Raw genomic sequence first — 57671 nt, forward strand, 5'->3', positions numbered from 1 at the left:
CTGCCAGCACCATTCCGGCGCCACCGCCAGAAGCAATGCCAAAGGCGTTGAAACCAGCACCAACAAAGAAATTCTTCAGCTCTGGTGCTTCACCTACAATGAAGTTGCCATCCGGAGTGAAGCTTTCGGGACCATTGGTCAGGGTCTTGATCCCCGCGGTCTCCAACGCTGGCACCCGGCCCAGCGACAGCTCCATGATCTGTTCGAAATGGTCGAAGTTACTGTCGAGCAAGGTGTAGTGGAAATCTTTAGGTATGCCATTCACCGCCCACGGGATCGGGTTCGGCTCATAACCGCCCATGACGAGCCCACCAACTTCTTCCTTGTAATAGGTCAGCCGATCGGGATCCCGCAGGGTAGGCAGATCACCGGGTACACCAAATGGTTCTGTGACCATGTACTGATGTTCCATTGGCACCAGCGGCACATTCACACCGAACTTGGCGGCAAAATCGCGCGTCCACTGACCGGCACACACGATCACCTTTTCACATTCGATACGGCCATTTTCAGTGATTACGGCGCGGATCTTGCCGTTCTCGATTTCAAGATCGGTGGCCTTGGTATCCTCGAATATCTTCGCGCCTGCCATGCGCGCTCCCTTGGCCAGCGCCTGGGTAATGTCCGAGGGGTTTGCTTGCCCATCGGTGGGCAGGAACGCCGCGCCGATGACGTCACCGATATCCATCAGCGGCCAAAGATCCTGCGCTTCCTTCGGGGTTAGCAGCTGCATGTCCAGACCAAAGGAATGGGCTGTGGTGGCCTGCCGTTTGACCTCGGTCCAGCGTTCCTCGTTGCAGGCAAGGCGCAAACCACCATTCATTTTCCAACCCGTTCCCAGACCGGTTTCTTCTTCAATCTTGTTGTACAGATCGACTGAATATCCCAGCAGCTGAGTGATATTGGCGTTCGAACGCAGCTGCCCCACCAGACCCGCAGCATGGAATGTGGTGCCCGAAGTCAGCTTTTTGCGCTCCAGCAGCACCGTGTCGGTCCAACCGAGCTTGGCAAGGTGATAGGCGGTCGAGCAGCCGATGATGCCGCCGCCGATGATGACGGCTTTGGCTGTATTTGGAAGGTCGGTCATATCTGTCCTCAGGTGTTTTTGTAATCGGTCAGGGCCGTGCGAAACCGTGCGAGATTTTCGCTTGTGTAGGCTGCGTAGTCGAAGTCGATATCCGAGGTGATCTCGGACACCATGCTCCACATGGTTTCACGAAGCAGCGAGGCGCATTTCATCGCCGTATAGCGATGACGCAATTGGTTGGTGACGGGTGCCTGAAAGTAGGTTTCCAGAACCCAGTCCTCTTGTTCATTGGAAAGAGAGTTGTTCGAGGCCAGCCCACCCAAATCAAACAATGGCGAGTTGAAGCCCGCGTAGTCGAAATCGATCAGCCACAGGCGGGTGCCATCGTCCAGAAAGTTGCCGCAAAGCAGGTCGTTATGGCCAAACACGATGTCGTACGGCCCGGCCTCGGCTTCCAGATCATTTCCAATTTGCACAAGTTCAGGGATCAGGCCTTTATGCGAACTTCCACGATCGGTGAGGGTGGCGGCATAGTCGCGGATGACATGAAAGACCCAGAACACCAGCGACGGTCCGCGCAGGTGCTTGGGCACCTCAAGGTGGCAGGCTTTCACGAGCTCCAGCACTCGAGGCAGCATACTGGGGTCGCGTACGTGTTCTTCGGTCAGAGTGCGGCTTTCGACGAATTCCAGGACTGTTAATTCGTTGGACGAAAACACTACAGCGGGTGACAGACCTGCAGCATGGGCGGCCTTACTGGCAGCCAGTTCGTTGAAGCGCATCACCTGGTGCAAAGGGATGTCGTCACCGACACGCACCACATAGGATCCACTGCTGTCAGTGACCTTGTAGTTCACATTTGTAATCCCACCCGTCAACGGGGTGGCTTTGATTTCGCCCTGCCAGATCGGTAGCTTGCGAATGCGGGTCATCAGGTCGGATTGGGTCATATCAACTCTCCATTCCAAAGCGGATGCGTGCCTGACGAGCGCTTGCGTTGATCAGCCTATCAGCGATGATGGCAATGAATGCGATGGACAGCCCTGCCACCAGACCTCGACCAGTGTCAGCCTTTGTTAGGGCAATGTAGACTTCCTGCCCCAGATCGCGGGTGCCAACGAGGGCGGTGATAACCAGCATGGACAGCGCCAGCATGATGGTCTGGTTAATACCCAAAAGGATTTCGGGCAGGGCCATGGGCAAGCGAATATGGCGCAGAAGTTGCGTGCGTGTGCACCCAGAGACCAATCCGGCCTCGATCAATTCCTCACTGACCGAGCGCACGCCATGGGCCGCATAACGTACGGCCGGGGCCAGTGCGTAAAGGACTATGGCAATCAGCGCAGTGAAATCGCCGACGCGAAACAGCATCACAACCGGGATCAGATAGACAAAGCTGGGCAATGTCTGCAGTGTATCAATCAACAGGTTGATCACCGTCCCGGCGCGTTTGTTCAGTGCAGCCACAACACCCAGTGGAACACCGATCAGGGTAGCAAGAAACACAGAGGCTCCGCAGAGATAAACTGTCACCATTGCCTTGGCCCACAGTCCTGACACGAGGATCAGCGACGCCAGTCCTCCGCACAGCAGCGCCAGCCGCCAGCCCCCTGCGTGCCAACCCAGCAAGGTCAGCATGGCAATGGCCCAAGGCCATGGGATTCCCAGCAAAACCGTTTTGATCGGGATCATGAACCACGTCAGGAAGAAGATCTTGATCGCCTCGAACGTGTCAAAATAATTGATGTTCAGGTATTTGACCGTGTCATCCCAGAACCCGCCAGTGGTGATCGTCTGGCTTTCAGGATATTCCAGCAACAGGGGTGAAAACTGTCCCAGAACCCAGGTCAAAATCAGCAGGATCATTACCAGAACTGTCCGACGATGGCGGGTGATCCACGAGCCGGGGAGCTCGTGATGTACCTGCCCCATACGCTCAGCAAAAGCCTGACTTAGGCGATCGACGGCAATGGCCAGAACTACAATGGCAATACCGGCCTCGAACCCAGCGCCGATGTCCAGCCGGCGCAGCGCGGCAAGGACGTCAAACCCTAATCCTCCGGCCCCGATCATCGAGGCAATGATGACCATGTTCAGCGTCAGCATGATCACCTGATTGACGCCTACCATCAGACTGTGGCTGGCGGAAGGAACCAAAACGCGCCACATCAACTGCTTTTGCGTCGTGCCTGCCATGCGCCCGAAGTCCAAAATCTCGGGGTCGACGGCTCTCAAGGCAAGCGTGGTGATCCGCACCATGGGTGGTGTCGCATAGATGATAGTTGCAACAAGCGCCGAAATCGGTCCAAAGCCGAACATGAACAGAATTGGTACTAGATAGGCAAAGATCGGGATTGTCTGCATCAGGTCCAGAATGGGCGAGATGATGCGATCGAAAGTCAGGTGGCGATAGGCCAATATCCCCAACAACAGCCCGCCGCCCGCGCCAATCGGCACCGCAATCAGGACCGAGGCAAGCGTTACCATCGCGCTGTCCCACTGGCCAAAAACAGCCAGATAGGTAAAGCAGCCGCCGACCAACGCCGCCAACCCCCAGTCCCGGCAATACTGTCCCAAAGCTACTACGGCGGTGATAACCACAATCCAGCTGATCGCAGGTAGGATGACTTGCGCATCATTGCCTTGCCCGGTGACAAAACCTTCGGCCAGCAGGGACAAGACAAGGTCATAGGGCTGTTCTATCAACCAAGCAGCAGCGCGGGTAACGTCGGTGAACGAAACTGGGCCGATTGCAGCATCCTCGATCAGCCAGGACATTGCAGATGAGATATAAGTTTTGAACGGGACGACCCAAGCTGACGGGAATTTGGTGATCCAACGCGCATCGAGCGCTTTTCCCAGGTTGCTGCCGAAATACCCCAGCAGGATCGTGAGTCCGACAAGCAGCAGAATGATGAGCTGACTGCGGGACAGGCGGCTCATACCGCGTCCCCTTCACCGAATAGCACATGGGCCACAGCCTTGCGATCAATGGCGCCAATAACCAGACCATTGCTGTCTGTCACGGGAATTGGTGCATCTGCGGCGATGATCCGTTCCGCCACGGTCGAGACGCGGGTCGATTGCACAATGGGCTCACCTTCACCTGCAGCGCCGACGGTCATTACACCACCAACCGTCAAAACCTTGGAGCGCGGAATATGGCGCGTGAATTCAGCCACATATTCTGTCGCTGGATTCATCACCAGTTCTTCCGGGGTGGCGATCTGGATGACTTCACCATCTTTCATAATGGCGATGCGGTCGGCCAAGCGAACGGCTTCTTCAAAGTCGTGTGTGATAAAGACAATAGTCTTATGCAACCGTTCCTGTAGCCGCAGAAACTCGTCCTGCATTTCGCGACGGATCAGCGGATCGAGGGCCGAAAAAGGTTCGTCCAGAAACCACAGATCGGGCTCTGTCACCAATGATCGGGCAATGCCCACACGCTGTTGCTGACCACCTGAAAGCTCTCGTGGATAGTAGTCTTCGCGCCCCTTCAGGCCGACCAGTTCCACCACGTCTCTCGCTTTTGCTTCGGCCTCGTGTTTGGGCGTAGCCTGAATGGTCAGGGGAAACATCACATTCTGCAACACGGTCAGGTGCGGCAGTAGGGCAAAATGCTGAAACACCATGCCCATCTTGTGCCGACGGATTTCAATCATTTCTTTCTCGCTGGCGCGCAGCAGATCGGCGTCGTCGAAAAGAACCTCACCGCTTGTGGGTTCGATCAACCTGGACAGACAACGAACCAGGGTTGATTTGCCTGAACCGGACAGGCCCATGATGATGAAGATTTCTCCTTCAACGATCTCAATATTGGCGTTGCGTACCGCTCCGATCACACCCGCATTTCGAATGTCATCTGCCGATGGATTCGGGTTTTGCGCCAGAAGGGTCTCGGCGTTTGGACCGTATAGCTTCCAAACGTTTCGGCAGGACAGTTTTGTTGTGGGGGTCATCTGTAGTGTCCGGTACTAAGACGGAAAAAGACCGAAGCGGCAGAGGAGAGCGGGGTAACCGCTTCGGTCAAGCAGATTATTTAGAGATCCAACCGGACCAACGGTCTTTGTTCTTCTCCATCCAATCCGCGACAACTGCATCAATTTCAACACCGTCCAGATCGGCTTTGCCGACCATAGCGCTCATCTCGTCGTTATTGATGTTGTAGGCTTCGATGATGTCATACGCGCCCGGCCACTTCTCTTGCAGGCCAGACCAAGCAGCCTTCCAGATCGGACCGCGCGGTTTTCCGCAGTCATAGGCCAAATCCGGGTTCACACCGACTGACGGGTCGCTGTAGCATTCGGCCGAAAATGGCGGAAACTCCACGAATTCGCCGTCATATTTGGCCGGGGCCCAGTGCGGAACATAGACCCACAGCATGATTGGATCTTCGCGCTGATATGCGGATTCCAGCTCAGCAAAAAGCGCAGCATCCGTGCCTGCGTGGACAACTTCAAACTCCAATTCTAACGCTTCGACGCGTTCTTCGTCGAAACCGCCCCAGGTCACGGGTCCGCCGACATAGCGCCCATTTGGCGAGGTTTCAGCCGTGGCAAATTCCCCTGCACAGTCTTTCAGAGCTTCCCAGTTTGGCAAGCCGGGGCAGCGGTCTTTCATGTAAGCCGGGTACCACCATTCTTCGATCGCCATCAGACCGGTTTCACCAACGTTCACCACATTGCCAGAGGCGGTGGCTTCGTCCAGCGCTTCACGCCCGGTGGTTTCCCAGATTTCCATTGCCAGATGTAGATCACCTGTCTTCAGGCCCGCAAACTGAGCGATATAGTCTGCCTGTACATACTCAACGTTGTATCCGGCCTCTTGCAGGATTGATCCCATTATCTTGGTGTTGATCAGCTGCCCTGACCAATCATGCAACGTCAGTTTGATTGGGTCCGTCGATTCGGCGGCCCAAGAAGCCGAAGCAGTTACGCCAGCGACTAATGCCATTGCGTGTAGTGCATTGAATTTCCTGATCATGTTGTGCTCCCTGAATGTGGCTTTTTGAGTGTTTTTCGTTTATTACACTTCCATGCTGCGCCAATCTGACAACTACGTCAATAAAAACCACACTTCGCCACGAATATTCGTTATAATTCACACAAAAAGCCCCGAACGGCACTGTATTGGACGTAATATTGTTTTATTGGGATGACTGCCGTATCCCCCTTTCAGGAGGTCGCATGTTAAAGCCACGAAAAACCACAAATCAGCGCGAAGAAGAAATCCTTCGCGAGCTGCAACATGCGGGCGGGTCGTGCAGGGTCAGCCTCCTGGCTCAAAAACTGAATGTTTCCAATGAAACGATCCGGCGCAACGTCAAGGCGCTGGAAGAGCGCAAGATCGTGCGGAAGGTGCATGGCGGCGTACATCTTAGCGAAGACGCCATAGAGCCACCCTTTGAAAACCGTTTGGGAACGCAAGCACATGCGAAAGAAGCAATAGCCCGGGCAGTCGCAAATACAATTAGCGACGGGGATTCCCTATTTCTGGATATCGGTTCGACGACCGCCTACGTCGCGCTCGCGCTACGGAAACACAAAGACCTGTTTGTAGTTACAAATTCGGTTTTCGTCGCTTACACGTTGTCAAAGCACAACAACAACCGGGTGTTTCTGGCGGGCGGAGAACTGCGCGCCCATGATGGGGGCGCTTTCGGTGCAGAGGCATTAGATCTTGTGAAGCGTTTCAACGTACAGCTGGCAGTGTTCTCGGTTGGAGCCGTGAATGGCGATTTGGGCTTCATGCTTCATGATCTTGAAGAGGCCAATATCGCGCGTGCTGCGGCTGAAAATGCGCAGGTGCGCATCGTCGTAGCCGACAGCGGAAAATTCAACAAGCGGGCCCCGATATCTCTCCATAACATGGCCGGAATTGATGTTTTGTATACGGACCGCGTTCCTCCTGCCAACATCCTGGCCATGCTCGACAAAAATGAAATCGAAGTTGTTATCGCAGGGTCGGACTAGTGTCAGAACTGATAGATGTACCCAGCGTACAAAACTGCATCTTTGAGGAGATGGCAGCCTTTTAATGAGATCATGTTGAAATCTGTTAACGAACTATTCGACAGGAAAAACGTCAAATCGCGCATGTTCGTCAACCGGGCCTCATAGTTTGCGACACCCCCGTTCAGAATGTGCAAACAAGTTGGCAATGCCGACTATTATACTGACACTGGACCTGTTGTTCCTCTAACAACACACTCCAGCTCGCAGCAAATTTTAAAATGTTCCGACTCATCTGACGTAATGTAATCGGTGAACTTGTCACCTGCGAGTTTACCGATGGCTTCGGCGGGGATTCGAATGGTGGTGAGCCCCGGCTCAACATCAGCTGATCCCTTGAAATCTCCGATGCCCATTATTGAAAGATCGCCGGGAACGTTCAACCCCAGTTTCTGGGCCGCAAACAAAGCGCCCTGCGCTATGACGTCATTTCCACATAACAAAGCCGTAAGTCGAGATGTTTCCGCCAAAAGGTTCAGCGCAGCCTGCTTGGCCTGCGAAACGCTGTAAGGAGCTTCAGATTCGTGCTCGCCCGGAACGGAGACACCCATATTTTGTAGCGCTTCGTGCACGGCGGAAAGTCGATGTTGCGCGCGGTCATTACCACTGGTCTTTGGAAAGATCAGCCCAATGTCACGATGCCCTAGGGCCAGCAGGTGCTCTGTTGCGAGACGGCCGGCCAACTGGTTGTCGGCCCCGACACAAGGAAGTTCCGAATCCTTTGAGTAGTTCCAAATCGCAAGTGCAGGTATTTTCTGCTGCGTGATCAACCGATTGGTGGCATCGGAATGCTCCAAGCCAACCAATGCCACGCCGTCCACACGATGTTCAAGAAACTTGCGGACCATCGCGTATTCCCGATCTAGATCATACCCGTGCGACGCCAGTAGAAGGCTGAATCCTGCCTTGTCGATAGAGTCGGAAAAAGCCTGAATGACCTCGGCGAAGATGGCATGGTTGATAGTTGGTACGACCAGGCCAATCGTTCCTGACCGTTTGCCATGCATTGTTTGAGCGGCACGATTGCGGATATACCCGAGCCGCTGCACTGCCCTGTTGATCTTTTTGCGAGTCGCAGGGCTGACCAGATCAGGGTGATTGAAGGTACGAGAAACCGTAGACGGTGAAACCTTCGCGGCCTTTGCGACTGCCACGATATCGACTTTACCATGCTGAAAATTAGACATAATTTCGTCCTGTTCGGTCGATTTTATGAAAACATTTGCAATACTATTTTCATCCCCTAACCTGATTTGTCAACAAACCAAAAGTGCAGACAAACGGGTTGGGAGGCACTGGATGGAATTCATTTACTACTTCGGGGATGTGTTCACACCGATGTCCTTCTTGCTGCTTTTGGGCGGCACGATCGGAGGGCTGATCCTGGGCGCGACACCAGGCTTGTCACCAACGATGGCGGTTGCCCTTTTGATTCCGTTCACCTTCCAGCTTGAGGCCGCACAGGGGCTGATCTTGCTGGGAGCCGCCTATACCTCGACCGTTGCTGGTGGCGCGGTGAGTGCAATTCTACTGAAAATCCCAGGCGCTCCAGCCAATATTGCCACCACTCTGGACGGCCACACCATGGCCAAGCAGGGACAAGGGGCGCGGGCGCTGCAACTGTCGTTTCTGGCCTCGGCGGTTGGCGGCATCTTCGGTGTGCTCCTATTGATCTTTCTGACACCGGTTTTGGCCAAATGGGCGCTGGCGTTTGGCCCCTCACACCTGTTCTGGCTGGCCATTTTAGGGGTGACTGTGATCGGCACGCTGGATTCTGCATCCGTGGTCAAAGGTTTGCTATCGGGTTGTATCGGATTGTGGCTGGCGACAGTCGGTTTCGACGACATTATGGGCGCGCAACGCTTTATCTTTCACCCTGCACTGGGCGGCGGCATCAACATTATCGCGGCGCTGATCGGTCTGTTCGCGATCCCTCAGGTGCTGACGATGTTTGCAAAGGGACGCCACGACACGGGTGCTGAAGTCATCGAAGTACAGCGCCATTCGATCATGGCCGCATTGCGAGAACTGTTCAGCCGCACCCGAGCACTTAGCATCGGCACACTGACAGGTTCCATCATTGGCCTGATCCCAGGCGTTGGCGGGCAAATTGCCGGGCTGGTTGCCTATGATCAGAGTAAGAAGTTTTCAGCCGAGAAGGACAAGTTCGGCACGGGTCATTCCGAGGGCGTAATTGCCGCGGAGTCCGCCAACAATGCGATGGTGGGCCCATCTCTGGTACCGTTGTTGACCTTGTCGATCCCGGGTAGCCCAACCGCAGCCGTTTTGCTGGGCGGGCTGCTGATTCACGGAATTTTTCCGGGCTCGGATCTGTTCGACAACCACCCGGACGTTGCGTGGACGTTCATAAACTCCATGCTGATCGGCCAGGTCCTGATGTGCGTCTTCGGCCTATACATTGCTGGTCTGGCCGCGCGTGTCGCGCAGGTGCCGCAATCGGTCATGGCGGCCGTTGTATTGGCCCTTTCGGTCTTCGGCGCCTACTCGGTTCAGAGTTCGATGGGGGATGTCTATGTCATGGCGTGCCTTGGCATTGGGATGTTCTTTCTGGAACGATTTGGATTCTCGGCTGCTCCGTTGGTACTGGGATTGATCCTTGGTCCGATTGCCGAAGCCAACTTCATTCAGGGCGGAATGATCGCGGACGCGACCGTCGGCAAGGCCTCTTACTTCCTGACGGGCGGATTGAATCTTCTGCTGATCGCCGTTGTACTGGCTTCAATTGCCTACTCGGTTTGGATGGAACTTCGCCACCGGCGCTATACCACCAAAGAGGAGGCACAGGCATGAACCGCACACAACACATAATCGGGTCGGGTTTGGTTTTTGCCGTAGGACTTTGGGTAACCTGGGTCAGCTTTACTCAACAACCGGTCGAGGCATTTCTGTTTCCGCGTCTTATCGCTTCGGTCTTTGTGGTTTTGGCAGGGTGGACCTTCGGCAAAGCGCTGATGGGATTGTCCAAGGTAGGCAACGGCGTGACCCGCATGATGTTCATCAACATGCTGCCGGGCCTGTTCGTCACCCTTATCTATGTCTTCTGGGCGTCCAAATCGCTGGGGTTCTACACAGCAACGGCAATCGCGTTTTTCATTCTGCTGTCGATTTACGATCCAGACCCACATTCCGAAGCCAAAACCTGGGTCAAGCGCGGTGTCATCACAGCGATCTTTGTGGCGGTGATGTACGGGCTCTTTGCCATGCTTCTGCAAGTCTACACACCAAGGGAATTTCTGTTCTGACCGCAAGGGATGCGGGTGAACCAAAATAGGGAGGAAACGCAAATGAAACGGTTGATTACAGGGGCAGCACTGGCCCTCACGAGCCTGACGGGCGCGGCGGTTGCCGAGGAGTATCCCGAACGCCCAATCATGATGATGGTCAGTTACGGCGCTGGTGGCGCAACCGACTTTCAGGCGCGGATTGTCACCATGACATCCGGGAATGAAGACGCGCTGGGAATGCCAATCGCCATCATAAACAAACCCGGCGCCGGAGGGCGTGTGGGTTGGAACTGGTTCGCAACCCAGGCCGACGCCGATGGCTACACGCTTGCTGCCTACAATGTTCCACATTTCATCGCCCAATCGATCAAGGGTGGGGTCGAGTATTCGGTCGACAGCTTTGAGCCCATCGCCAACTGGGGTGCTGACCCGGCTGTCTTCGTGGTTGGTGCGGACAGCCCGTTCAACTCGATGGAAGGTGTTGTCGCATATGCCAAGGAAAACCCCGGCAAGCTTACCGTGTCCGGGGCTGGGCTTTTTGTTGGTCACCACATTGCGGCTCTTCAAATCGACAAGGCTGCAGGAACAACGATGGCCTATATCCCGACCAAAGGTGGCGGCGCAGCGGCCATGAAAGCGGTAATTGCTGGCGAAGTCATGGGTGGTATAAACAACCTGTCGGATGCGTTCCGCGCAAAAGAGGCGGGCAACGTCAAAATCCTGGGTGTCGCAGATCTTGAGCGAAACGCGTTCCTGCCCGACGTGCCGACTATGATGGAACAGGGGCTTGATGTCGACAACTCGTCGGTCAATTTCCGGGGCGTGATGGTGCCCAAGGGAACGCCGCCCGAGGTGATCGAGAAACTTGCGGAAACGGTTCCCGAGATGTTCGCCAACGATCGTGTGGTGAAAAAGATGGAAGCTGGCGGATCGCCCATGCACATCATGACACGCGATGAAGTGATCAAGATGTGGGAGAAACGTCAGCAAACACTGAACGAATTGTTGGCTGGGCTCTGAACCAGTCAACTCCCTACGGGGCGGAGTGGGTCCGCCCCGATCAAACAATCGAGGACCGAGATGAACGCTCAGGAAGGGGTTTCCCCCCAGATCGACGAAGTTGATCGCATAGTAGCGCATGCGCGCAAGGCCCAAGCGACCTTTGAAGAAAGCGGCAGTCAGGCGCTGTACGACAAGGCGGCGCTGGCGGCGGGATGGGCAATCATGGAGCCAACACGCAATCGGGCACTGGCCGAAATCGCTGTTGCGACCACCGGTCTGGGTAATGTTCCGGACAAGATTACAAAGAACCACCGCAAGACTCTGGGCTTGTTGCGCGATATCGCTGACGTGAAAACCCACGGCATCATTAGCGACAATCCAGCAACCGGCATGACCGAGATTGCACGCCCAATCGGTGTAATCGGTGCTGTGGTTCCATCGACCAACCCCGCTGCGACGCCGGCGAACAATATCATCAATGCGCTCAAAGGAGGCAACTCCATCGTGGTGGCACCATCCCCCAAAGGAGTCGCTTCCTGCGAGATGCTGATCGCTTTTATCCATTCAGAGTTTGACAAGCTCGGCCTCGATTGCGATCTGGTCCAGATGATCCCTGCGCCCGGATCCAAGGCCAAGACACAAAGGTTGATGGAAGCCGTAGATCGCGTGATCTGTACCGGCAGCCAGAACAACGTCCAACGCGCGCAATCCTGTGGAACGCCAGCAGTGGCGGTTGGTGCGGGCAATGTGACGGTGATTGTGGACGAAACCGCAGATTTGGCCGCAGCTGCTTCCAAGATCACGGCATCGAAATGCTTCGACAACGCGACGTCCTGCTCGTCTGAAAATGCGCTGGTTGTTGTAGATGCGGTCTATGACGCCTTTGTCGCCGCGATCGCCGTTGAAGGCGGTGCCTTGGTGCCATCTTCCGAGGCTGGAAACATCATCGCACGGCTGTGGCCCGATGGGCATCTCAACCGATCTGTAATCGCGCAGGACGCTGGCAAGATGCTTGAAGCACTGGATATGGCGGATAAGGTCCCCGAGGGGACCAAGTTCCTAGCCGTGGAAACTGACGGAATTGGCCCGGATCACCCTTTGTCGGGGGAAAAGCTCAGCCGGGTTCTGGCGCTTTATCGAGCGGCAAATTTTGAAGAAGCCAAGGTAATCGCGGCTCGTATTCTGGAACACCAGGGCGCGGGGCATTCTGTCGGAATCCATACCAGCGACGACGCGCGCGCGGTTGGGTTGGGTCGTGACCTGCCCACCTGCCGGGTCATTGTAAACCAGGCGCATACCTTTGCCACTGGTGGCAGCTTCACCAACTGCATGCCCTTTTCGCTGTCAATGGGCTGCGGCAGTTGGGGAGGCAATTCCATCGACACCAATCTGCATTGGCGGCATTTCGTTCAAACGACAAAGATCATCCGTGAAACGCCGCCGCGCGAGCCCGAATTGGAAGCGATATTTGGCGGCTATTGGTCGGAGGCGGGGCAATGATCGAACCACCCAAGGGAACCGTCCGGGACTGGCTTGACCGTCGGGCAAGCCGCGGGGGAACCGGGTTCGTTTTCCCGGACGGGGCGCGGGACCTGAATTGGGGTGAATTGCGTGACTCAGCTCGCCGCATCGCAAGCATGTTGACCGAACGGGGTGTGGCGAAGGGAGAAAGCGTCGCCATCCTCTACCCCAATTGCCGGGAAGCGCTTGAGGTCCTTTTTGGCGTTCTCTATGGCGGGTTTCGGGCCACGATGATCAATCTTGTCGCGGGTGACAGCGCCGTTGCCTATGCGCTGGAACACAGCGGCGCATGCTATGGATTTGTACATTCCGATCAAACGGACCTGTTCAGGCGAACGGCCAATCCTGCGAAAATCAAACAGTTGAAGGTGGCAGATGCCGTTGAGTCCGGCAGCAACCTGCATAGCCTCTCGCCTCATAGCCACGCGTTGTTGATGTATACATCCGGAACAACCGGTCGCCCCAAGGGGGTGGTCCACACACATTCCAGCCTGTTGGCAGGGGGTTGGACGACCAAAATTGCCCATGAATTGTCCGAGGCTGATCGCGGGTTTTGCGTCTTGCCGATCTATCATATTAACGGGCTCTGCGTGACGGTGATGGGAACACTGGTCTCAGGCGGATCGTTGGCCGTGTGCGAACGATTTTCTTCCAGCAAGTTCTGGGACAATCTTGGAAAGGCCGAGGCAACGTGGTTCTCGGTCGTTCCGACCATTATCTCGCACCTGCTGCACTCTGAGACTAGTCCGGATGCGCAAACCCGGCAACGCGTGCGTTTCGGGCGCTCTGCGTCGTCAGCCTTGGCGCCGGACGTGCAGCGTGGCTTTGAGGATCGTTTCGAAATCCCAATCGTGGAAACCATGGGCTTGACGGAAACTGCCGCTCAGATTCTGTCAAACCCGCTGCCCCCCGGCGTTCGGAAGATTGGTTCACCCGGCATTGCATATGGAAATGAGGTTGCAATTCTGGACGCGGAACTTCGGCCTGTACCTACCGGAACAGAAGGTGAGTTGGTCATACGCGGTCCGAATGTGATGCTGGAGTACCTCAATGACCCGGATGCTACTGCGGGCACATTTACTTCGGATGGCTGGTTGCTGACCGGAGATCTCGCCCGCATGGATCAGGACGGGTATGTTTATGTGACCGGTCGATTGAAAGAACTGATCATTAAGGGAGGGGAGAATATAGCCCCTCGTGAGATTGACGAGGCGCTTTATTCACACCCCGACGTTGTTGAAGCTGCGGCCTTTGCCCGCCCTTGCAAAAGCTACGGTGAAACCGTCGAGGCAGCGGTCAAAATTCGAGAAGGTTCTGAATTGACGCCGCAAGCTTTGTCAAAGATCTGTGAGTCCCAGCTAGGCCGTTTCAAGTCTCCTGACAAAGTTCATATTCTGATTGATCTTCCAAAGGGCCCTTCGGGAAAGATCCAGAGAAACAGGATCCTACAAATCGTTAGCGAGGAGGCGAGCGACTTGAAAATGTAGATGGCAATGCCGGTCCGACTCTACCTGAAAAATAAATGCCAAAACAACAGCGGGAATAGCCACAAAAGCAATTCACGTCGCCAGCTTCAGCAGTGCCGAAAGCCTTTCAATCGTCATGATAAGCGTGTTTACATCAACGGTTCCAGGCACCCGTTGTGGCAGATGCCTGAACGCCTCTCCTCTTTCGGAGCGATCTTACTCAACCGCCACCGTCACCGAGATTACCTTGCAGGTAAAACGCAAAGCTGCTTCGGTGCCGTTCGCTTTGGCCATCGGTGTGGAAAGGTCGAAGCCAACGTCTGCTGTATCGTCCGCCGAAAAGATGATGGCCTGCGTCTGGTCGGTCCTGCCCTGTGCCACCTGCATCTCGTCAACAAAGAGGGTGCCGTCCCACCTTTGCCAGGGCTTCCACCGTCATAATCGAAATCGAGGACGATTTCATGAGTACCTTCGGTCACAGGTTCGGACGCCGAAACGGTAAGTATCTCGATCCCCAACCAGTTGTAGGCATAGGCTGGAACGCCATTTTCAACATAAAACGACCAGCCGCCAAAGCGGCCCGCTTGTGCGATAATAGCCGGGTGGTCTCCGTTAGAAGGTTCTTCGATATGTTCTGCAATGCGTTAGGAGAGGTTCTGGATATTCGGGGTCATGCCGGTCATGCCACTGCAATCGCCGAAGCTGCGTGTCGACGGAAAGGCCCATGCGATCACCCGAACTACTCGGCGCGCTCGACTCTGTGCAACAGAGCCTGACAAAGCTCAGTGATCTGACCCGTGGTATTCTGAACCGTGTGATACATGTAATGGACCACAGGCTTGCTGAAATGACGTCACTGATTCGCGTATTTTTTGGTTTGTCCGAGGCCAGAATGCTGTCGCCATTCGGGCACGAAGGATTGTTCGGATTTCGCGTGGCTTCACGAAAATGTCACGAAGACCGAGCTGATCCTCAGAAAATTGCCAGCGATAGGTCGTCGGAGATATTTCTGCTTGTGGTTGCCTAAAATTTCATCAAGGCTTTATCCCAGAGCCAAAAGATGTCACGGTTCAACGCAGTGAAAGACAACTTTCGCAACTTCTTTACCGACAGAAACCAAGAAAGCTGCGACGCAGTGTTCCTTGCGAATTGGCAAAACCAAAATCGAAATGGACGAAGTCCCAGCGGGCGTCGGTCTAATCCGGCTGCTGCGTGCGACCCCGATCAAGTGGGGCCGCGCGGCGACGAACATATGGGAGAGAAATCATGAACAGATACATTCGGAACTCAGTGGCGGGGCTTTTGTCGTCGACCATGATCACAGGTGCCGCGTTTGCCGCTGGCACGCATCCTGAAACCGGCGAAGCGCTGGCGGACGATCAAACCTTTACCTACCGCATTCTGGACGAGCACAGCTCGGTCGATCCGCAGGTTGTCGAAGACGTTTCCGGTGCTGAAATTGTACGCGACCTGTTTGAAGGGCTGATGAACCAGGATGAGGATGGCAATCTGGTTCCGGGCGTTGCCACAGGTTACACCGTCGATGACAGCAAGAAAGTCTATACCTTCACACTGCGCGGCGATGCTAAATGGTCGAATGGCGACCCGGTAACCGCCGGAGATTTCGTTTTCGCATGGAAACGCGCGGTTGATCCGGCGCTGTCCTCTCCTTACGCGTGGTTCATGGAGCTGATGTCGATCGAAAACGCATCAGCGATCATCGCAGGCGAAAAGCCGGTTGATGATCTGGGTGTCAAAGCCATCGATGACACGACCCTGGAAGTCACGCTGAGCGCGCCGCTGCCGTATTTCCCGCAGATGACAACGCATTCGACGACCTTCCCGGCACCTCAGAAGGTGATCGCGGAATTTGGCGATGAATGGACCAAGCCCGGAAACATCGTGTCGAATGGCGCGTATGTTTTGACCGAGCACCTGCCGCAGGAACGTTCGGTACGTGAGCGCAACGAGATGTACTGGGACAATGACAACACCATCATCGACAAGGTTGTGGCACTGGTCATCAATGACGAAAACGTAGCCCTGACCCGCTATCTGGCCGGTGAACTGGACCGGACCGAAGTTCCCGCCGGTCAATTCCCGCGTCTGCAGGAAGAGCATCCGGGCGAGGCTATCAGCTTCCCGCGCCTGTGCAACTACTACTACACGTTTAACGTGTCGGACAGCGGCCCTGAAGAATTCAAGGATCCCAAAGTTCGTCAGGCCCTGTCGCTAGCCGTTGACCGGGACATCATTACCAAGAATATCAAGGCCGGTGGCGAGCCGCCCGCGTATACATTCGTGCCAGAAGCAACCGCAGGTTTTACTGTCCCGGTCGTTGAAATGGCATCGATGAGCCAGGCTGAGCGCGATGAACTGGCCAAGGAACTGCTGGCCGAGGCCGGCTTCGGCGCGGATAACCCTCTGACCTTCTCGATGGTCTACAACACTTCGGAAGCCCACAAGAAAGTTGCCGTCGCGCTGAGCCAGATGTGGAAGCAAAAACTGGGCGCCAATGTTGAACTGGCCAACATGGAATGGAAAGTCTTCCTGGAAGAGCGGGGCAACCAGAACTTTGATCTGGCCCGCGGCGCGTGGTGTGGTGACTATAACGAAGCCTCGACCTTCCTTGACCTGTTGCAGTCGGATTCGGGCTACAACGACGGCAAGTATAACAATGCCCGTGTGGACGAGTTGCTGGCCGAAGCCAAAACTTCGGACGATCCGGCTCCGCTGTACACCGAGGTCGAGCGTATTATCGCTCAGGAAACCCCCGTTATCCCGATCTATCACTATGCTGGTGTCTACATGATGGATAGCGATGTCGGAAACTGGCCAGTCAAAAACGTAGAGCAAAACTGGTACTCCAAGAACCTCTACAAAATCGCCGAGTAATCATCTTCTGACCATGACCTGCCCCGAAGTTTTCTTCGGGGCAGCGCCATCTATTGGGGGCATTGAATGCTTGCCTATGTCATTCGGCGGGTCCTGACCGCCATACCGACGATCCTGCTGCTGATCGTCGCCTGTTTCTTCTTGATGCACTATGCGCCCGGTGGGCCCTTTACCTCGGAACGGACGTTGCCGCCGCAGGTTTTGGCCAATATCGAGGCGCGGTATGGTCTGGACCAGCCGTTGTGGAAGCAACTCTGGGACTATCTGTACAATATCGTTGTGCATTTCGATTTTGGACCGTCCTTCAAGTTCAAGGACCGCGATGTGAACGACATCATCGCGCAGGGCTTTCCGATCTCGCTGACCTATGGGTCGCTGTCCTTTCTGGTCGCTACGGTGGTGGGCATCGGACTGGGGATTGCCGCCGCAATCCGGCACAACAGCTGGATCGACTACTTTGCGGTTGGGCTGGGGATTGCAGCGCAGGCGCTGCCCAACTTCATCATGGGTCCGATCCTGATCCTGACCTTCACCCTGTGGCTGGGATGGTTGCCCGGCGGTGGGTGGAATGGTGGTCAATGGCCCTATCTGATCATGCCGGTTATCGCCCTTGCGACATCTTACATGGGATCGATTGCACGGATCACCCGGTCTTCAATGCTGGAGGTTCTGAATTCGAACTTCATCAGAACCGCCCGTGCCAAGGGCCTGCCGACAAGAACCGTGATCTGGCGCCATGCGATGAAGCCGACCTTGCTGCCGGTCGTATCTTATCTGGGGCCGGTGTTTGTGTATGTGCTGACCGGATCCGTCTTTGTTGACATCTACTTCTCGACCGGTGGTCTGGGGCAGGCTTATGTCGGCTCGGCCTTGTCACGCGACTATGCTGTGCTGCTTGGGGTTACGATCCTCTATGGCGTTCTGACCGTTCTGGTAAACCTGCTGACCGATCTGGCCTATGCCTGGTTCGATCCGAAGATCCGCTACTGAGGGGCTGGATATGCTAGGAAAATCACAAAAAGCTGCGCATCTGGCCGAAGAAATCACCGATTATACAGCCGTTCAGGGGCGTTCGCTCTGGCAGGACGCGCGCATGCGCTTTGTACGAAACAAAGCAGCAATGGCCAGTGTGTTCATTTTGCTGCTTATCGTGTTGTTCACAATCCTTGGCCCGTATTTTGCGGTCTGGAGCAATGAAGAGATCGACTGGAATGTCATGGGCGATGTCCGGGGCATGGGAATGCCGTCGATGGAAACGGGTCACTATTTCGGTGTCGATGATCTGGGGCGCGATCTGTACAGCCGCGTCATTCAGGCTACCACGACGTCCCTGCTTGTGGGGTTGATCGGGGCGGCGACCGCTCTGATCGTTGGTACGTGTTATGGCATTACTGCCGGTTACTTTGGGGGTCGGACGGATGGCGCCATGATGCGTTTTGTCGACATCCTTCTGGCTATCCCGACAACTCTGATCATCATTCTTCTGCTGGTTGTTGCCGGGCGGTCCTTCTTCACGCTTTTCATCGCATTGGGTGCGGTTGGTTGGCTGACCATGTCACGTATCGTGCGCGGGCAGACGCTTGCCCTGAAGAACCGTGAATTCATCGAGGCCGCCCGAGCGGCGGGCGTCAGTGAATTTACGATCATGTATCGCCATATCCTGCCCAATCTGTTGGGTGTCGTGATCGTCTATGCCTCGCTTCTGGTGCCCGAGATGATCCTGACCGAAAGCTTCATCTCATTCCTGGGTCTGGGGATTTCCGAACCCTACACGTCACTGGGAAGACTGATAGCAGAAGGGGCGGGAACCATGGGCTATGGAACGCTGTGGCAATTGATGTTCCCGCTGACATTCTATGTCGCCATCATCATCACGATGTTCTTCATCGGCGATGGTCTGCGTGACGCTTTGGACCCGAAGGACCGCTGATATGAGTCTGTTTTCCGTAAAGAACCTGAGCGTCCGGTTTGACACCCCCGATGGTGTCGTTGAGGCGGTCAAGGATATCAGTTTTGATATTAATCCGGGCGAATGCCTTGGTATCGTCGGTGAAAGTGGATCTGGCAAAAGCCAGACCTTCATGGCGGCAATGGGTTTGCTGCCCCCTGCCGGACATGCCAGCGGGTCAGCCAAGCTGAACGGTCAGGAGATTTTGAACCTGCCGGTGAACAAGCTGAACCAGATCCGCGGCGACGATGTGGGCATGATCTTTCAGGATCCTCTGACTGCATTAACGCCACATCTGAAGATTGGGCAACAGATGCGTGAAGTGCTGCAGGTCCACGAGGGCCTGAAGGGGTCAGCCGCGCGCGCGCGCTGTCTGGAGTGGTTGGACAGGGTGCGAATTCCCGAAGCGGGCCGCCGTCTGGACCAGTTCCCGCACGAATTATCCGGTGGAATGCGACAGCGTGTGATGATTGCGATGTCGATGCTGTGCAGTCCCAAACTGCTTATTGCGGACGAGCCGACGACGGCGCTGGATGTTACTGTTCAGGCAGACATCCTTGATCTGATGGTTCATCTGCAAAAGGATGAAGGCACCGCAATTGCACTGATCACGCATGACATGGGCGTCGTTGCGCGCATGTGCGACCGGGTTCAGGTCATGCGGATGGGCGAATTCGTCGAAGACGGTGAAACGCGCGGGCTGTTCCGAAATCCGCAACATGAATACACGCGGGCCCTGCTGGAGGCGATGCCCCGGATTGATGCCGGCGACGCGCCGCGCGCTTTGGAAAAGGCCGAAGAACCCCTTCTCAAGGTCGATGACGTCAAGGTTCATTTCCCCATTCATGTCTCTGGCGGGTTGTTCGGGCGCAAGGTTCCGCTGAAAGCTGTCGACGGTGTCAGTTTTGATATTCGCAAGGGCGAAACTCTGGGTGTCGTGGGCGAATCCGGTTGCGGAAAATCGACACTGGCGCGCGCGGTCTTGCAACTGATCGAACCCAGCGCGGGGGGCGTCAGCTGGTTGGGCCATCCGATCGTCGGATTGAAGCGGTCCGAGCTGAACAAATACCGCAAGGACCTGCAGATCGTGTTCCAAGACCCTTTGGCCAGTCTTGATCCGCGCATGACCATTTCAGCGTCGATTGCTGAACCGCTGAAAACCTACCGCCCCGATCTGACGGACCGGGAACGCAAACAGATGGTCGCTGCGATGATGGAGCGGGTCGGGCTGCAGGCCAACATGATCAACCGTTACCCGCACGAGCTGTCCGGAGGTCAGAACCAGCGCGTCGGCATTGCGCGGGCGATGATCAACAAGCCCAGGCTGATTATCTGCGACGAGGCGGTTTCAGCGCTGGACGTTTCCATTCAGTCGCAGATTGTCGCGCTGCTAAAGGAACTTCAGCAGGAATTTGGCCTGTCGATGATTTTCATCAGCCATGACTTGTCGGTTGTGCGTGCGGTATCGAACCGGATCATGGTTCTGTATCTCGGGCGAATTGTGGAAATGGGTGACGGTGAGGTGATCTGCTCGGAACCGATCCACCCTTATACTCAATCGCTGATTTCGGCCGTGCCGATACCGGACCCGGATGTGGAGCGGACGCGGCAGCGCCTCAAACTGCCGGGTGAGCTGCCATCGCCGCTGGATCCCAAAGCCGCGTTGCGTTTCTTGCCCAGTCGGCTGGTCAACGGTCACAGTGATTATGTTCCAAAGCTGCAGGAGGTCGCACCAGACCATTTTGTAGCGGAACATGACACACTGGATTCCATCATGGCCAATGGCTGATCGAAAGGTCTGTTGCAGGTTTTCGGGGCTTGATGAATGCCCCGAAAACCTGCGCAGGGTCTGTTCGAAGAAACCGCAGCCTATGGCGGGGCTTAACGTTCTGGAATGAAAGACAATCCTGATACAAGCTGTCGCAGGCCAAGGGCCGCTCCGGCAAAGATCGCCGCAAAGGTTATGGGCGCACTATAGGCCAGCAGAGAAAAAGCGGAGATGCCTTGTCCGACACTGCATCCAACCGCAATTATTGCTCCGGGCCCCATTATCGCCGCCCCCAGCATCTGCCGCTTAAGCTCACGTGGATCTTCGCAGGCTTCCCAGCGGAAATGACCTTTTGACCATGACCCGAGGAAAGCACCAATCAGAACCCCTGAAACCGAACCGACCGCAAACGAGAGCGTGTTGCCTGAGGCGGTCATGAGATAGAACACGGTATCACCCAAAGGCGCGGCAAACGTGTGTGTTTGCAAGGTCTCACCTTCAAACCCGTGTGTGGCCACCCAATTGGTGCCAAGCCAGCCTGAAACGACTGCCAATCCGACCGCCGCACCCCATAAAACCTGCGCAGGTGATTTGCGAAACCGATCATTTGTCAGGGCAAATACTACTATGGCAGAGCCGACAAGCGTTCCTGTAACCCATGCCGGTGTCGACGTCAGCCGTTCGGCAAGGAAGCTGACGCTTTGAGGATTACCGAGATCCATGGCTTCGGGGAAAAGCCAGATCCTGACGTAGGCCAGAGGGCCGGACATGACCACATATGCGGAAAGGCCCACGATCAGGACAATGACGAATGACCGAAGGTCGCCGCCGCCAAGGCGTGCAAGCGCGCCATAGCCGCAGTTTCCGCTGATGGCCATGCCATATCCGAACATCAATCCGCCAATGACCGATCCGATCGGATTCCATGTCTGCGCAATATAGGTCGTGCTGAGCGGATCAATCCACCCTAACGCCATGCCCAAATGGCTGCCGACAATCGCAACACCTATCGCAACGGCCCACATACGCAGGCGCCGGTCGTCATTTGCATAAAGATAATCTTCAATCGCACCCAAGGTGCAGAACCGCCCAATGCGCGCGGCAAGACCAAGTACAATGCCGCCAACCAGACCGATCAGCGCAACTGTATTGGCGTCTCCCAGAAGTTCGAACATGGCCAGTCTCCTCCCAAAGCTGGCGGTGTTTCTCGCGGGCTTCTATTTGTCCCGACAGAAAAGATTGTAGACGACTTCCAGAATCTGAGTCGACCGGTCGTCCGCCAATCTGTAGTAGATCGTTTTGCCTTCGCGTCGTGTCTTGACCAGCCCTTCAAAGCGCAAGCGGGACAATTGCTGGGAAACGGCAGCCTGTCTGGCCGACAACATTTCCTCCATCTGCGTGACGGATTTTTCCCCTGATGACAAATAGCACAGAATCATCAGCCGCCCCTCATGGCTGATCGCCTTGAGGAAATTGGACGCCGTCTGGGCGTTATCCATCATCCTATCCAAGTCCTCGTTGCACATGTCCTTGGTGAACACGGGCAGTTTCGACGGTTTGTCCAACACGATCATCTCGCTTTCGTGGCTTCACGTATTCAAAACAGTATATGTAAATCCCGAGGATTTAACCAGAGCTCTCGATCTTAACTCCGGCGTCACGTAGTAAAACACCCAATAGCCCCCAGAAAAAGTCTTCGCCAGGATAACCCTCGATCCGGCCGATTTCGTGACCGTCCTCCAGCAATACAAAGGTCGGCGTATAAAAAAGCGGCCGGTCCAGAGTAATCCCTTCGGGCGTGGTTGCGTGGATGTCCGTTCGTTGCAGTGGGGCAGCTTTTCCTTCCGTTGTCAGCGGGTAGATCTCGGAAATTTCGGCGTCCCAGCGGGCGCACCACATACACCCGTCTTCTTCGGCCATCAGCAACACCATTTCGGCCCGCAACGTAGCAGGCCAGATCAGCAATGTGATGACGAGCAATGTATGTATTACGTGACGCATCAAAAGCTCCGATTGACCTGGGTGGTACACCTTTATTATTTTGAATGTGTGAATAGTAACCTGTCTGGACGGATTTGACCATGCTCGACATCACGTTTGCAGGGGCTCTGATCGCGGGGCTTTTGTCGTTCCTGTCCCCCTGCATTCTGCCCATTGTCCCGTTCTACCTCAGCTATCTTGCAGGCGTCGGGATGGAGCAGATTTCGGCCGGTTCGACGATCACCCCGGATGTTCGCCGTCGGGCGACCCTGTCAGCGATTGCTTTTGCTGCAGGGATCATCACGGTCTTCATGGCGCTTGGGGCCACGGCGTCGATCTTTGGTCAGCTGGTTCGCGCGTATTTCGACATTCTGCGATGGATCGCTGCGCTCATCATCATCGCGATGGGCCTGCATTTTCTGGGTCTTTTCCGCATCGGGTTCCTGTATCGACAGTTTCGTGCAGATATCGGCGAGACGACAAATGTAAGCGTGATCGGGGCATATGTTCTGGGGCTGGCTTTTGCCTTTGGCTGGACGCCTTGCGTCGGGCCGGTTCTGGCGGCGATCCTGTTCACGGCGGCCGGAACCGAGACCGCCTGGCGTGGCGCCGTGCTTTTGTTCGTCTATGGGGTTGGCATGACAGCGCCGTTTGTTCTGGCAGCCTTTCTGGTTCGGCCCTTCATGCAATGGATGGCACGTTTCCGGAAACATCTGGGAATGATTGAAAAGGCGATGGGTGTCTTACTGATTCTTTTTGGCATCCTGATCGCGACCAATTCCATAAATCTAATCGCACAATGGATGCTGGATCACATGCCTTGGCTGGCGGCCATTGGCTAATTCGGGAGAACACCATGAAACGGATAGTATTGTTCTTGATTGCAGGGCTGTTTGCTGGGGCGGTTTCCGCGGCTGAACTGGGGGATGACGGTCTGCATAAAACGCCGTGGATGCGGGACACGTTCAAAGACCTTCGTGAAGACCTTGAAGAGGCGACGGGGGAAGGCAAGCGGCTGGTTCTGTTCATTGAACAACAGGGCTGCATCTACTGCAAAAAGATGCATGAAGAGGTTTTCCCCCAACCCGACCTGTCTGCGTATATCGAGGAAAACTTCTTTGTCGTTCAGCTGGACTTACACGGAAGTACGATGGCCATCGATTTTGACGGAGAAGAAGCCGAGCAAAGATCACTGATGCGCAAATGGGGGATTCTGTTCACCCCTACTTTGGTTTTCCTGCCGGAGGACGTATCAGAGGATGCCACAGCAATCGAGGCGGCCGTTGCGGTCATGCCCGGGGCGTTCTCCAAGGGAACGACCCTCGATCTTTTTACCTGGGTCAATGAAGAACGGTACGAGCTTGATAATGGGGAAGATTTTCAACGGTATCATGCGCGCCGCATTCAAGAACGAAACAATGTTTCGCAAGATTGACGCGGTGCAGTATAAATAAAAAAATTCATTAAGATGAATTTAATGTTGCGATGAACCCTGCCCGTCGACTACGGTACACAGAGGCTTTGGGTCGCAAAGCGCCATCGGCGCGGTAGCAAATGGGAGGGATCATGAAGCTGAGACACTTGACTTTGGCTTGTATCATAACAGGCAGTGCCGCCATCGCGGCAGAAACAGGACCAAAAGAGGTACAGTTCGACGATTATGGCGCGGTGGAGGCTTCATTGACCGGCGTCGCTGGCGATGCGGCAAACGGTGCGGTCATCGTGGGCGAGAAATCCAAGGGCAATTGTGTGGCCTGTCATCAGGTCACGGCTTTGGCGGATATTCCGTTCCATGGCGAAGTCGGTCCGCTGCTGGATGGGGCCGGGGACCGGTGGTCCGAGGCGGAGCTTCGAGGACTGGTCGCAAATGCCAAGATGACGTTTGACGGAACGGTCATGCCGGCTTTCTACAAGGATGACGGCTATATCCGCCCGGGCGACGCCTATACGGGCAAAGCCCCGTCAGGGCCTTTGACGTCAATCCTGACTGCACAGGAAATCGAGGACGTCGTCGCGTTCCTCGCAACCCTAAAAGAACAATAATCACGCTTTCAGGCGTGAATTCGTGAGGATCCAAAGGAGATTGAAAATGGAATTTTCTCGTCGCGAGACTCTGGCTCTTGGTCTGGGCGCTGCGGTCCTGACCCTGATGCCGTTCCGCGCAAATGCGGCTGCAGAAGACGCGATAGCCGCGTTTACGGGCGGTGCAGACATGGCTGACGGCGGTGTGACACTGACGGCGCCGGAAATTGCCGAGAACGGAAATACCGTTCCGATCGAAGTCAGCGCGCCGGGTGCGGCTGCAATCCTGATCGTAGCGGCCGGAAACCCCGAGCCCGGCGTTGCCACGTTCAACTTTGGCCCGCTGGCTGCTGCACAGGCGGCTTCGACCCGCATTCGTCTTGCAGGAACGCAAGATGTCATTGCTGTGGCCAAAATGGCTGATGGTAGCTTTGCCAAGGCTTCGGCAACCGTAAAAGTGACAATTGGCGGCTGCGGCGGCTGATCGCCACGCGCCCTGAAGAACAGGAGAACAACCAATGGCATCCGGTGTAAAACCCCGCGTCAAGGTTCCAAAAACAGCCGCTGCTGGCGAAGCAATCACGATCAAAACACTGATCAGCCACAATATGGAAAGTGGCCAGCGTAAGGATAAGGAAGGCAACGTCATTCCGCGCTCGATCATCAATCGGTTCACCTGCGAGTTTAACGGAGAGCTGGTGATAGACGTGACGATGGAGCCGGCGATTTCGACAAACCCGTACTTTCAGTTCGATGCAACCGTGCCTGAAGCCGGGGAATTCGTTTTCACGTGGTATGACGATGACGGGTCCGTTTACGACACAAAAAAACCGATCGAGATCGCCTGACGGCTCGACCGTAACGGCAGATCAGCGCCGGTGCTTAAAACCTGCGCTGATCACCCAAGGGAGGAACGCAATGAATAAAAAAGCACTCACGGCGATCGCGGCAGTTCTGGCTTTCCCGATTTCAGTGGCAGCTGGACCTGACGAAGACAAGCTGGTGATCAACGAAGAGCTGGAAATGGTTTCGGTGACCGAGGCCCCGGCCCATGTCGAGAACTTCGATACGATCTACTCGGGGTGGCATTTCAGAACCGATGAAACGCAGGCGTTGCAGATCGACGATTTCGACAACCCGGCTATGATTTTTGTCGACCAGGCGGCTGATCTTTATGAGGCTGTCGATGGCGCGGCTGGCAAAAGTTGCTCTTCGTGCCACGATGATGTGGAAAGCTTCAAAGGGCTGCAGGCGTCCATGCCGAAGGTCGATGCGGATACCGGCAAGCTGGTTGTGATGGAAGATCTGATCAACAAGTGCCGTACGGAACGCATGGAAGCAGATGCGTGGAAATGGTCTGGTGCCGATATGCAGGGCATGGTCGCGCTGATTGCCTTTCAGTCACGAGGGCTGCCCATGAATGTCGCCATTGATGGCGATGCTGCCCCATATTGGGAGCAGGGCAAGGAAATGTACTACACCCGATATGGTCAGCTGGAGCTGAGCTGCGCCAACTGTCACGAAGACAACTGGGGCAACATGATCCGGGCCGACCATCTGAGCCAAGGGATGGTCAACGGTTTCCCGACTTATCGTCTGAAACAGGCCAAGCTGATCTCGCGCCACAACCGTTTCCGCGGCTGTATTCGTGATACACGCGCTGAAACCTTTGCTGAAGGTTCGGACGAATTCCGGGCATTGGAGCTTTATGTGGCATCGCGCGGCAACGGGCTTTCGGTCGAAACGCCGGCCGTGCGTCAGTAACAAAGAACCCGCGCCGGGATTCCCGGGCGCGGGTTTTTCATTTCTACTACATTCACACATTTATATGTGAAACAGGAAAGCCGACAAATGATATCGCGACGTGATTTTCTACAGGTCTCCATGGCGGCCTCAGCGCTGTACGGGGCATCCGGTTTCGGGAACTGGGCAAGGCTGGCGGCCCAGCAAAGCCTGACCCAGGACCAGTTGCTGGAATTTGAGACCTTTGGAAATATCAGCCTGATTCATATCACGGATATCCACGCGCAGCTCAAACCGATCTACTTCCGCGAGCCCGAGGTCAACCTGGGCATCGGAGACGCGCGCGGGCAAATGCCGCATGTGACGGGGGCCGCGTTTCGCAAGGCTTACGGGATCGACGATGGCAGCCCGTCCGCCTATGCGCTGACCTACAATGACTTTGCTTCATTGGCGAAGACCTATGGCCGCGTCGGAGGACTTGACCGGGTTTCGACCGTTATCAACGCCATCCGTGCCGACCGGCCAGATGCGCTGTTGCTGGATGGGGGCGATACCTGGCATGGCTCGTATACCTGCTATCAGACGGCGGGTCAGGACATGGTCAACGTGATGAATGCACTCAAGCCCGATGCGATGACATTCCATTGGGAGTTCACGTTGGGCAGCGAGCGGGTCAACGAGATCGTTGAAGGTTTGCCTTTTGCGGCGCTGGGTCAGAATATTTTTGACGCGGAATGGGATGAACCTGCGGAGCTTTTCAAGCCCTACAAGTTCTTCGAACGCGGCGGGGCCAAGGTTGCCGTTATCGGGCAGGCTTTCCCGTATATGCCAATTGCCAACCCCAGTTGGATGTTCCCGGAATACTCGTTCGGGATCCGGGATGAGAACATGCAGGCCATGGTGGACGAGGTGCGCAACGCAGGTGCCGATGTAGTCGTCGTCCTCAGCCATAACGGCTTTGACGTGGACAAAAAGATGGCGAGCCGCGTTCAGGGGATTGATGTAATCCTGAGCGGTCACACCCATGACGCTTTGCCTGAACCGGTTCTAGTCGAAAAGACGCATATCATCGCGTCCGGCTCGAACGGCAAATTCGTCAGCCGCGTTGATCTGGACGTGCGGGATGGCCAGATGATGGGGCTGAAGCACAAGCTGATCCCGATCTTTTCAGACGTCATCGCGCCTGATCCGGCAATCACGGCCCTGATCAACGAACAGCGCGCACCATATGATGCGGCACTAGGCGAAGTGATCGGCAAGACGGACTCGCTGCTGTATCGGCGCGGAAACTTCAATGGCACGTGGGACGATCTGATCTGCGATGCACTGATCAGCGAGCGCGAGGCAGACATTGCCATGTCGCCGGGTGTGCGCTGGGGTCCGTCGATCCTGCCCGGTCAGGAGATCACGCGTGAGGATATCTGGAATGTCACTTCGATGTCCTATCCGAATGCGTATCGTACGGAAATGACGGGTGAATTCATTCACGTGATCCTCGAGGATGTTGGCGACAACCTGTTCAACCCCGATCCCTATTACCAGCAGGGTGGCGACATGGTGCGTGTCGGCGGCCTTGGATACCGTATCGATGTCACCAAACCGCAAGGGCAGCGGATCAGCGACATGACCCTGCTCAAGACGGGTGAGGCGATTGATCCGGCGAAATCCTATGTTGTGGCCGGTTGGGCCAGCGTCAACGAGGGCACCGAAGGCCCGCCCATCTGGGATGTCGTCGAAAACCACATTCGTAATCAGGGCACCGTCACCGTCGAGCCGAATACATCGGTCGAGGTGATCGGAGCCTGACAGCGCGAACCGAATGTCAAACATTGAATACAAGATTTGCTGATCGAATGACGGAGGCAAACAAAATGAGCGAGAATCCAAGGGCAAAAGCCCCATCGCGTCGCCAGTTTCTAAGCGGTGCTGCCGCGGTTGGCGTAGGTGCGGTCGGTGCCTCAGCGGCGCGCGCCGCAGGCCCTGACCCGCTGATCACTCAGGTTCAGGAATGGGCACAGGCAACGGGCGAAGGTGTAGATGCAACCCCCTACGGCCTGCCAATCCAATTCGAGAGTGATGTCGTACGGCGCAACGTCGAGTGGTTGACCGCAGACACAATCAGTTCGATCAATTTCACGCCGATCCACGCGCTGGACGGCACGATCACCCCGCAGGGATGCGCATTCGAGCGGCACCATTCGGGTGCGATCGAACTGAGCAAGGCGGACTACCGTCTGATGATCAACGGTCTGGTCGAAACTCCGCTGATTTTCACATATGAAGATCTGGAACGTTTCCCGCGCGAGAACCGTATCTATTTCTGCGAATGCGCTGCCAATACGGGTATGGAATGGGCCGGTGCGCAGCTCAACGGCGCGCAGTTCACGCACGGAATGATCCACAACATGGAATATTCCGGTGTTCCGCTGCGCACTCTGCTGGAAGAGGCCGGGGTAAAGCCCGAAGGCAAATGGGTTTACGTAGAAGGCGCCGATGCTTCCTCGAATGGTCGCTCGATCCCACTGGAAAAGGCAATGGATGACGTACTTGTTGCGTTCAAGGCCAATGGTGAGGCTTTGCGCAAGGAGCACGGATATCCCGTTCGTCTTGTCGTTCCCGGCTGGGAAGGCAACATGTGGGTCAAGTGGTTGCGCCGGGTCGAGGTCACCGAGATGGCTATCGAAAGCCGCGAAGAGACATCCAAGTATACGGATACTCTCGAAGACGGAACATCACGCAAGTGGACATGGGTCATGGACGCCAAATCGGTCGTCACATCGCCCAGCCCGCAAGCGCCGATCACGCATGGGCCGGGGCCGTTGGTGATCACCGGGTTGGCCTGGTCCGGGCGGGGCTCGATTACCGGCGTCGACGTGTCGGTGGATGGTGGCAAGAACTGGGTTCCGGCACGTCTGGCGGCCCCCGGGACAGACAAGGCGCTGACCCGGTTTTATCTGGACTATAACTGGGACGGTTCAGAGATGCTGTTACAGGCCCGCGCGAAGGATTCGACCGGTTACGTCCAACCCAGCAAAGCTCAACTGCGGGACGTGCGGGGCGAGAACTCGATCTACCACAACAATTGTATCCAGACCTGGTGGATCAAGGAAAACGGAGAGGCGGAAAATGTCGAAGTATCGTAAGCTATTGGCCGCCTCGGCCCTTGGGTTGAGCGTGGCGGTTCCAGCCCATGCAGACAAGCTAGGACTTGGGCGCCCTGCGTTGCCCGAAGAAATCGCGGCGTGGGACCACGACATTGCACCTGACGGAACCGGATTGCCCGAAGGTTCTGGCGACGTGTTCACCGGCGAAGAGGTCTTTGCCGAACGGTGCGCGATCTGTCATGGCGATTTTGCTGAAGGTGTGGACAACTGGCCGAAACTGGCGGGCGGCGAGGGCACGCTTGCAGATAAAGACCCGCTGAAAACAGTGGGCTCTTACTGGCCGCACCTTTCGACGGTATGGGATTATGTGAACCGTTCGATGCCGTTTGGAGACGCACAAACGCTGGAGCCTGACGAAGTTTACGCGATTGTCGCTTATATACTGTATTCCAACGACATCGTTGATGATGAGTTCACGCTGTCGCACGAAAATTTCCTTGAAGTGGAAATGCCGAATGCCGGGGGTTTCATCGTGGATGACCGCGAAGCGGCCGAGGCGCATTTCTGGACGGATGAGCCATGCATGACGGATTGCAAAGAAGGCGTGGAAATCACCAAGCGCGCCGCCGTTCTGGATGTAACGCCTGACGAAGCCGGGGCTGACAGTCCGGACCAGGCGGCTGTTTCCGAAGAAGCATCCGTCGAAGTCGATGAACCTGCTGAGGACATAGCGGCACTTGATCCTGAGATGATCGAAAATGGCGAAAAAGTTTTCAAGAAGTGCAAGTCCTGCCATCAGGTCGGGGACGGGGCCAAGCATCGCACCGGTCCGGCACTGAACGGTGTCGCCGGTGCCAATGCGGCTGGTGCCGAAGGCTTTAAGTACTCTCAGGCGATGAAAGCTGCTGCCGAGGATGGGTTGGTTTGGACAGATGAAGAAATGGCTGCATTTCTGGCCAAACCCAAAGCCTATATGAAGGGGACACGTATGTCCTTTGCCGGCCTCAAGAAACAGGATGATATCGACGCTGTCATTGTTTACCTTAAGTCGTTCGGAAGCTGATCATGTGGCGGCGGTGGGCAACAGGTGTCATGTTTGCTGCGAGTATCCTGGCAACCGCTGCCGCCGCGACTGAGGACCTTGGCGATGCAGCAGCTGGCAAACTTGTGTTTGCCCAATGCGAAGGATGTCATCAGGTCGGCGCGGGCGCTGAAAACAGGATCGGTCCGCACCTGAATGGTATTTTTGGCCGCCGGGCTGCCGGGCTTGAGGAGTTCACCTATTCCAAAAGCCTGATCCGTGCGGGTACCTCGGGTCTGGAATGGCATGCCGACACATTGTCGGCTTACATTGAAAACCCCCGCGCATTCGCATCCGGCACCAGAATGAGCTTTCGCGGGCTCGAGAACCCGGAAGACCGGGCCAATGTAATTGCCTATTTGCGTGTGTTTTCCGACAACCCGCAAGACATCCCCGAAGCCGACCCAACGGCAAAGGGAACGGACCATTCCGTCAACCCCGAAATCCTCGCGATTCAGGGCGATCCCGAATATGGCGAATACCTGAGCAGCGAATGCACGACGTGCCACCAGATAGAGGGTGGCGATGATGGGATTCCTTCGATCGTTTACTGGCCCGACCAGGATTTTGTTGTCGCCATGCACGCCTACAAGGACAAGCAGCGGCCCCATCCCGTCATGCAGATGATCGCGGGCCGCCTGAGCAGTGATGAGATCGCGGCATTGGCCGCTTACTTCAACAACCCACAGTGACAATGCCTAAGGGGAGGAAACGCGATGACACTCGACAGACGGACATTTCTGGGAACCGCAGGGGTACTTGCTGCCGGGCTGTCGGCCCCGATGGTGCTGGCGCAGGGCAAGCCCCGTGTCGTGGTGATCGGGGGCGGGGCAGGCGGCGCAACCGCGGCGCGCTATATCGCCAAAGACAGCAAGGGTGAGATTGATGTCATTCTGATCGAGCCGTCCAAAACATATTACACCTGTTTTTTCTCGAACCTGTATCTGGGCGGGTTTCAAGAGCTTTCGGACATTGCGCACAGCTATGGCACGCTTGCCGCAAAATACGGTATCAACGTGGTTCACGATTGGGCCGTGGGTGTCGACCGCGACGCCAAAACTGTCTCATTGGCGGGTGGCGGATCTATTCCTTATGACAAATTGATCCTGAGCCCGGGTATCGACTTTGTCGACGGCGCGGTCGAGGGGTGGGATGTAACTGCACAGAACAAGATGCCGCATGCGTATAAGGCGGGCTCTCAAACCGAGCTGTTGAAGGCGCAGGTTCTGGCGATGCCCGAAGGCGGAACCTTTGCGATGGTCGCACCACCGAACCCGTTCCGTTGCCCGCCCGGACCTTATGAGCGGGTTTCGATGGTTGCGCATGTTCTGAAGGCGAACAATCCGACAGCGAAAATCATCATTGCTGATCCGAAAGCCAAATTCTCCAAGATGTCTTTGTTCCAGGAGGGGTGGGCCGACCACTACGAAGGCATGATCGACTGGATCGGAGAGGATTTTGGCGGCGGCAATGTCTCGGTCAATCCGGATGCCATGACGGTGACCATCGACGGTGAAGAAACCAAGGTCGACGTCTGCAACGTGATCCCGGCCATGAAAGCCGGGCGTATTGCGGAAATGGCCGGTGTAACCGATGGCAACTGGGCACCGGTGAACGCGGCGGACATGTCATCGAAAGCTGATCCTGACATCTATGTTCTTGGTGATGCCAGCCAGCAAGGTGACATGCCGAAATCCGGTTTTTCGGCCAACAGCCAGGCGAAAGTCTGTGCCAATGCGGTTCGTGGCGCATTGACCGGATCAAAGATCTTCCCGGCCAAGTTCTCGAACACGTGCTGGTCGCTCATTGATACGGATGACGGGGTCAAGGTCGGTGCGACTTATGAGGCGACGCCTGAAAAGATTGCCAAGGTGGATGGCTTTATCAGCCAAACCGGCGAAGATTCCGACCTGAGAAAAGCAACCTACCAAGAGTCGCTGGGTTGGTATGCTGGTATCACATCGGACATGTTCGGCTAAGAAACGCCAAGGCTTTGACCGGTGTCAAAGTCTTGGCGGTGAAATCTGAAGAAATGTGGTTCAGGAGGAGGAACATCATCATGAAACACTTTATCGCATCAGCCGCACTTTCAGTTGTATTGGCAAACCCGGTTATTGCTGAGGAGGTCATTGCCGTTCCCTTTGACGGGAGCTTTGATGATGCAACCTTTGCCGTTGAATCAGCAATTGTTGGGCAGGGGCTGGTTATCGATTATGTGAGCCATGTTGGTGACATGCTGAATCGGACGGGGGCGGATGTCGGCAGCGACAAGCAGATTTTCACAGCCGCTGAAATATTTATCTTCTGTTCCGCAAAGCTCTCGCGCGAGATGATGGAGGCCGACCCGATGAATATCGGCTATTGCCCCTACGGGATCTTTGTGGCCGAGGACGAAGGCGGTGTCAAAGTGGGCTACCGAAGCTATCCTGACGGACCGATGGAGAAAGTCGAAGCCCTGTTGGCCGGTATTGTAGAAGAAGCCGTTGGAAACTGACATGGACTACCAACAGTATTTTCGTGACCAGCTGAGGCAATTGCAGGACGAAGGAAATTACCGGGTCTTCGCCGAGCTTGAGCGTCATTGCGGAGCATTTCCAACTGCACACAACCACGCAGAAAACGGACCTGAGAAAGTTACGGTCTGGTGCTCGAACGATTATCTGGGAATGGGTCAGCATCCAAAGGTCCTGGCGGCCATGCACCGGGCGATTGATGGCTGTGGCGCAGGGGCTGGCGGGACCCGGAATATTTCGGGGACCACCCATGAACATGTTCTGCTTGAGCAGGAGCTTGCAGATCTGCATGGCAAGGAAGCAGCACTGCTTTTTACGTCCGGGTATGTTTCAAATTGGGCTGCATTGGGAACTCTGGCCTTCGCGAATTCCCGGTATCACGGTTCTGTCCGACGAATTGAACCACGCATCGATGATCGAGGGTATCCGCCACAGTCGTTGCGCAAAGCGGGTCTGGAAGCATAACGATTTGAAGGACCTTGAGCGACATCTCATGGAACTGCCGTTCAACGCGCCAAAACTGATCGCGTTTGAAAGTGTGTATTCGATGGATGGCGATATCGCACCGATTGCCGAAATCTGCGATCTGGCGGATCGGTACGGCGCGATGACCTATCTGGACGAGGTTCATGCAGTAGGGCTTTACGGCCCGCGCGGTGGCGGCATTGCCGAACGCGAAGGGTTGATGGATCGCCTGACAGTCATCGAAGGCACGTTGGGCAAAGCGTTCGGCGTGGTTGGTGGGTATATCGCGGCGTCAAAGGAACTTGTCGACTTTGTCCGTTCCTTTGCCAGCGGGTTTATCTTTACTACCGCGTTGCCACCGGCCGTCGCCGCCGGCGCAGCAGCATCCGTTCGGCACCTAAAGCAAAGCAATGCGGAACGGTGTTTGCATCAGCAACGCGTAAGCGAGGTTCGAGGCAGGCTGGACGCTTTGGGCATTCCGCACACGCCCAACCCAAGCCATATTATCCCGGTCGTGGTCGGTGACCCGGTCAAGTGCCGCTTCATCTCGGATGTTCTGATGCGCGACTATGGGATTTATATCCAGCCGATAAACTATCCCACTGTCCCGAAAGGCACCGAACGTCTTCGGATCACACCGTCGCCTGTACATTCGTCAGAAGATGTGACCCGGTTGGTCGAGGCATTGGGTGCGTTGTGGACACAGTGTCAGCTTGCGCGCAAGCCAATGGCTGCACAGTGAGAACTTGACGAAAGGCAAAGACGGGCACGTAAAAAGGTGAGAGTTTTTGTCTATGGAACGCCTCATCGAACTGCTGGGAGATTCGGGCACATTGGCTGTCGCCGGTTTGCTTGTTGGCATCCTGTTCGGAGTTACCGCTCAGAAATCTCATTTCTGTTTGCGGGCATCCACTGTTGAAGTCGCCGAGGGCGAACTTGGGCCCCGTCTGGCCGTCTGGCTGATCGCATTCACGTCGGCGTTGATGCTGGTACAGGGGTTCGTCTCGATTGAATGGCTGGATTTGTCCGGAGCGCGTTCAATTGCGTCAACAGGCAGCCTGAGTGGGGCGGTGATCGGCGGTCTGATGTTTGGCGCCGGAATGATTTTGGCGCGCGGATGCGCGTCGCGCCTGTTGGTGTTGGCCTCATGCGGCAATCTGCGGGCAATGGTGACGGGGCTGGTTCTGACATTGGTCGCGCAAGCGGCTTACACGGGTGTGCTCAGCCCCGCGCGCGAGGCGCTGTCCGGTATTTGGACGATCGCAGGTGGCAATGCGCGCGACCTTTCGGCACTACTTGGGTTTTCGCCCATCGCGTACACAGTCTTTGCCGCAGGGACCTTTGTTCTGGCCGTCGTGTTTGCAGTGCGCCAGCAGGTGACAGTGACAAAGATTGTCACGGCCGCCGGAGTTGGTGTCGCCGTGGCGCTTGGCTGGTTGATGACATTTGCGATTGCACAAGCCTCCTTCGAAGTCGTGCCGGTGTCTTCGGTCACGTTCACCGGCCCGGCAACGGATACATTGATGGCGCTGGTGGCCGAGCGGAACATTGCGCTGTCCTTTGGCATTGGTCTGGTTCCGGGCGTTGCAATTGGCGCCGTTGTTTCTGCCGTTCTTTCCGGCGAGTGGAAGATCGAACAGTTCGGCCCGGATACTCCGATGGAGCGTTACCTTGTCGGGGCCGTCTTGATGGGATTTGGTGCGATGTTGGCAGGTGGCTGCGCCGTTGGTGCCGGATTGTCCGGGGGGTCGGCCTTGTCGCTGACTGCGTGGCTTGCAGTCTTCTCGATGTGGGTCGGGGCCGTTGCCACCCATCGGATGATGATGCGAATGCCCGTTCTTCGGCGGTCCTGACTTATTCGAATTCCATCTGTTCGTAGACACGACCGGCGTTTTTTGTGGCCAGTTCTTCGAACGTGTCCAAATGGGCATAAGGGCTTTGGTCGACGTAATAGGCCTCGGCCAGATCCCCGCCTGCATCCATATGTTCCTGGATCATTGCGCGCAGGTAGACAAGATAGTCGCGTGTATACCGGCGCACCTGATCCATGTTCGTAGGATGACCGTGCCCGGGGATCACATATGTGGCTTCCAGTGCCTCGAACTCATTGTCCCAGGTCTCAAGCCAATCTGCGGTGTAGGTGTCCTGAAAGATCGGCAGCATACGTTCGTGAAATGCCATGTCACCGGCGATGACAAGGCTTTGATTGGGCAACCAGATCGAAATGTCGCCGGGGCTGTGCGCAGGTCCAAGATGTTTGGCCTCCATGCGAAAATCGCCGAGTTCGACAACGTATTCATCGTCAAACGTTTCTGTCGGACCGGCCAAAAACGTTCCTTTTGCCTTGTCCTTGTTATATGCCTGCATCCCTTCAAGGATTTGTGGCCCATATTCTTCGAATTCAGCCGCAGCATCTGAATGAGCGACGATGGGCACCCCAAGTTCCGACCAGTAGGCATTCCCCAGCATAGCGTGCCCCTGACCGTTTTCGTTGAAGACAAGCTTCACGGGCTGATCCGTGAGCGCTTGAATCTCCTTATGAAGCGCTTCGGCAAGCACATAGGCCGCGCCACCGTTGATGACGACAACACCCTCTCCGGTCACGATGAAGCTGAGGTTATTGTTGTGGCCCGAATTCTCATAAGTCGGGGGTGCGGTTGCACCGATGGCGGAAAAGACGCCGGGAATAAATTCGACAGGTTTCGAGTAAAGAACGCTCTGCGGGTACTGGTCTGCAATATCCTCACTGGCCCAGGTTTGCGTGGCCAGGGTACAGGCAATCAACAAAGCGCGCATCATGCAGGCTCTCCAATAAATCGATAGGTCGAACCGGCCTTTTCGACACGGCCAAATCCGCCATTTGGCAGATGGAATCCAATAATATTCATTTGGGCATGAGAAATCTGATCCAGCAGCGATTTCCGTGCACTTGCCGCGGCGTCGGGGTCCTGATCCGTACCGCTGCGCCAATCCGGACGCTCGAACGCGACGTGCGGATTGCCGAGCGCATCGCCCACGACCATCACCGCGTCACTGCCTTTGCGAATCTCGAAGGCCATATGTCCGGGCGTGTGCCCGAAACTAGCGCGTGCTGCGATACCGGGAAGGATTTCCTGCCCATCATCAAAAAACGCAACCATGCCTTCGATGGCTTCCATGCGCCGCTTTGCGCCCACCGCGAAGGCCGTGCGGTCGGCCCCTATCTTTTCCACGGTTGCGGGGTTCCACCAATAGTCCCATTCCGTGCGGCCAAGATGAAATCTGGCATTGGGAAAGAGGGGATCTCCGAAGTCGTCCAGCACACCCCAGATGTGATCTGGATGTGCATGGGTGAAGATCACCTGCGTGACCTCATCCGGAGACAACCCGACGGCGTCCAAAGTTTCCGGAAGTTTGCCAGCGGTTTGCATGAAGTCGGGCCCGGCTCCAACATCGAACAGTATGGTATTCTGGTCATCGCGGTAGAGCACAATGTTGCACTCGGGCTCGTATCTGGTCAGATCTACCTGATAGCGGTTCAGAAGTTCTGTCAGCTCTGCCTCGGGCATTGCGCCAAAGACCATTTCGGGCGGCAACGACAGATACCCATCTGTCAAAGTCGAAATCCTTGCCGATTGGCCAAGTGTCATTTCCGCAATCGCAAAGCTGGGTCGCAGGCAGAGCGCCAGACATGCGCCCTGAGACAGGAAGGTGCGCCGGGAGAAATGTGGGTCTCTGCTCATACATAATCATTAAGATGAATGTTTTTATTTGTAAATGATGAATGGCCCGGACGGTACATTATCTCTGGGCTTTCCACCACTATAATTGTGACGTCACCCAGCCAGTGCATGCGGCAGGTGTTCAACCAGAGCCCGTTGCACGACCGCAAATCTTGGCGTGTGTGCGATTTCCTCTAGCGTCGCGACCCAAAGTGGAACCTCGATTCCGGGATCAATGTCGTTCAACCTGTGAAGCCGGGGATCAGCGTCGCCAATAAAAGCAGGTAAGAAAGCTCGCCCCACACCGGATGCAACCATCTGCTGAAGCACCAGAAAACTGTCTGCTCCGTTTGTCATGTCATCGGCGCGAACATGTTCAGCCAACCATTTGGCCGGAAGTGAACGGCTGAGAGCCCCATCAAGCCGCATCCATTTTTGGTCACGGGTACCGTCACTGTAAACCCCAAAGAACAACGTTCCTGCGCGCTCTCCGGTCAACCCTTCACCAAGTTGAACTGAAGGGCGGACAACTATATCCGCAGTTAACCTGGTCAGATCATGGTGACTGTTACCGCTGAGGATCGTCAGTTCGAGGCTCGGATAGAGGGCGGAAATTGAGTTTAGTATCTGTGGCAGGACAAACTGGCAAAGGCTGTCCGTGGACGCGATACGCACAAGACCCGCAGGCGAACGATTTGCGCCCACAACGGCGCGTTCTACCGAAAGCACGGCGTCTTCAACGCTTTCCATGGCGGACAGAATTGTTCTGGCTTCGGGAAGTACTGAATACCCTGACGGGTCTTTCCGAAAAACAACACAGCCATATCGGTGTTCGAAGGCGGCAACTCTGCGCAGGACGGTTGCATGTGCAACGCCCAGGGCTGTCGCCGCCGCATTCAACGAGCCGTGTTTGCTGACGGCGAGGGCATACCGAATATCGTCCCAATTGTCGTTGTTCATAAATGAACAGGAGAGGCCGAATAACAAACAATTACAAGAAAAATCGTTCAAGCTATCATATGGCACATTAAACAGGGAGCCACACCATGATTAAGAAGTCTTCGATCTTTGCGGCAGGTCTTTTGTCCTTGGCCGTAGTTGGAACTGCAATTGCTCAGGATAGCGAAAACCCGGCTGTAAAAGCGCGGACTTCGATTATGCAGCTTTACGCTTTCAACCTTGGAACGCTGGGCGCCATGGCCAAGGGAGAGGCAGAATATGATGCCGAAGCGGCTACACGGGCCGCAAATAATATTGTTGTCGTGTCGCAGATCGACCAGTCTGCGATGTGGCCAGCCGGATCGGATAATGTGTCAGACCCGTCTACCCGTGCCTTGCCTGCAATTTGGGAAAACTTCGCAGATGTTGGGGCCAAAGGGCAGGCACTGGCCGACGCCGCTGTTGCGATGCAGGCTGCGGCAGGTCAGGACGTTGAAGCCCTGAAAGGGGCGATGGGTCAGCTTGGCGGAACCTGCTCTGCCTGTCACAAAGCTTACAGAGCACCGGAAAATTAAAGGAGAATTGATCAGTGCGGCGCATTCTACTTTTCGCCGTTCTGGTCATGCTTATGGTCGGGTTGGCCGGTTTGCTGTTGACCCGACCGCAAAGGGTTGATCCAGCCCGGTTGGCGGGTCTGACCCCCGACGTGACCAGAGGGGCGTCTGTCTTCTATTCAGCAGGATGCGCCTCATGCCACTCGGCCCCGGATGCCAGCGAGGAAGGAAAGCTTATTCTTTCCGGCGGGCGGCGGTTCGAAACGGATTTTGGTACGTTTGTAGCTCCAAACATCTCCAGTGATCCAGACGCCGGAATTGGATCATGGTCCGCGCTGGATCTGGCCAATGCCCTGAAACACGGAACAGGCCCCAAGGGACAGCATTATTACCCGGCCTTCCCCTATACGTCTTATGCCAAGATGACGGTCGAGGATGTTGCGGCGCTTCATGCGTTTTTGAACACCCTGCCTGCGTCTGACGCGGCAAATATCCCGCATGACATTGGGTTCCCTTTCAATATCCGGCGCGGGCTGGGGTTGTGGAAACTTCTGTTTTCAGACTCGGGCTGGGTGGTTGAAGGTGATCTGACCGACCAGCAAATCCGAGGCCGGTATTTGGTGGAAGCTTTGGGGCACTGCGCAGAATGCCATACACCACGAAACGGACTGGGAGGGTTGAAGCGGGGTCTATGGCTGACCGGAGCGCCAAATCCGAATGGAAAGGGGCGCATCCCCGGTTTGACCACCGCCCAGCTTGACTGGTCCGAGGCTGACATCGCTGAATATCTGAAATCCGGTTTCACACCGGATTATGACAGCGCTGGTGGCGAAATGGTCGAAGTCATCGAGAACACCTCGAAACTAAGCGATGAAGACCGATTGGCCATTGCTGCTTACCTGAAATCCGTTCCCGTTCAGTGAATTGACTAATGGTTGCAGAAACTCAGGATTTTGTCAGCGCAGGTCTTATGACGCTGGTTCAAACCAGCACGTCTACGTTGCTCAGATCTCTGGCAATGCGGATCAGCGGGCATTGTTTTCCTATGGTTAAGCGCCCCGCGTCGGATAATCCCATTACTTCGGCGGGTATACGCGTCGCGGATGCCAATGCGACTTCCAGCGGCACTTCGGCTTGCGTGGTCAGAACACGCAGCGCTGTGGTCAAATCTAGATCAGCCCCTGCCAAAGTACCATCGGCCAGTGTCAAACGCCCGTCTTTGCGGGAAATGCGGCGGCCTTCCAGTTCGAACATGCGCTGGTCCGTGCCAGCCGGCGCCATCGCATCGCTGACCAGAAATATCCGGCCTGGGCCCCGCTTGGCGGCCCAGGCTGTGCGCATGGCTTCAGGGTGAACGTGAATACCGTCGGCGATTAGCCCGGCGTTTAATCGACCCGCGGCCAGAACCGCCCCGACAAGCCCGGGAGATCGATTGCCCAGTTGACTCATGGCGTTGAACAGATGCGTGACGCAGGACGCACCGGCCTCGGCATAAGACAGGCAGGTATCATAATCCGCATCACTGTGGCCCAGCGAAACAACGGCACCTGCTGAGACCAGCGCTTTCACCTGCGCAATTGACACGTTTTCTGGCGCAACCGTCAGCATCAATGCGGGTAGCGCTTGTGCTGCCGCGACAAGCGTTGTCAGGTCCTCGTCATCCATGGGGCGGATCAGGGCTGCATCATGGGCACCTTTCCGAGCCACCGAAAGATGTGGTCCCTCAAGATGCAGGCCAGCGATCCCCGCAATACCCGCAGCTACCGCCGCCTTGGCCGCTTCGATGGCGGCGCGGGTCTTGGCTGCGGTATCCGTGATCAGGGTGGGAAGGATCGAGGTTGCCCCAAGCGTCCGGTGCGCCTTGGCGATGCGTGCCAGTGTATCGACAGACGGGGCGGCGTTGAACATCACTCCGCCACCGCCATTCACTTGCAGGTCAACATAGCCGGGGGCCAGAATATCGCCTTGCAGATCGACAAGCTTGCCAGCGCTTGTCTTCACGTCAACGCCAATATCGGTGATGCGGCCAGCCTCCAGCCGCAGCGCGGCACCGTCATGCAAACTGGTGCCGTCATAAACAAGCCCGCCGTGGTAGATGGTCGCCTGGCCGCTCATACCGTTTCCGTCACTTTCCGCAGGTGACGTGGCGCATCCGGGTTGATCCCGCGCTGTACTGCGACCTGCTCGACCATTGAATAAAAGGACACGATAGCTGCCACCGGGTCCGTCAGCCAATGATCCGTGCGGACATGAGGCAGCACCTCGGCCTTTGTGACCATTGGGCTGGTGGCAAATACCTGTGCCCCTTTGGCCGCGAGCGTGTCGGCAACCTCGGCCAACAGCGGCTCTGCGGGATCATTGGCGGCAAAGGCAATAACCGGAAATCCGCCTTCCACGATCGAGACAGGGCCATGCAGCACCTCGGCCGAGGAATAACTTTCGGCATGGATCTGGCAGGTTTCCTTGAATTTCAGCGCGGCCTCGTTCGAGATCGCTACGCTTGGTCCGCGACCAAGCGTATAAAGCGAGCTTTGGGTGACGGCAGCCGCCGCTTTGCCCCAGTCACACCGTGTGGCGGCATCAAGGTGCTTTGGCAGGCCACGCAGCGCAGCCAGAAGATCTTTGTCGCCTTTCAGTTCCGCCAGTAGCCAAAGCCCGGCAACCAGCGAGGTCACGAATGTCTTTGTCGCCGCTACACTAAGCTCGGGGCCTGCGTGCAGCGGCAAAGCCGCCTCAGCCGCCAGTGCAAGGGGGGAAGATGGGTCATTTGTGATTGCTACGGTGCTGGCCCCGGCCTTTCGGGCATTTTTCGTAAGCTGCACGATATCCGGGCTTTTTCCTGATTGTGAAACAGAAAGGCAAAGCGCCCCGGCCACATGCAGGTCAGCGCCATACACTGACGCGACCGATGGGCCGACGGATGCCATAGGCAAGCCAAGAAGCAATTCGCTTGCGTATTTCAGAAAAGTACAGGCGTGGTCGGAAGAGCCGCGCGCCGCCGAAATCATGAACTTCAGCCCGCCGTTCCGGGCGACGTCCGCGGCTGTGCTCAGGGCATCTCCGCCATTGCTGAGCAATCGCTCGACGGCAACAGGGATCTCTTCGATTTCCTGACGCATCAGGGTCGTTTTCGGGGTCATCGGGGCAGCCTTTCCATCAGAATCGCAGATCATGGAGTAAGTCGCAGCTCAGCCACAAAGTCATAGGCATCGCCGCGATAGTTGGATTTTGTGAACTCGGCGACGCGCCCGCCTTCCAGATGGGAAATCCGCTGGATGCTTAACCCCGCCGCGCCTTCGGCGACACCAAGCAGAGCTGCATCTTCAGCCTCAAGATTAACGGCGGAAATCTTCTGGATGGCGCGAACAGGTCGGCAGCCGTTTTCTTCCAGAAGATCATAGAGTGAGTCGCGCACGGCAAGCGGGTTTGGCAGAATGTCCAATGGCAACGAGGCACGTTCGACTGCCATGGGGCGCCCGCCAGCCTCTCGCAGGCGGCAAATGCGGGCCACCTGTCCGTCAGCGGGCAGCCCGAGCACCGCCGTTTCCTCGGGTGATGGTAGAAAAACGCCCCGTTCCAACCACTTGGAGGTTGATTCCATACCGCGCAGGCGCATGTCCTCACTGAAAGACGTCAGATGCGAAAGCGATTGTTCCAATTTCGGCGCGGCGTTCCGTACGAAAGACCCGGAACCCTGCCGCTGTACGATTGCGCCCTGTTTCACCAGTTCCTGAATGGCCTTGCGCACGGTGACCCTGGACAGGCCGGTGATCTCGGCGATCTCGCGCTCGGGCGGTAATGAGGAATTCGGGGGAAGGACTCCAGCGTCGATGCCTTCTTCCAGCCGCTGGCGCAGCCGGACATAGCGCGGCCCGCCGCCGTTCTCGAGCCAGTCGTCAGAAGCCAGAAAAGATGCCGCGTTCATGCCGAATGCTCCACTTGGAAAGCCCGGGCCAACGCGATGGCCCCGTCGATAGGCGCACCATTGGGCTCTGTTACTGCGCCACGCGCACGATCCGGCAGATACGCCTCATAGTGAGGGCCAATACCCCCGGTCAGGCATAATGGCATGGCCGGGGTCCAGCCCATTGCTTCCAGTGCTTGCAAAAGATGCGCAGCACCTTCGTGCATAAGCGAAACCGCCCGTTCGTCCCCTGACCTCGCTGCCGCTGTCACCTGTCGCGCGATCTGGCCGAATTCATGTGGTCGTGCCGCGGCCGCGAAAGCGACAATACCGCTTGTACTGCCAAATGCGTTCAGCAAGCCCTCAGTCAGGTTGGATTTTGGCACCAGCCCGTCCCATGCATCCAGCGTAACGGAAAGCGCTCTGCGCCCAATCCACTGAGCAGAGGCCTCATCCCCCAGAACAGAGCCCCAGCCACCGGCAAAGCGTCGGCCGGCTTGCGATTGCAGGGCCAGAAACGAACCCGTTCCGCAATGGGCGATTGCACCGTCGGTTGCTTGATGCGCACCCGCCAGCGCAGGGTGGCGATCATCCTCGACCAGTATACTGTCCAACGGCAAATCCGCCGCCACCCGCTGGGCGATCTGATCACCTGTAACTCCCGCAAGTCCAAAATACGCCGGTATCGGCTTCAGGGTCTCGGGCTGAACACTGAGCTTGGTCGCAAGCATCTTCAGGCCGTCTTTCAGCCGTACAATCGCGCCGTCATAATCGCTGGCGACGTTGGCGGGGCCAACCTCGACCACCAGTCGCTGCTGGCCATCGTCATAGGCGATCCGACAGTTCGTTCCGCCGCCGTCTGCTGCGATGATAGGGTTGTTTTTCGACCTAAGCATGATGATACCTATATAATGCCTATGTTGAACTGTAAATGCCAAAATAAATCCAATAAGGGCGGAAAGATCGAAAATACGTTGAATTATAAGGCCAATAGCGGCTGAAAAAAAATTAGTGGACAAATGGTATTGTATAGGTATGCTTTCTGGCAACGAGGAGAAACACGTGCTGCCACACATCACCGAACAACTCCACCCGGACGCATACGATTTGGGTAACCGACCGCTGGAAGAGGCGGCGCTGGCCCTGTCCAGGGGTCAGCAGGAAGCGGCCGGTGCCCCGCAGGGTGCCCTGCGTGCGATTTGCGACGGTGCCGACGCCATGGCCCGCAGTCTGGCATCAGGTGGTTCATTGTATTACGCGGCGGCGGGGTCTTCGGGGCTGATGGCTGCGGCTGATGCAATGGAACTGGGCGGTACTTTCGGCATCGACGAAAACCAAGTCCATATCCTGATGGCCGGAGGGTTGCCGCAATCCGCGCATATGCCCGGTGGAACCGAGGATGACACCGACGGGCTGGTCGAAGGGCTGGCCGGGCTTATGCGCAGCGACACGGTCATTGCTGTCTCTGCCAGTGGCACCACCCCCTATACACTTGAGGCCGCGCGACTTGCGCGTGCTGCGGGTGCCAGCACGATCGGGATAGCCAACAACCCGGGCAGCCCGCTGTTGGCGCAATGCGATCACGCGATTCTGCTTGCCACCCCGCCTGAACTGATTTCAGGCTCAACCCGAATGGGCGCCGGTACAGCCCAGAAAATCGCGCTGAACATGCTGTCCAGCCTTATGGCAATCAAGTTGGGTCATGTTCACGAGGGCATGATGGTCAACCTGCGAGCAGACAACGCAAAGCTGCGGGCGCGTGCGACCGGCATCGTCGCCCGGATCGCCGGAGTTGATGCAGGCACCGCCCAAAACGCCTTGGCTGAAGCGCAAGGAGACACCAAATCCGCCATTCTCATCGCCGCTCGCGGCGTTTCACTGGCGGCAGCCAATGTGCGCCTGAAAGAAACGGGCGGAGTTCTGAGCGCGGCACTGACACCTGATAAATAACTGCAAACCAAATGGGAGAGTACAATGAAACGTAATAGCCTGAAACTGGCCTTGCTTGGTGGGACGCTGTTAGCCTCTGCCGCCTATGCCGAGGACGTCACGCTGACTATCGAAAGCTGGCGTAACGATGACCTGACACTGTGGCAGGACCAGATCATCCCGGCCTTTGAAGCAAAGCATCCTGGCATCAAAGTCCAGTTCACGCCGTCTGCCCCGGCAGAATACAACGCGGTTTTGAACTCGAAACTTGATGCGGGGTCTGCCGGTGACCTGATTACCTGCCGCCCCTTCGATGCTTCGCTGGCGCTTTATGAGGCCGGTCACCTGACCGATCTGTCCTCGGTCGAGGCGATGAACAACTTCTCGGACGTTGCAAAGTCTGCCTGGCAGACGGATGACGGTTCGGCCAGCTTCTGCGTGCCGATGGCATCGGTTATTCACGGCTTCATCTACAACAAGGACGCTTTTGCCGAGTTGGGCCTCGAAGTGCCGACCACAGAAGACGAGTTCTTTGCCGCTTTGGACAAGATCAAGGAAGACGGCACTTACATCCCAATGGCGATGGGTACCAACGACCAATGGGAAGCTGCCACGATGGGTTACAATAACATCGGGCCGAACTACTGGAAGGGTGAAGAAGGTCGTCAGGCGTTGATCGCAGGTGAACAGAAGCTGACCGATGAAGCCTGGACAGCCCCTTATGCAACGCTGGCCCGCTGGGGTGCGTATCTGGGTGACGGGTACGAAGCACAGACCTATCCCGACAGCCAGAACATCTTCACTTTGGGCCGCGCAGCCATCTATCCTGCGGGATCATGGGAGATTTCCGGCTTCAACGCACAAGCCGATTTCGAAATGGGCGCTTTCAAGCCGCCGGTTCAGAACGCAGGTGACACCTGCTATATCTCGGACCACACGGATATTGGCATCGGCATGAACGCGGCCACAAAGAATCCTGAGGCCGCTGAAACATTCCTGACCTGGGTCGCAAGCCCCGAGTTTGCTGAAATCTTCGGCAACGCTCTTCCCGGCTTCTTCCCGCTGTCGAGCACTCCGGTCGAGTTGCAGGACCCGCTGGCCAAGGAAATTGTCGGCTGGCGTGAAGAATGTGAATCGACCATCCGCTCGACTTATCAAATTCTGTCGCGCGGCACACCAAACCTCGAGAACGAGACCTGGGGCGCATCCGTTGCCGCGATCAAAGGTGCCAAGTCGCCTGAAGAGCTGGGTGCAGAACTACAGGCGGGCCTCGCCTCGTGGTACGCACCACATCAGTAAGCTGAACCATACCCGGGCAGCATGAGTTGCCCGGGTACGCCAAGCATTCCATCGAAAGCGCTCCCCATGACCCGCCCCCGCATCCGCTGGCATATTGTCGTGTTTCTGGCACCAGCCGTACTTGTCTACACAGCGGTGATGATCTTTCCCCTGTTCAATACGCTCCGTCTGGCCCTTTACTCTGAGGTCGACCAGAGCCGCGTTTTTGTTGGACTGCAGAACTTTCAAACGCTGTTTTTCGATCCGATCTGGTCGGAACAGTTCTGGAATGCGCTGGGCAACAATTTCTGGTTCTTTCTGATTCACATGCTGGTGCAGAACCCCATCGGCATCGCGCTGGCAGCGCTGCTCAGCCATCCGCGCCTGCGATTTGCGGTGCTCTATCGGTCGGCGATCTTCATTCCGACAATCCTGAGCTTTGTGATCGTCGGATTTGCATGGAAACTGATCCTGTCGCCCATCTGGGGCATCGCTCCTTCGATGCTGGATGCGGTTGGGTTGAAATCCCTCTTTGCCCCGTGGTTGGGAAAGGAGGAATACGCTTTGACCACTCTGGCGCTGATTTCGGTCTGGCAGTTTGTCGGTATCCCAATGATGCTGATTTACGCGGCCTTGCTATCGATCCCTGAGGAAATCCTGGAAGCCGGGGAAGTGGATGGCATCACCGGTACAAGTGCCTTTTGGAAAATCAAGCTGCCGCTGATCCTGCCCTCGATCGGGATCATCTCAATTCTGACATTTGTCGGCAATTTCAACGCCTTCGATCTGATCTATGCTGCACAGGGCGCTCTGGCGGGGCCTGACTTCTCGACCGATATTCTTGGCACCTTCATGTATCGCACATTCTTTGGCTTCCAGCTGCAATTGGGTGATCCGCATATGGGTTCGGCCATCGCTGGTGCGATGTTTGCAATCATCCTGCTGGGTGTCTGTGTCTACCTTTTCGGCATCCAGACCCGGATGCGCCGGTACCAGCTGTAAGGAGCAGATGACATGAACAAGGCCCGCTCCAACCCGCTAAACACCTTCGCGATGCATGGTGCACTGATCTTCTATACGCTGATCGCACTGTTTCCGGTTTTCGTGATCCTGATCAACAGCTTCAAGACCCGCAAGGCGATCTTTCGCGAACCGCTGGCGCTGCCCGATGCCGACAGTTTTTCGATGATCGGGTATCAGACAGTGATGAAACAGGGGGATTTCTTCCTTTATTTCCAAAACTCTCTGATTGTGACCGTTGCATCCCTGACTTTGGTCCTGCTGTTTGGCGCAATGGCGGCTTATGCGCTGAGTGAGTACCGGTTCAAGGGCAACATGCTTATGGGTCTGTACCTGGCGCTTGGAATCATGATCCCGATCCGCATCGGCACTGTGGCCATCCTGGAAATGATGGTGGCGACCGGGCTGGTGAACACCCTGTGGGCGCTGATCCTTGTCTATACGGCGCAGGGCCTGCCCTTGGCGGTGTTCATCCTCAGTGAGTTCATGAAACAGGTGAGTGACGACCTCAAGAATGCGGGCCGCATTGACGGCCTTAGTGAATACACAATCTTCTTTCGGCTTGTGTTGCCGCTGGTGCGTCCGGCAATGGCAACGGTTGCCGTATTCAACATGATCCCGATCTGGAACGATCTGTGGTTTCCGCTGATCTTGGCCCCCGCGGAAGAGACCAAGACACTGACGCTGGGAAGCCAGGTCTTCATCGGTCAGTTTGTGACAGACTGGAACGCGGTCCTGTCAGCCCTTTCAATGGCGATCCTGCCGGTGCTGATCCTCTATGTGATCTTCTCGCGACAGCTCATTCGCGGCATCACGTCAGGAGCGGTGAAATGACCCGCGTCCTGATCGCAGGCCTTGGGAACATGGGGCTGAGCCATGCGTTGGCACATCTCCATCACCCGGACGCGCAGATTGTCGGGTTGGTGAACCGATCCGGCCGCGTAGATCACCCTGATCTGACGCGCTATCCGGTGTATTCAAGTTTTGAGGCCGCTCTGACCGAAACCAAACCCGATCTGGTTGTGATTGCGACCTACTCGGACAGTCACGCGGATTACGCCTGCGCCGCGATGGAGGCGGGTGCGCATGTGTTTGTCGAAAAACCGCTCGCCACCAACGTTGCCGATGCGCAGCGTGTGGTCGAAACAGCAACGCGGCTAAACCGTAAGCTGGTGGTGGGCTATATCCTGCGCCACCACCCATCCTGGATGCGTCTGATCGCCGAGGCTCGCACTCTGGGTGGCCCCTATGTGTTCCGTCTGAACCTGAATCAACAATCCTCGGGCTCTGAGTGGGAGACGCACAAGGCCCTGATGCAGACCACATCGCCCATCGTGGATTGCGGTGTGCACTATGTCGATGTGATGTGCCAGATCACCGACGCAAACCCCCTTCGCGTTCATGGCATGGGTCTGCGCCTGTCGGATGAAATCGCGCCTGACATGTACAATTACGGCCAGTTTCAGGTCGTGTTCGACGACGGATCGGTCGGGTGGTACGAGGCTGGCTGGGGTCCGATGATGTCCGAAACCGCGTTTTTTGTGAAGGACATTGTCTCGCCCAACGGGTCTGTTTCGATCACCGACGGAAACAAGGGCGCGTCCGCAGACATCGATGGTCACACCAAGGTTGGTGGTCTTCTGGTTCACACGCCGCAGGGCGACAGGATTATCGACATGCCTGATGAACCCGGCCATCAGGAACTGTGCGATGCTGAACAAGCCTATATGCTGCACGCCATCGCCGAGGATATCGACCTGACCCGCCATATGTCCGACGCCGTACAATCCCTTTCCATCTGCCTGGCCGCTGATCAAAGCATCCGCACTGGCCAACCCGTTTCTCTTGAGGAGACCCGCCAATGACCGCCCTTTCACTGAAAAACATTCACAAATCCTTTGGCAATGTAGAGGTCCTGAAGGACATCAATCTTGAGGTTGAGGACGGCGAGTTTGTGGTTTTTGTCGGCCCCTCCGGATGCGGCAAGTCCACTCTTCTGCGCGTTATTGCAGGGCTTGAAGATGCCACATCGGGTGAGATCAGAATTGCTGGCGAGCAGGTCAATCTGACCCCGCCCTCGAAACGTGGCATCGCCATGGTGTTCCAGAGCTACGCGCTTTATCCGCACCTGAATGTACGCGGCAACCTGACCCTTGCCCTGAAACAGGAACGCCAGCCGAAAGCCGTGATCGACGAGCGCGTCGCCGAGGCGAGCCGGATGCTGGGGTTGGAGCCCTACCTTGACCGCTACCCATCCGAACTGTCGGGGGGGCAGCGCCAGCGTGTTGCCATCGGTCGCGCCATCGTGCGCCAACCCAAGCTGTTCCTGTTCGACGAACCGCTCTCCAATCTTGATGCTGCTTTGCGCATGAACACCCGGATCGAGATCGCAAATCTGCACAGGCAACTCTCGGCCTCGATGATTTATGTCACGCACGATCAGACAGAAGCGATGACACTGGCCGACAAGATTGTGGTGCTGCGCGACGGACGGGTGGAACAGGTCGGCAGCCCGATGGAGCTGTACAACAACCCGGCAAACCGCTTTGTCGCGGGCTTTCTTGGTTCACCGTCCATGAATTTTCTGCCTGCGGACAACCTGACCCCGGGCGATGCGCGCGAACTGGGGCTGCGCCCGGAGGACATCCGCCTGGAAAGCGGCGGACCGATCGCCGGCACCGTTTCGCATGTTGAGCAGTTGGGCGGTGATACCAATGTCATTCTGCAAACCAGCAATGTGCCAATCACGGTCCGATTGTTTGGCCAGCACGCAATTGCCCCAGGTGACGATGTACAATTCGGATTTGATCCCAACCGTGCATATTACTTCGGGAATGACGGGCAGAGATTACAGTAACGATAATTTTCAGCCCGTCTTGCATCAGTTTGTTCCGGTGTGAGCGTGACCCAAAGAGGGCAAGCGCCGGAAAACGTGACTGGTTAACCAAGATTGTGGCGTGTGAACATAAATTGCCCGGACGGTAGGTTCGACCGGAAGTCAGCGGCACGACCGGGCAGCGCCCTGTAGAACTGACGCAAGCCGGGCTCGATGTCTTCAGCCAGATTTTCGCACTGTAGGCACAAGGTCTTGACCAAGCTGTTTGGATGTCGATTTGTGATCGCCAAAATCAGCTCCGCATGTGCAGCCCTGAGATCCTGGAATGCCGCTGTTTGCAACAGGGCCTGATCGCCCACCAAAACAAAGACGGGTTCCGGGTTGGCTTTGCCTTTCAGATCAACATGCCCGGCCTCTAACATGGCCAGCTCCCCATTCGTGATTTCATGGACACCGTTGGAAACGACGATGTCATAGTCGACTGTTCGACAGCATTGTTCGATCCGTGCTGAGACATTCACGACGTCACCGATAACCGTGTAGTTGAACCGTTTCTGCGAGCCGATATTGCCGACGCAGGCCTGCCCGGTGGCAAGCCCCGTTGCCAGCGCGATAGGGGGGCGGTTTCGCATGATGTCGGATTCATTGAACTCTGCCAAAGCTCGCCGCATTTTCAGCGCGGCTAATGAAGCCCGGCACGGGTGGTCAGCGACAGGCAGAGGCGCATTCCAGAACGCCATAACGGCGTCGCCGATAAACTTGTCGATGGTTCCCCGTTCAGCCAGTATCTGATCGCCGATACTGGAAAAAAGCGCATTCAGCAGTGAGACCAGCTCGGTGGCAGATGCGGATTCAGACAGAGGTGTGAAACCCCGGATGTCGGAAAACATCACCGTGATATCCTGCGTCTCTCCTCCCAAATGCAGCTGATGCCCGGTGGCTTCCATCTCATCAAGGATTTCCGGGGCGACGTAATGAGAGAAGACTTTCCGGATTTTGCGCTTTTCCCGTTCGGTAGACAGGAAAAGATATCCTGCCAGCAGCCCGAAATTTGCTATGCCACCGACAAGCGGAAATGTGGCGTCGAACAGTACCGACTGGTTTTGAAAAACCAGCCAACTGATTGTCAGAACGGCAGCGGCGGCGACACCGCCTGCAATGAAAGATGCAACCGCACCGAAACTGGACATGACGGCAATCACGACAAGCCCGAGAAAGGCGAAGGCAAGCATTTCCTGCGCTGCGGTCACGTCCGAGCGACTTAGCATTTCGTTGGTCAACACCTGTTCCAGAACCTGGGCATGAATCGAAACACCGGGAACGCTTTCCCCAAGCGCCGTCTGGTGCATATCGAATAAACCGGCAGCCGACGTTCCGATCAGGATGATCCGCCCCTCAACTTCCGCCCGAACGTCCGCATCATCCGAACCTTTGAGGATATCGTTGGCCGAGATATACAGCTCGGGCGCATCGCGCCGGTATCTCAGCCAAATCTCGCCGTTTTCTGTCGTTGGTATCCGGTATCCCCCGACCTCAACCGCCAACATGATGCCTGTTTCGTCCTGCGCACCTTCGGCCATGATATTGGTCTCGCCCAAGGCAACTCTCAGGGCTTCAATCGACAGACCCGGTAACAGCCCATCTGGCCCGCGCCAAAGAACCGGCACGCGGCGCATGATACCGGTTCCGCCGATGGGCGAGACGTTGACCCCACCAATACCTGCCGCAGTCCGGTCCAACGGAGGCGCAATTGGCGTCCAATGAGGAACTGAAATTAGACCCGCGGCGGGATTTTCCCCGAACTCAATGATACCTGCTTTTGCAGAGATAGGATTTCCTTCAGCAGACAAACGTGCGGCAGTCCCAAGAACGACCGGCCAATAAGCGATTTCCATCCCAAGCAAGACATCATTGTCGAGCTTCCGAGCGTGCCGTTCCACTGTGAGAACCCCTGCCAAAGACGGATCGTTCAAAAGCCGTGAGGGGGAAAACCGGTCAGGCTCAGCGAACAACATATCAAATGCGATGGCCGCAGCGCCATATTCACCCAGATTTTGAACGATCTGCGCCACCAGTGTTCGAGGCCAGGGCCATTGCCCCCAATTGGCCAGAGAGGCCTCGTCAATATCTACAACCCGTATGGGGAGGTCAGGATTGAACTCACGCGGGGATGACCTTTGCAGAACGTCGAAATAGATCAGACGGGTCATTCGCACCGGATAGGGATCCATGACCCGGATGAAACAACCCACAAGGATCAGACACAATCCGACAAGGCGGAACGCCCATTTCCCCGTCCTGGTTTTGCGCTTTTCGTCGCTCACGTCGTTCTCCGGACAAGTGAGTCCATTTCCGCTTTTTCGACAACGCTACCGGAACAGCTCACTATTTGATTCTTGCTGCTCAGGACCTTCCTGACCTGGTTCCTCTCGATCAGGTTCTTCGGGTTCCGGATCAGGCTCTTCCGGTTCTGGTTCTGGTTCTGGTTCTTCCGGCTCCGGTTCTGGTTCTACTTCTGGCTCTGGGTTTGACGGGGGGGTTGGCGGCGCTGCGACGCTGACTGGGCGCGGCTGGGGCGCAGTTCTGCGAATGTCGGCCCTGTCGATTTTGGCCTGTTGCACGGGCGCACCTTCGCCAGAACACCCCTCAACACGTACCTGCAAAGGAGGCAGCAGGCCTTCCTGCGACTGAACAAAAGGGAAACCAGATTTCAGCGCCTGGTCATACTGCGCCTGATCAGCAGGTCGCCCGACTGCTCCGCCTCCACTGGTGGCATACATGCTGCATACGCGGCCTGTGGACCTGCAAGACCCCTGTGCACTGCACATTTGAACCGTCCCGTGCAGGACAAGCATTGCGCTTTGGGTTTGTGATACGACCCACATGTCGAAGGTTGTGCCACGAACTGCCATTGTCGCAGTCGGGGTCTTGATCGAATAGGCTCTTTTTCTGCTCTTGCCGGAAATGAATCGAAAGCTGCCACCAAGTGCTTGCACGGCAAAGCTTTTGGCTTTTCGATTGCTCTGAAGCATGGTCACGTCCAACACCATATGCGCATTGGGGCCAACGGCAATTTTGGTTTCATCCACAAAAACGATCTGAACCAAACCGCTGTGATCTGTAGAAATCGTATCGCCCGACACCACATCCATTCCTGATATGACAGGCTGAGTGTTTCCGGCGCGAATGATCTGAGCGCCTTGTTTGGCGCTGATGACAGTTCCGATGTTGGCAAGGGCCTGCACCGGCATGAGCGCGACAACAAATACAACCAACACAATCTTTAACCAAGCCAAACCATAGCCCCTTCCCCCAACGGGTCTAAGTAAGCGCGAAGCGCGCCAAGCTCGATTTTTGCCCCCAGAAATGTGTTATTCTTATTCAATTACTCTAAAATGCTAGCAATATTTATGCATTATGGTGTGTATTTGTAGCAAGAGATTTTTTGATCGTGAATTTCTGCGTTAAGTCCGACGTGAGCCTCCCCACTTAACAGGCCGAAGTGTAGCCTCCATCAAATGAGAGCAATGGGCACCCGGCTCATCGCTTGCCCCGCGATGAGCCATGACGTTATGGATGTGTTTATCCTAAAACTCAGAGGAATTGTTCGGGCAACAATGCGTCCGGCATGTTCTGGTAACACACGGGTCTCAGGAACCGCCGGATTGACAATGTGCCAACCGAGGTAGCACCGAAATTGGTCGAAGCGGGGTAGGGGCCGCCATGCACCATGCTGTCGCAGACCTCGACGCCCGTGGGAAAGCCATTGGCCAGCACACGCCCGGCCTTGCGCTCGAGGATCGGCATCAGGGAACGCGCGGTGTCCATGTCCGCATCATCCATATGCAGGGTACAGGTCAGCTGACCTTGCAGACTGTGTGCGACGGCCCGCATTTCGTCAGGCGTTTCGGCGGTCACTATTACGCCCAGCGGGCCAAAAACCTCTTCACCAAGGGTTTGGTTTTCCAGCCAGTTCGCAGCATTGGTACGATACAGGTACGGGGACGCGGTGCGTTGGTCACACATCGAGGTCAGAACCTCCTGCACACCTGTTGTATTGGCGATCCTTGCCTGACCAGTTCGGTAAGCGTCGGCGATGCCGTCGGTCAGCATGGTCTGCGCGGGTGTTTCTGACAAGGCGGTTCGCGTGGTTTCGGCGAAGCGGTCCGCTGCTGCACCCGCCAGCAAAACGGCGACCCCGGGGTTGGTACAGAACTGACCTGCGCCCATGGTCAGCGACCCTGCCCAGTTCTGAGCAATGTTGTCGCCCCGGTTCGTCAGAGCAGCATCGAGAATGAACATCGGGTTGACCGAGCCAAGTTCACCGAAAAACGGGATTGGTTCAGGACGTGCGGCACATAGATCGAACAGTGCCCGACCACCAGCCAATGAGCCAGTGAACCCGACAGCCCTGATCAGCGGGTGCTGTACCAAAGCGGAACCCACGGTCCGGTCACCCCCCTGAATAAGACTGAAGACACCGGGATTAATTTTGCAGCGTTCGATGGCAGCATGTATAGCCTCGGCTATGATCTCACCGGTACCCGGGTGGGCGCTGTGCCCTTTTACGACAACGGGACACCCAGCAGCCAAGGCGGCCGCGGTGTCGCCGCCTGCGGTTGAAAAGGCCAAAGGGAAATTCGAAGCACCGAATACGGCGACAGGGCCAATTGGGCGCTGGATCATTTTCAGATCCGGGCGCGGCAGCGGCGAGCGGTCTGGCAACGGGCCGTCGTGACGCCGATCCAGATACTCACCACTCAGAATATGTGTGGCAAACAAGCGAAGTTGGCCCGATGTGCGACCCCGCTCTCCTTGCAGACGGGCCTCGGGCAGGCCGGTTTCCTGCGAACCGATTTCAGTAATCGCCTCGGCGCGGGCTTCGATCTCATCTGCGATGGCATTCAGAAATGCCGCGCGGTCTTCCCGGGTCGAAAAACCATAGCTCCAGAACGCTTCTTCGGCAGCTTCCGCAGCCGCGTCAACATCCTGAAGGCGCCCCACCGAAAAACTGTGTGACGGTCCAAAAGCGGGCTGTGACTGAAAAAACGTGTCACCTGAAAGCCAGTTTCCAGCGATGAGGTGCTTACCATGGGGGGAGCAGGTCATTAAGGTTCCATATTTACGATTCTGAATCTATGGATAATGTATCCAATTAAGAGAGACAATCAAGCACCCTGTTAGGTCTCCTCCATGGCGCGTTTTGCTACGATCATCTCCAGCAGCTGTTCCTTTGTTCGCCGGATGTGCCGCATCAGCATGTTACAGGCTTCGTCAACGTTCCCTGCTTGCGCCAGTTTCAACAGCTCTCGATGCTCTTTTTTCGCGGGTTCCCGCTGCTTCATCACGCTCAAATGCATTCGGACATAGCGGTCTGATTGCAGATTGACGCGGTCCAGCAATTCATTCGTCAGTTTCCTCTGCGACGCCGCGTAAAGGGCGGAGTGGTATTGGTAGTTCAGGATCCCCCACTTGCTGACGTCATTCTCGTCATAAGACGCTTCCATCTGCGTCAATATCTCGTTGCATCGTGCAAAGTCGGCAGATGTCATCTGCGGAATGGCTCTGCGGAAAAGATCGACTTCAATAAGCATTCGAAGGTCGAATATTTCTCCAATCTCGTTCAATGAGTGTTTGGTAACTGATCCGCCCCGATTATTGGCCCATTGAATCAGGCCTTCAGCGTTCAGACGCTTTAGGGCTTCGCGGATGGGCATCCGAGATACGTCGTATTCTTCGGCCAGAGCTTCCTGACGAATAGCTTCACCTTCGGCAAGTTCACCGTTCAGAATACGTTCACGAAGATCGTTCGCGATGACATCTGGTAGGCTTTGCTTGGTTATCGCGCGCTTTCCTGCCATATCTTTCCTGCCACTTGTTTGGGTACAGCTACCGGTTACCGGCGTTATTCCAAGCTGAGCCGCGACTCGGCCACCCAGAAAGCTGATTAAGGACACTCCGCTTGATAATGCATCCAATATCCATGGTGATTCAACCCTGCTGAGACAGCGAGGTAAGACCAAGAGCGAATGGAACCTTCTGTAACTGCCTTTCCCTGAGAGCGGGCGCGGCCAATGCACTGTTTAGTCAGACACCCCAGGTGTCCGACAAGCGATACCCGCCAGGCCAGGGGTCATCCGGGTCAAGCATGTGTTGGTGAATGCCGGTGATCCAGCCGCGCCCACTGATTTCGGGGACAATCGCGGCACGGCCCGCCACTTCGGTGGTATCGACAATCCGACCGGTGAACCGTGATCCGATGATCGAGACTGCCTCGAATGTCTGACCCGGCGACATCAACCCTTTTGCAGCCATCAGCGCCATGCGTGCGGAAACCGCTGTACCCGTAGGCGACCGATCAACCTTGCCGGGCTGGATCGCCACGGCAGATTTTCCGGTCAATCCGGTTTCGGTCTGGCTCAGCGGGCCGCAGAAAGCACAGAATGAGATATGGTCCCAATCCGGGTTTTCAGGATGCGAAAACCCAAGCTGTTCATTGGCTGCATTGGTAATCTTCACCCCCAATCGGGCAATGTCACGGGCCTCATGTTCGACAATTTCTAATCCCAATGCCTTTGCATCGACCACGACAAAACTGTCACCCCCATAAGCAGTATCAACCATGATCGTATCCAATCCGGGCATCTCAAGCGGGACGGACAGTTTGTCGGCAAAGCTGGGCAGGTTCTGCACGAAAATGCGTTGCGCTTTGCCACCGCTGCATTCTGCGCGGACATGAACCAGCCCGCCTGGGGTCTCAAGCACCATATGAGTTTCGGGTTCCTGCATCGGAATGATCCCGCCATCCAGCAATACGGTTGAAACACATATCGAGTTCGAGCCGGACATGGGCGGTGTGTCTTCGGGTTCCATAATGATGAAAGCCGCGTCCGCCTTGGGGTGTTTCGGGGGCACCAGAAGATTGACATGACGGAAAACACCGCCCCGAGGTTCGTTCAGAACGAAGTTGCGCAGCGTCCGGTCGCCGGCGACAAAGCTGCGCTGTTCCCACAAGGTGTCGCCCGGTGGCGGGGCGACGCCCCCAACGATAACATCCCCTACTTCGCCTTCTGCATGGGCTGAAATGACATGAACGGTTTTGCTGCTCCGCATCGGATCTCTCAATATTGTGCGACAGGCTCGCCCAGAGCGTCGAAAATCGGTGTAACACCCAGACCCGGACGGGCGGGTGCGGTCATCCGGCCGTTGACACGCTTTGGCGCACCCTCGGCAATGTCCACGGTGCCGTAAGAGTTGAAATCCGTGGCAGAGAATGTGAATTCGGACGGCGTTGAACGGGCCAGATGTGCAATGGCTGCGGTGGTGATGTCACCACCCCAGGTGTCTTCGATCGTCATGGGGATGCCGTGCGCCACGCAGAGGTCACGCATAAGGCGGGCTTTGGTCAACCCTCCGACTTTCGAGATCTTCAGGTTGATCACATCCATTGCGTCTTCGGCAATGCCGCGGACCAGCGTGTTGGGGGTGTCGATCACCTCGTCCATCACAAAAGGCAACGCGGTGCGGCGGCGGATCGACACGCATTCCTCATAGGTCAGGCAAGGCTGTTCCACATAGACATCCAGACCCGAAATCGCGCCCACCACGCGTGCGGCCTCGTGCCGGGTCCAGCCGGTATTGGCGTCCGCAACCAGCAGGTCCGACTTTTTCAGAACGGCGCGGGTGGCGTGGATACGGTCAATGTCGTCATTGGCC

At 56.2% G+C, this 57671-nt stretch carries 55 protein-coding genes and 1 pseudogene (2 of these 56 only partly in view); 33 read left to right on the forward strand and 23 right to left on the reverse strand.

Going from position 1 to position 57671, the window contains the following annotated elements; all coding sequences use genetic code 11:
• The 5 genes from ACR0D9_RS14560 to ACR0D9_RS14580 all read right to left on the reverse strand — a co-directional run.
• Positions 1-1087: the beginning of a GcvT family protein gene (locus tag ACR0D9_RS14560; protein ID WP_480539203.1), read on the reverse strand. 1358 nt of this gene lie to the left of the window's left edge; only the first 1087 of its 2445 coding nucleotides appear in the window; the start codon lies at positions 1085-1087; its stop codon lies beyond the left edge, outside the window.
• 8 nt (positions 1088-1095) lie between these two features.
• A complete protein-coding gene (locus ACR0D9_RS14565; protein WP_480477735.1) occupies positions 1096-1977 on the reverse strand; it encodes a phosphotransferase in 882 nt (293 codons plus the stop codon).
• A 1-nt stretch (position 1978) separates the two neighbouring features.
• Positions 1979-3970, reverse strand: coding sequence for an ABC transporter permease (locus ACR0D9_RS14570; RefSeq protein WP_480539205.1), 1992 nt, complete (start codon positions 3968-3970; stop codon positions 1979-1981).
• A complete protein-coding gene (locus ACR0D9_RS14575) occupies positions 3967-4989 on the reverse strand; it encodes a quaternary amine ABC transporter ATP-binding protein (protein ID WP_480539207.1) in 1023 nt (340 codons plus the stop codon). Before ACR0D9_RS14575 ends, ACR0D9_RS14570 begins: the two co-directional genes overlap by 4 nt.
• A gap of 76 nt (positions 4990-5065) precedes the next feature.
• Positions 5066-6013: an ABC transporter substrate-binding protein gene (locus ACR0D9_RS14580; RefSeq protein ID WP_480539209.1), complete on the reverse strand. Its 948-nt coding sequence runs from the start codon at positions 6011-6013 to the stop codon at positions 5066-5068.
• Between the two features lie 203 nt (positions 6014-6216).
• Here ACR0D9_RS14580 and ACR0D9_RS14585 point away from each other — a divergent pair, with 203 nt between their 5' ends.
• The gene (locus tag ACR0D9_RS14585; RefSeq protein ID WP_480483469.1) at positions 6217-7002 is read left to right on the forward strand and encodes a DeoR/GlpR family DNA-binding transcription regulator; all 786 of its coding nucleotides are present in this window, start codon (positions 6217-6219) and stop codon (positions 7000-7002) included.
• 197 nt (positions 7003-7199) lie between these two features.
• On the opposite strand, the gene ACR0D9_RS14590 is transcribed toward ACR0D9_RS14585, so the two are convergent.
• Positions 7200-8228: a LacI family DNA-binding transcriptional regulator gene (locus tag ACR0D9_RS14590; protein ID WP_480488012.1), complete on the reverse strand. Its 1029-nt coding sequence runs from the start codon at positions 8226-8228 to the stop codon at positions 7200-7202.
• Positions 8229-8340: 112 nt separating this feature from the next.
• On the opposite strand from ACR0D9_RS14590, the gene ACR0D9_RS14595 reads away from it, so the two are divergent.
• From ACR0D9_RS14595 to ACR0D9_RS14615, 5 genes are read left to right on the forward strand one after another with little or no spacing between them, the layout of a single operon-like run.
• Positions 8341-9852: a tripartite tricarboxylate transporter permease gene (locus tag ACR0D9_RS14595; protein ID WP_480488014.1), complete on the forward strand. Its 1512-nt coding sequence runs from the start codon at positions 8341-8343 to the stop codon at positions 9850-9852.
• Positions 9849-10304, forward strand: a complete 456-nt coding sequence (locus ACR0D9_RS14600) for a tripartite tricarboxylate transporter TctB family protein (protein ID WP_480483463.1) — start codon at positions 9849-9851, stop codon at positions 10302-10304. The genes ACR0D9_RS14595 and ACR0D9_RS14600 overlap by 4 nt, the downstream gene beginning before the upstream one ends.
• Positions 10305-10346: 42 nt before the next feature.
• Entirely contained in the window at positions 10347-11306 is a 960-nt protein-coding gene (locus ACR0D9_RS14605) for a Bug family tripartite tricarboxylate transporter substrate binding protein (protein WP_480488016.1), read from the forward strand.
• A gap of 60 nt (positions 11307-11366) precedes the next feature.
• Positions 11367-12788, forward strand: a complete 1422-nt coding sequence (sauS, locus tag ACR0D9_RS14610) for an acylating sulfoacetaldehyde dehydrogenase (protein ID WP_480488017.1) — start codon at positions 11367-11369, stop codon at positions 12786-12788.
• Entirely contained in the window at positions 12785-14296 is a 1512-nt protein-coding gene (locus tag ACR0D9_RS14615; protein ID WP_480483457.1) for a class I adenylate-forming enzyme family protein, read from the forward strand. Before sauS ends, ACR0D9_RS14615 begins: the two co-directional genes overlap by 4 nt.
• Before the next feature lie 195 nt (positions 14297-14491).
• Here ACR0D9_RS14615 and ACR0D9_RS14620 read toward each other — a convergent pair whose 3' ends face one another.
• Complete coding sequence (locus ACR0D9_RS14620) at positions 14492-14656, reverse strand: hypothetical protein (RefSeq protein WP_480539211.1); 165 nt, start codon at positions 14654-14656, stop codon at positions 14492-14494.
• 343 nt (positions 14657-14999) lie between these two features.
• Here ACR0D9_RS14620 and ACR0D9_RS14625 point away from each other — a divergent pair, with 343 nt between their 5' ends.
• The 5 genes from ACR0D9_RS14625 to ACR0D9_RS14645 all read left to right on the forward strand — a co-directional run bounded on the left by ACR0D9_RS14625 (position 15000) and on the right by ACR0D9_RS14645 (position 20907).
• Positions 15000-15302 carry a hypothetical protein gene (locus ACR0D9_RS14625; RefSeq protein WP_480483453.1) on the forward strand — a complete coding sequence of 101 codons (303 nt, stop codon included), beginning with the start codon at positions 15000-15002 and terminating at the stop codon, positions 15300-15302.
• Between the two features lie 239 nt (positions 15303-15541).
• The gene (locus ACR0D9_RS14630; protein WP_480483451.1) at positions 15542-17170 is read left to right on the forward strand and encodes a peptide ABC transporter substrate-binding protein; all 1629 of its coding nucleotides are present in this window, start codon (positions 15542-15544) and stop codon (positions 17168-17170) included.
• 66 nt (positions 17171-17236) lie between these two features.
• Positions 17237-18160: an oligopeptide ABC transporter permease OppB gene (oppB, locus tag ACR0D9_RS14635; RefSeq protein ID WP_209507493.1), complete on the forward strand. Its 924-nt coding sequence runs from the start codon at positions 17237-17239 to the stop codon at positions 18158-18160.
• 10 nt (positions 18161-18170) lie between these two features.
• Positions 18171-19100, forward strand: a complete 930-nt coding sequence (locus ACR0D9_RS14640; RefSeq protein ID WP_480478073.1) for an ABC transporter permease subunit — start codon at positions 18171-18173, stop codon at positions 19098-19100.
• Position 19101: 1 nt separating this feature from the next.
• Complete coding sequence (locus ACR0D9_RS14645; RefSeq protein WP_480483449.1) at positions 19102-20907, forward strand: ABC transporter ATP-binding protein; 1806 nt, start codon at positions 19102-19104, stop codon at positions 20905-20907.
• A 92-nt stretch (positions 20908-20999) separates the two neighbouring features.
• On the opposite strand, the gene ACR0D9_RS14650 is transcribed toward ACR0D9_RS14645, so the two are convergent.
• From ACR0D9_RS14650 to ACR0D9_RS14660, 3 genes are read right to left on the reverse strand one after another with little or no spacing between them, the layout of a single operon-like run.
• Positions 21000-22061, reverse strand: coding sequence for a YeeE/YedE family protein (locus ACR0D9_RS14650; RefSeq protein ID WP_480488020.1), 1062 nt, complete (start codon positions 22059-22061; stop codon positions 21000-21002).
• A gap of 42 nt (positions 22062-22103) precedes the next feature.
• Positions 22104-22460, reverse strand: coding sequence for a metalloregulator ArsR/SmtB family transcription factor (locus ACR0D9_RS14655; RefSeq protein WP_480483447.1), 357 nt, complete (start codon positions 22458-22460; stop codon positions 22104-22106).
• A 52-nt stretch (positions 22461-22512) separates the two neighbouring features.
• A complete protein-coding gene (locus ACR0D9_RS14660) occupies positions 22513-22887 on the reverse strand; it encodes a hypothetical protein (protein WP_480488022.1) in 375 nt (124 codons plus the stop codon).
• A gap of 80 nt (positions 22888-22967) precedes the next feature.
• Here ACR0D9_RS14660 and ACR0D9_RS14665 point away from each other — a divergent pair, with 80 nt between their 5' ends.
• From ACR0D9_RS14665 to ACR0D9_RS14730, 14 genes and pseudogenes are all read left to right on the forward strand, one after another.
• The gene (locus ACR0D9_RS14665) at positions 22968-23708 is read left to right on the forward strand and encodes a cytochrome c biogenesis CcdA family protein (protein ID WP_267366182.1); all 741 of its coding nucleotides are present in this window, start codon (positions 22968-22970) and stop codon (positions 23706-23708) included.
• Between the two features lie 14 nt (positions 23709-23722).
• Positions 23723-24301: a thioredoxin family protein gene (locus tag ACR0D9_RS14670; RefSeq protein ID WP_480488024.1), complete on the forward strand. Its 579-nt coding sequence runs from the start codon at positions 23723-23725 to the stop codon at positions 24299-24301.
• Positions 24302-24432: 131 nt separating this feature from the next.
• A complete protein-coding gene (soxX, locus tag ACR0D9_RS14675) occupies positions 24433-24909 on the forward strand; it encodes a sulfur oxidation c-type cytochrome SoxX (RefSeq protein ID WP_267366181.1) in 477 nt (158 codons plus the stop codon).
• Between the two features lie 46 nt (positions 24910-24955).
• A complete protein-coding gene (gene soxY, locus ACR0D9_RS14680) occupies positions 24956-25372 on the forward strand; it encodes a thiosulfate oxidation carrier protein SoxY (RefSeq protein WP_209507502.1) in 417 nt (138 codons plus the stop codon).
• Between the two features lie 34 nt (positions 25373-25406).
• The gene (gene soxZ / locus ACR0D9_RS14685; protein ID WP_209507503.1) at positions 25407-25736 is read left to right on the forward strand and encodes a thiosulfate oxidation carrier complex protein SoxZ; all 330 of its coding nucleotides are present in this window, start codon (positions 25407-25409) and stop codon (positions 25734-25736) included.
• Between the two features lie 70 nt (positions 25737-25806).
• Positions 25807-26652, forward strand: coding sequence for a sulfur oxidation c-type cytochrome SoxA (gene soxA, locus ACR0D9_RS14690; RefSeq protein ID WP_480539213.1), 846 nt, complete (start codon positions 25807-25809; stop codon positions 26650-26652).
• An 87-nt stretch (positions 26653-26739) separates the two neighbouring features.
• A complete protein-coding gene (gene soxB, locus ACR0D9_RS14695) occupies positions 26740-28437 on the forward strand; it encodes a thiosulfohydrolase SoxB (RefSeq protein ID WP_480539215.1) in 1698 nt (565 codons plus the stop codon).
• Positions 28438-28502: 65 nt separating this feature from the next.
• The gene (soxC, locus tag ACR0D9_RS14700) at positions 28503-29774 is read left to right on the forward strand and encodes a sulfite dehydrogenase (RefSeq protein WP_480539217.1); all 1272 of its coding nucleotides are present in this window, start codon (positions 28503-28505) and stop codon (positions 29772-29774) included.
• The gene (locus ACR0D9_RS14705; RefSeq protein WP_480483435.1) at positions 29758-30798 is read left to right on the forward strand and encodes a c-type cytochrome; all 1041 of its coding nucleotides are present in this window, start codon (positions 29758-29760) and stop codon (positions 30796-30798) included. Before soxC ends, ACR0D9_RS14705 begins: the two co-directional genes overlap by 17 nt.
• A gap of 29 nt (positions 30799-30827) precedes the next feature.
• Positions 30828-31508 carry a c-type cytochrome gene (locus ACR0D9_RS14710; RefSeq protein ID WP_480483433.1) on the forward strand — a complete coding sequence of 227 codons (681 nt, stop codon included), beginning with the start codon at positions 30828-30830 and terminating at the stop codon, positions 31506-31508.
• A gap of 24 nt (positions 31509-31532) precedes the next feature.
• Positions 31533-32795, forward strand: a complete 1263-nt coding sequence (locus tag ACR0D9_RS14715; RefSeq protein WP_480488031.1) for an FCSD flavin-binding domain-containing protein — start codon at positions 31533-31535, stop codon at positions 32793-32795.
• A gap of 80 nt (positions 32796-32875) precedes the next feature.
• A complete protein-coding gene (locus ACR0D9_RS14720) occupies positions 32876-33310 on the forward strand; it encodes a DUF302 domain-containing protein (RefSeq protein ID WP_480488033.1) in 435 nt (144 codons plus the stop codon).
• Position 33311: 1 nt separating this feature from the next.
• A pseudogene (hemA, locus tag ACR0D9_RS14725) lies at positions 33312-34536 on the forward strand (5-aminolevulinate synthase).
• Positions 34537-34588: 52 nt separating this feature from the next.
• Positions 34589-35647: a YeeE/YedE family protein gene (locus ACR0D9_RS14730; RefSeq protein ID WP_480488037.1), complete on the forward strand. Its 1059-nt coding sequence runs from the start codon at positions 34589-34591 to the stop codon at positions 35645-35647.
• A 1-nt stretch (position 35648) separates the two neighbouring features.
• Here ACR0D9_RS14730 and ACR0D9_RS14735 read toward each other — a convergent pair whose 3' ends face one another.
• From ACR0D9_RS14735 to ACR0D9_RS14745, 3 genes are all read right to left on the reverse strand, one after another.
• On the reverse strand, positions 35649-36593 hold the full coding sequence (locus tag ACR0D9_RS14735; RefSeq protein ID WP_480483423.1) for an MBL fold metallo-hydrolase: 945 nt from the start codon (positions 36591-36593) through the stop codon (positions 35649-35651).
• A complete protein-coding gene (locus tag ACR0D9_RS14740) occupies positions 36590-37516 on the reverse strand; it encodes an MBL fold metallo-hydrolase (protein WP_480488039.1) in 927 nt (308 codons plus the stop codon). Before ACR0D9_RS14740 ends, ACR0D9_RS14735 begins: the two co-directional genes overlap by 4 nt.
• 93 nt (positions 37517-37609) lie before the next feature.
• Complete coding sequence (locus ACR0D9_RS14745) at positions 37610-38455, reverse strand: LysR family transcriptional regulator (RefSeq protein ID WP_480483419.1); 846 nt, start codon at positions 38453-38455, stop codon at positions 37610-37612.
• Positions 38456-38541: 86 nt separating this feature from the next.
• On the opposite strand from ACR0D9_RS14745, the gene ACR0D9_RS14750 reads away from it, so the two are divergent.
• Both ACR0D9_RS14750 and ACR0D9_RS14755 read left to right on the forward strand, forming a co-directional pair.
• Positions 38542-39009 carry a c-type cytochrome gene (locus ACR0D9_RS14750; protein WP_480483417.1) on the forward strand — a complete coding sequence of 156 codons (468 nt, stop codon included), beginning with the start codon at positions 38542-38544 and terminating at the stop codon, positions 39007-39009.
• A 14-nt stretch (positions 39010-39023) separates the two neighbouring features.
• Entirely contained in the window at positions 39024-39911 is an 888-nt protein-coding gene (locus tag ACR0D9_RS14755) for a c-type cytochrome (protein ID WP_480483415.1), read from the forward strand.
• Between the two features lie 58 nt (positions 39912-39969).
• Here the strand turns inward: ACR0D9_RS14755 and nagA are convergent, their stop codons facing one another.
• The 4 genes from nagA to ACR0D9_RS14775 are packed head-to-tail and all read right to left on the reverse strand — an operon-like array spanning position 39970 to position 43788.
• Positions 39970-41103, reverse strand: a complete 1134-nt coding sequence (nagA, locus tag ACR0D9_RS14760; protein WP_480483413.1) for an N-acetylglucosamine-6-phosphate deacetylase — start codon at positions 41101-41103, stop codon at positions 39970-39972.
• On the reverse strand, positions 41100-42128 hold the full coding sequence (locus ACR0D9_RS14765; protein WP_480483411.1) for an SIS domain-containing protein: 1029 nt from the start codon (positions 42126-42128) through the stop codon (positions 41100-41102). Before ACR0D9_RS14765 ends, nagA begins: the two co-directional genes overlap by 4 nt.
• A gap of 29 nt (positions 42129-42157) precedes the next feature.
• Entirely contained in the window at positions 42158-42913 is a 756-nt protein-coding gene (locus tag ACR0D9_RS14770; RefSeq protein ID WP_209507520.1) for a GntR family transcriptional regulator, read from the reverse strand.
• On the reverse strand, positions 42910-43788 hold the full coding sequence (locus tag ACR0D9_RS14775) for a glucosamine kinase nucleotide-binding domain-containing protein (protein WP_480539219.1): 879 nt from the start codon (positions 43786-43788) through the stop codon (positions 42910-42912). Before ACR0D9_RS14775 ends, ACR0D9_RS14770 begins: the two co-directional genes overlap by 4 nt.
• Positions 43789-43954: 166 nt before the next feature.
• Between ACR0D9_RS14775 and ACR0D9_RS14780 the strand changes: the two genes are divergently transcribed.
• The 6 genes from ACR0D9_RS14780 to ACR0D9_RS14805 all read left to right on the forward strand — a co-directional run bounded on the left by ACR0D9_RS14780 (position 43955) and on the right by ACR0D9_RS14805 (position 49976).
• Positions 43955-44842, forward strand: a complete 888-nt coding sequence (locus ACR0D9_RS14780) for an N-acetylmuramic acid 6-phosphate etherase (protein ID WP_480483407.1) — start codon at positions 43955-43957, stop codon at positions 44840-44842.
• Between the two features lie 24 nt (positions 44843-44866).
• Entirely contained in the window at positions 44867-46120 is a 1254-nt protein-coding gene (locus ACR0D9_RS14785) for an ABC transporter substrate-binding protein (protein WP_267366202.1), read from the forward strand.
• Positions 46121-46186: 66 nt separating this feature from the next.
• A complete protein-coding gene (locus ACR0D9_RS14790; RefSeq protein WP_267366203.1) occupies positions 46187-47101 on the forward strand; it encodes a carbohydrate ABC transporter permease in 915 nt (304 codons plus the stop codon).
• A gap of 12 nt (positions 47102-47113) precedes the next feature.
• Positions 47114-47953 (forward strand): carbohydrate ABC transporter permease, encoded by an 840-nt coding sequence (locus tag ACR0D9_RS14795; RefSeq protein ID WP_267366204.1) that lies wholly within the window; start codon positions 47114-47116, stop codon positions 47951-47953.
• Positions 47950-48984 (forward strand): Gfo/Idh/MocA family protein, encoded by a 1035-nt coding sequence (locus ACR0D9_RS14800; protein ID WP_480539221.1) that lies wholly within the window; start codon positions 47950-47952, stop codon positions 48982-48984. Before ACR0D9_RS14795 ends, ACR0D9_RS14800 begins: the two co-directional genes overlap by 4 nt.
• Positions 48981-49976: an ABC transporter ATP-binding protein gene (locus tag ACR0D9_RS14805; RefSeq protein ID WP_480483400.1), complete on the forward strand. Its 996-nt coding sequence runs from the start codon at positions 48981-48983 to the stop codon at positions 49974-49976. Before ACR0D9_RS14800 ends, ACR0D9_RS14805 begins: the two co-directional genes overlap by 4 nt.
• 83 nt (positions 49977-50059) lie before the next feature.
• Here ACR0D9_RS14805 and ACR0D9_RS14810 read toward each other — a convergent pair whose 3' ends face one another.
• The 6 genes from ACR0D9_RS14810 to ACR0D9_RS14835 form a co-directional block, all read right to left on the reverse strand.
• Entirely contained in the window at positions 50060-52279 is a 2220-nt protein-coding gene (locus tag ACR0D9_RS14810; protein ID WP_480539223.1) for a CHASE2 domain-containing protein, read from the reverse strand.
• A 45-nt stretch (positions 52280-52324) separates the two neighbouring features.
• Positions 52325-53251, reverse strand: a complete 927-nt coding sequence (locus ACR0D9_RS14815) for a FecR family protein (protein WP_480539225.1) — start codon at positions 53249-53251, stop codon at positions 52325-52327.
• Between the two features lie 298 nt (positions 53252-53549).
• Entirely contained in the window at positions 53550-55064 is a 1515-nt protein-coding gene (locus ACR0D9_RS14820; RefSeq protein ID WP_480488052.1) for an aldehyde dehydrogenase (NADP(+)), read from the reverse strand.
• A gap of 71 nt (positions 55065-55135) precedes the next feature.
• Positions 55136-55816 carry a GntR family transcriptional regulator gene (locus ACR0D9_RS14825; protein ID WP_480483392.1) on the reverse strand — a complete coding sequence of 227 codons (681 nt, stop codon included), beginning with the start codon at positions 55814-55816 and terminating at the stop codon, positions 55136-55138.
• Between the two features lie 226 nt (positions 55817-56042).
• On the reverse strand, positions 56043-57068 hold the full coding sequence (locus tag ACR0D9_RS14830) for a trans-3-hydroxy-L-proline dehydratase (protein WP_480488056.1): 1026 nt from the start codon (positions 57066-57068) through the stop codon (positions 56043-56045).
• 8 nt (positions 57069-57076) lie between these two features.
• Positions 57077-57671 carry the 3' portion of a cis-3-hydroxy-L-proline dehydratase gene (locus ACR0D9_RS14835; protein WP_209597474.1) on the reverse strand. It continues 506 nt past the right edge of the window, so the window shows 595 of its 1101 coding nt (coding positions 507-1101); its start codon lies beyond the right edge, outside the window; its stop codon occupies positions 57077-57079.

The organism is Ruegeria sp. AK11 (assembly GCF_056541095.1).

Coding starts and splice junctions, on each gene's coding strand:
- ACR0D9_RS14655 (WP_480483447.1), bottom strand. CDS start 22,460: ATGATCGTGTTGGACAAACCGTCGAAACTGCCCGTGTTCACCAAGGAC.
- soxC (WP_480539217.1), top strand. CDS start 28,503: ATGAGCGAGAATCCAAGGGCAAAAGCCCCATCGCGTCGCCAGTTTCTA.
- ACR0D9_RS14735 (WP_480483423.1), bottom strand. CDS start 36,593: ATGATGCGCGCTTTGTTGATTGCCTGTACCCTGGCCACGCAAACCTGG.
- ACR0D9_RS14565 (WP_480477735.1), bottom strand. CDS start 1,977: ATGACCCAATCCGACCTGATGACCCGCATTCGCAAGCTACCGATCTGG.
- ACR0D9_RS14820 (WP_480488052.1), bottom strand. CDS start 55,064: ATGACCTGCTCCCCCCATGGTAAGCACCTCATCGCTGGAAACTGGCTT.
- ACR0D9_RS14575 (WP_480539207.1), bottom strand. CDS start 4,989: ATGACCCCCACAACAAAACTGTCCTGCCGAAACGTTTGGAAGCTATAC.
- ACR0D9_RS14800 (WP_480539221.1), top strand. CDS start 47,950: ATGACCCGCGTCCTGATCGCAGGCCTTGGGAACATGGGGCTGAGCCAT.
- soxA (WP_480539213.1), top strand. CDS start 25,807: ATGAATAAAAAAGCACTCACGGCGATCGCGGCAGTTCTGGCTTTCCCG.
- ACR0D9_RS14710 (WP_480483433.1), top strand. CDS start 30,828: ATGTTTGCTGCGAGTATCCTGGCAACCGCTGCCGCCGCGACTGAGGAC.
- ACR0D9_RS14740 (WP_480488039.1), bottom strand. CDS start 37,516: ATGAGCAGAGACCCACATTTCTCCCGGCGCACCTTCCTGTCTCAGGGC.
- ACR0D9_RS14715 (WP_480488031.1), top strand. CDS start 31,533: ATGACACTCGACAGACGGACATTTCTGGGAACCGCAGGGGTACTTGCT.
- ACR0D9_RS14720 (WP_480488033.1), top strand. CDS start 32,876: ATGAAACACTTTATCGCATCAGCCGCACTTTCAGTTGTATTGGCAAAC.
- ACR0D9_RS14650 (WP_480488020.1), bottom strand. CDS start 22,061: ATGTTCGAACTTCTGGGAGACGCCAATACAGTTGCGCTGATCGGTCTG.
- ACR0D9_RS14615 (WP_480483457.1), top strand. CDS start 12,785: ATGATCGAACCACCCAAGGGAACCGTCCGGGACTGGCTTGACCGTCGG.
- ACR0D9_RS14625 (WP_480483453.1), top strand. CDS start 15,000: ATGCGATCACCCGAACTACTCGGCGCGCTCGACTCTGTGCAACAGAGC.
- ACR0D9_RS14580 (WP_480539209.1), bottom strand. CDS start 6,013: ATGATCAGGAAATTCAATGCACTACACGCAATGGCATTAGTCGCTGGC.
- ACR0D9_RS14570 (WP_480539205.1), bottom strand. CDS start 3,970: ATGAGCCGCCTGTCCCGCAGTCAGCTCATCATTCTGCTGCTTGTCGGA.
- ACR0D9_RS14770 (WP_209507520.1), bottom strand. CDS start 42,913: ATGAACGCGGCATCTTTTCTGGCTTCTGACGACTGGCTCGAGAACGGC.
- ACR0D9_RS14805 (WP_480483400.1), top strand. CDS start 48,981: ATGACCGCCCTTTCACTGAAAAACATTCACAAATCCTTTGGCAATGTA.
- ACR0D9_RS14640 (WP_480478073.1), top strand. CDS start 18,171: ATGCTAGGAAAATCACAAAAAGCTGCGCATCTGGCCGAAGAAATCACC.
- soxZ (WP_209507503.1), top strand. CDS start 25,407: ATGGCATCCGGTGTAAAACCCCGCGTCAAGGTTCCAAAAACAGCCGCT.
- ACR0D9_RS14605 (WP_480488016.1), top strand. CDS start 10,347: ATGAAACGGTTGATTACAGGGGCAGCACTGGCCCTCACGAGCCTGACG.
- ACR0D9_RS14665 (WP_267366182.1), top strand. CDS start 22,968: ATGCTCGACATCACGTTTGCAGGGGCTCTGATCGCGGGGCTTTTGTCG.
- nagA (WP_480483413.1), bottom strand. CDS start 41,103: ATGAGCGGCCAGGCGACCATCTACCACGGCGGGCTTGTTTATGACGGC.
- ACR0D9_RS14775 (WP_480539219.1), bottom strand. CDS start 43,788: ATGCTTAGGTCGAAAAACAACCCTATCATCGCAGCAGACGGCGGCGGA.
- ACR0D9_RS14590 (WP_480488012.1), bottom strand. CDS start 8,228: ATGTCTAATTTTCAGCATGGTAAAGTCGATATCGTGGCAGTCGCAAAG.
- soxY (WP_209507502.1), top strand. CDS start 24,956: ATGGAATTTTCTCGTCGCGAGACTCTGGCTCTTGGTCTGGGCGCTGCG.
- oppB (WP_209507493.1), top strand. CDS start 17,237: ATGCTTGCCTATGTCATTCGGCGGGTCCTGACCGCCATACCGACGATC.
- ACR0D9_RS14785 (WP_267366202.1), top strand. CDS start 44,867: ATGAAACGTAATAGCCTGAAACTGGCCTTGCTTGGTGGGACGCTGTTA.
- ACR0D9_RS14630 (WP_480483451.1), top strand. CDS start 15,542: ATGAACAGATACATTCGGAACTCAGTGGCGGGGCTTTTGTCGTCGACC.
- ACR0D9_RS14825 (WP_480483392.1), bottom strand. CDS start 55,816: ATGGCAGGAAAGCGCGCGATAACCAAGCAAAGCCTACCAGATGTCATC.
- ACR0D9_RS14730 (WP_480488037.1), top strand. CDS start 34,589: ATGGAACGCCTCATCGAACTGCTGGGAGATTCGGGCACATTGGCTGTC.
- ACR0D9_RS14790 (WP_267366203.1), top strand. CDS start 46,187: ATGACCCGCCCCCGCATCCGCTGGCATATTGTCGTGTTTCTGGCACCA.
- ACR0D9_RS14765 (WP_480483411.1), bottom strand. CDS start 42,128: ATGACCCCGAAAACGACCCTGATGCGTCAGGAAATCGAAGAGATCCCT.
- soxB (WP_480539215.1), top strand. CDS start 26,740: ATGATATCGCGACGTGATTTTCTACAGGTCTCCATGGCGGCCTCAGCG.
- soxX (WP_267366181.1), top strand. CDS start 24,433: ATGAAGCTGAGACACTTGACTTTGGCTTGTATCATAACAGGCAGTGCC.
- sauS (WP_480488017.1), top strand. CDS start 11,367: ATGAACGCTCAGGAAGGGGTTTCCCCCCAGATCGACGAAGTTGATCGC.
- ACR0D9_RS14670 (WP_480488024.1), top strand. CDS start 23,723: ATGAAACGGATAGTATTGTTCTTGATTGCAGGGCTGTTTGCTGGGGCG.
- ACR0D9_RS14745 (WP_480483419.1), bottom strand. CDS start 38,455: ATGAACAACGACAATTGGGACGATATTCGGTATGCCCTCGCCGTCAGC.
- ACR0D9_RS14750 (WP_480483417.1), top strand. CDS start 38,542: ATGATTAAGAAGTCTTCGATCTTTGCGGCAGGTCTTTTGTCCTTGGCC.
- ACR0D9_RS14705 (WP_480483435.1), top strand. CDS start 29,758: ATGTCGAAGTATCGTAAGCTATTGGCCGCCTCGGCCCTTGGGTTGAGC.
- ACR0D9_RS14830 (WP_480488056.1), bottom strand. CDS start 57,068: ATGCGGAGCAGCAAAACCGTTCATGTCATTTCAGCCCATGCAGAAGGC.
- ACR0D9_RS14660 (WP_480488022.1), bottom strand. CDS start 22,887: ATGCGTCACGTAATACATACATTGCTCGTCATCACATTGCTGATCTGG.
- ACR0D9_RS14585 (WP_480483469.1), top strand. CDS start 6,217: ATGTTAAAGCCACGAAAAACCACAAATCAGCGCGAAGAAGAAATCCTT.
- ACR0D9_RS14595 (WP_480488014.1), top strand. CDS start 8,341: ATGGAATTCATTTACTACTTCGGGGATGTGTTCACACCGATGTCCTTC.
- ACR0D9_RS14600 (WP_480483463.1), top strand. CDS start 9,849: ATGAACCGCACACAACACATAATCGGGTCGGGTTTGGTTTTTGCCGTA.
- ACR0D9_RS14645 (WP_480483449.1), top strand. CDS start 19,102: ATGAGTCTGTTTTCCGTAAAGAACCTGAGCGTCCGGTTTGACACCCCC.
- ACR0D9_RS14795 (WP_267366204.1), top strand. CDS start 47,114: ATGAACAAGGCCCGCTCCAACCCGCTAAACACCTTCGCGATGCATGGT.